This window comes from Streptomyces sp. NPDC006309 (assembly GCF_040613095.1).
In the GTDB taxonomy this organism is placed as follows: domain Bacteria; phylum Actinomycetota; class Actinomycetes; order Streptomycetales; family Streptomycetaceae; genus Streptomyces.
The window spans coordinates 114,039-170,789 of record NZ_JBEXRO010000004.1 but is presented as its reverse complement, the minus strand read 5'-3'; the positions used below and the strand labels follow the sequence as shown (position 1 = coordinate 170,789).

Genomic DNA, 56,751 nt, shown 5'->3' with positions numbered 1-56,751 from the left:
CGTGCCGGAACCGTCGTACGGCCCGCAGGGGTGACGGGCGTACCGGAACCTCCGTACGGCCCGCACGGGTGACGGGCGTCCCGGAACATCCGTACCGCCCGCACGGGTGACGGGCGTGCCGGAACCGTCGTACGGCGCGTACGGGTGACGGGCGTGCCGGAACCTCCGTACCGCCCGCACGGATGACGGGGCGTACGGGAACCGCCGTACCGCGTACGGGCGTACGGGAACGCCCGGTGGACCGAAGTCACGGTCCACCGGGCGTCTCGCGTGCCCTACGGGTCAGTCCTTGATCTCGCAGATCGCCGCGCCCGACGTGACGGACGCGCCCACCTCGGCGCTCAGGCCCTTGACGGTGCCCGCCTTGTGGGCGTTCAGGGGCTGCTCCATCTTCATGGCCTCCAGGACGACGACCAGGTCGCCCTCCTGGACCTCCTGGCCCTCCTCGACCGCGATCTTGACGATCGTGCCCTGCATCGGCGAGGCGAGGGTGTCACCCGAGGCGACGGGCCCGGACTTCTTCGCCGCCCGCCGCTTGGGCTTCGCACCGGCCGCCAGGCCCGTGCGGGCCAGGCTCATGCCGAGCGAGGACGGCAGGGACACCTCCAGGCGCTTGCCGCCGACCTCGACGACGACCGTCTCCCGGCCCAGCTCCTCCTCCGCCTCGGCGTCGGCGGGGGCGGTGAAGGGCTTGATGTCGTTGACGAACTCGGTCTCGATCCACCGGGTGTGAACCGTGAAGGGGTCCGTGGAACCGGTCAGTTCGGGGGCGAACGCGGGGTCGGTGACCACCTTGCGGTGGAAGGGGATCGCGGTGGCCATGCCCTCGACCTGGAACTCCTCCAGGGCACGGGCGGCCCGCTGGAGGGCCTCCGCGCGGGTGCGGCCGGTCACGATCAGCTTGGCCAGCAGGGAGTCCCAGGCCGGGCCGATGACGCTGCCGGACTCCACGCCCGCGTCCAGCCGGACACCGGGACCGGACGGCGGCGCGAACTCGGTGACCGTGCCGGGGGCGGGCAGGAAGTTGCGGCCGGGGTCCTCGCCGTTGATGCGGAACTCGAAGGAGTGTCCGCGCAGGGCGGGGTCGTCGTAGCCGAGTTCCTCGCCGTCGGCGATGCGGAACATCTCGCGTACCAGGTCGATGCCGGCGACCTCCTCGGTCACCGGGTGCTCGACCTGGAGGCGGGTGTTGACCTCCAGGAAGGAGATGGTGCCGTCCTGGCCGACGAGGAACTCGCAGGTGCCGGCGCCCTCGTAGCGGGCCTCGCGCAGGATCGCCTTCGACGCCCGGTACAGCTCCGCGACCTGCGCCTCGGACAGGAAGGGCGCGGGGGCCTCCTCGACCAGCTTCTGGTGGCGGCGCTGGAGGGAGCAGTCACGCGTGGACACGACGACGACGTTGCCGTGCTTGTCGGCCAGGCACTGGGTCTCCACGTGGCGGGGCCGGTCGAGGTAGCGCTCGACGAAGCATTCACCGCGGCCGAACGCGGCGACGGCCTCACGGACCGCCGAGTCGTACAGCTCCGGGACCTCCTCCAGCGTCCGGGCGACCTTCAGACCACGGCCACCACCGCCGAAGGCGGCCTTGATGGCGATGGGCAGGCCGTTCTCCCGGGCGAACTCGACGACCTCGTCGGCGCCGCTGACGGGGTCCGGGGTGCCCGCGACCAGGGGGGCACCGGCGCGCTGGGCGATGTGGCGGGCGGCGACCTTGTCGCCGAGGTCGCGGATGGCCTGCGGGGGCGGGCCGATCCAGATCAGGCCGGCGTCGAGCACGGCCTGGGCGAACTCGGCGTTCTCCGAGAGGAAGCCGTATCCGGGGTGGACGGCGTCCGCACCGGACTCCCGGGCGGCACCCAGGACCTTGCCGATGTCCAGATAGCTGGTGGCCGGGGTGTCACCGCCCAGGGCGAACGCCTCATCCGCGGCGCGGACATGCAGAGCGTCCCGGTCCGGGTCGGCGTAGACGGCCACGCTCGCGATCCCGGCGTCCCGGCAGGCCCGGGCCACGCGGACAGCGATTTCGCCACGGTTGGCGATGAGCACCTTGCGCACGATTGAGGCTCCCTCCTTGAAACAAGCCGAGTTTAGGGACTGCCGACACGGCACTTCGACCCGTCCCCACTGGTGAGCTTGCCCACACGGAGCGTGATGCGGGGCTCGCCCTACCCGCGAAAGCCCTTGTCGCACCGCCGTACGCAGGACTCCTGCGGAAAACCCTAGTCCCGCCGTGTGGTCAAGGTCTCTGTGAGAGCGTGCTGCGGCCCACTCCGATTCTTTGTCGAGTCCCTACGAATGGCCCAATGATTCTTTGCTGCCACCCGAACCCTTGTCCCCGGGTTTACCCGTTAGTAGCGTTCGAGCTGTCCCGAACGTACCTGAGGTAACAGGCTGCTGGTGTGAGAGTGGGTGGGGGCCGGTGGTGCGCAGACCGGTGGCGTGGCTCGTGACGGTCGTCCTGCTGGCGGAGGCGGTCCTCGTCGCGGCGCTCAACTGGGTGCTGGGAACGGTCGTCGGCCGGCAGCACATGTCCCTGGCCGGACTCGACCCGTCCGTGATGGCGACGTCCTCGAAGATCGGCGGCATCGTCTTCGGCGCCTACTTCGCGCTGTGCGCCCTGGTGACCCTGCTCGTGGCGGTCCGCGACCGCGCCCCGGCCGGCTTCGGCCGGGTCCTGCTGATCAGCGCGGCCGTGGTGCACGGCCTGCTCGGCGCGTTCGTCTGGGGACTGGTCGGCTGGACGGCGTTCCTCTTCATGGTCGTCGTCCTCGGGCTGATCGTCCTGCTCCTGATGACGTACGACCGCGCGGGCGGGCCGGAGAACGCCGCCCCGGGCCCGGCGCCCGACGCGGGCGACGGGCCGGCCACGCGGGCCGAGCCGGGCGCGGCCCCCGCCGGCGCGGGCGCGCCGGCGGACCGTGCGGACCAGCCGCGGGACGGGGAGGACGAGCCGCAGGACTCCGTCCCCGCCCAGGTCACCCGCCCGGCGCCCACAACTCCGTGATGCCCACCCCCAGCCGCGCGAGGAGCTTACGGACCAGGGGCAGGCTGATGCCGATCACATTGCCGTGGTCGCCCTCGATGCCCTCGATGAACGGCGCCGAACGGCCGTCCAGGGTGAACGCCCCGGCGACGTGGAGCGGCTCGCCGGAGGCGACGTACGCGGCGACCTCCTCGTCGCTCGGGTCACCGAAGCGGACGACGGTGGAGGCGGTCGCCGACACGTACCGCCCGGCCTCGGTGTCCCACACGCAGTGGCCGGTCTGGAGCACGCCGGCGCGCCCGCGCATCGCCTGCCAGCGGGCGGTGGCCTCCTCGGCGTCGGCGGGCTTGCCGAGCGCCCTGCCGTCCAGCTCCAGCACCGAGTCGCAGCCGATCACCAGGGCGCCCCGCACCTCCGGCTTCGCCGCGACGACCGAGGCCTTCGCCTCGGCCAGGGCGAGCGCCAGCTCCGCCGGGGTGGGGGCGGTGACGGCGTCCTCGTCGACGCCGCTCACGATCACCTCGGGGGCGAGGCCGGCCTGCCGGAGCAGGCCGAGCCGGGCGGGGGACTGGGAGGCGAGCACGAGTCGCCTGCGGTGCGTGGCAGTCATGCCGCCAGGTTAGTCAGCGCCGGCCGGCGGGCTCACCGCAGCCCGATCACGACCATGATCAGGATCATGGCCGAGGCCAGGAAGAGGCCGAGCCGCCGCAGCATGTCCTGCGCGTCGCGCAGCTCCTGTGGCGGCTCGTCCTCGGGGTCGGACCACAGCATCCGTCCAGCGTGCGACGCCGGTGGCGGCGGTGCCTGAGTACCCGTACTCAAGTTGCGCCGGGCCGCCCCCTCAGCTCGGCCAGTAGGTGCGGGTCCAGGATGCCGGGCCCGGCGCGGGCACCCGGGCGGCCGCGATCCGCGCCGGGTCGGCCCACGCGTCCTTCGGTCCCTCGGCGCCGGACGGCACCGCGGCCGCCGCCGCCGCGGCGCGGACACGGACCACCGCCAGGGCGGCGGCCAGCTCCTCCGGGGTCGGGTTGCCTCGTACGACCTTGATGTTCATGACCGCTCCCAGGGTCCGCGGGGCCTAGAGGGGGATGTTGCCGTGCTTCTTCGGAGGCAGGGATTCCCGCTTGGTGCGCAGTTGACGCAGCCCGCGGACGATGTGGGCGCGGGTGTCCGACGGCATGATCACCGCGTCGATGTAGCCGCGCTCGGCCGCGACGTAGGGGTTGAGGAGGGTGTCCTCGTACTCCTGGATCAGCCGGGCCCGCACCGCCTCGGCGTCCTCGCCCGTCTCCGCCGCCTCGGCGATGGTCCGCCGGTGCAGGATGTTGACCGCGCCCTGGGCGCCCATGACGGCGATCTGGGCGGTGGGCCAGGCGAGGTTGAGGTCGGCACCGAGGTGCTTGGAGCCCATGACGTCGTAGGCACCGCCGAAGGCCTTGCGGGTGATGACGGTGATCAGCGGGACGGTGGCCTCGGCGTAGGCGTAGATGAGCTTGGCGCCGCGCCGGATGATGCCGTCGTGCTCCTGGCCGACGCCCGGCAGGAAGCCGGGGACGTCCACGAAGGTCAGCACCGGGAGGTTGAAGGCGTCGCAGGTCCGCACGAACCGCGCCGCCTTCTCGCTGGCGGTGATGTCCAGACAGCCGGCGAACTGCATCGGCTGGTTGGCGACGATGCCGACGGGACGGCCCTCGACCCGGCCGAAACCGGTGAGGATGTTCGGCGCGAACAGCGCCTGCGTCTCGAAGAACTCGGCGTCGTCCAGGACGTGCTCGATCACCGTGTGCATGTCGTACGGCTGGTTCGCGCTGTCCGGTACGACGGTGTCCAGTTCGCGGTCCTCGTCGCCGACGGTGAGGTCCGCCTCCTCGGGGAAGAGCGGCGGCTCGGAGAGGTTGTTGGACGGCAGGTACGACAGCAGCTGCTTGACGTACTCGATGGCGTCCTTCTCGTCGCCGGCCATGTGGTGGGCGACGCCCGAGGCGGTGTTGTGGGTCCTGGCCCCGCCCAGCTCCTCGAAGCCGACGTCCTCGCCGGTGACGGTCTTGATGACGTCCGGACCGGTGATGAACATGTGCGAGGTCTGGTCGACCATGACCGTGAAGTCGGTGATGGCCGGCGAGTAGACGGCACCGCCGGCGCACGGGCCGACGACCAGGCTGATCTGCGGGATGACCCCGGAGGCGTGCGTGTTGCGGCGGAAGATCTCGCCGTACGCGCCGAGGGAGGCGACCCCCTCCTGGATCCGGGCGCCACCGGAGTCGTTGATGCCGATGACCGGGCAGCCGGTCTTCAGCGCGAAGTCCATGACCTTGACGATCTTCTGGCCGTAGACCTCGCCGAGCGCCCCGCCGAAGACGGTGAAGTCCTGCGAGAACACGGCGACCGGCCGGCCGTCCACCGTGCCGTACCCGGTGACGACGCCGTCCCCGTAAGGGCGGTTGTTCTCCAGTCCGAAGTTGGTCGACCGGTGCCGGGCGAACTCGTCCAGCTCGACGAACGAGCCCTCGTCGAGCAGCAGCTCGATCCGCTCACGGGCCGTCAGCTTGCCCTTGGCGTGCTGCTTCTCGACGGCGCGTGCGGAGCCGGCGTGCGTCGCCTCGTGGATGCGCCGCTGGAGATCCGCGAGCTTGCCCGCGGTCGTGTGGATATCGATCTTTTCGATCTCGTGACGCTCTTCCGGCTCGGACATCGGGATGCGGCTCCCTGCCTGCTCAAAAGGGGGGACGGTTACTCATCCGTAGGGTAGTGGCGTGCCTACCGATCAGCACTGCGTCGTTTACCACACCTAGGGTGGCTTGCATGACGCCGCACAATCCATCAGACGACAGCCGCTGGTCCGACCTGGACCGCCCGCCTCTGAACGCCACGGCACTGCGGCGGGGGCTGATCCGCGAGGGCAGCCTGTACCGCGCCGTCGAGGTCGTGCAGCGGACCGGTTCCACCAACTCCGACCTCGCCGCGTCGGCCGCCGCCGGCACCGCCGACGAGGGCACGGTCCTCGTGGCGGAGGAGCAGACGGCCGGCCGGGGCCGGCTGGACCGGCAGTGGACGGCGCCGCCGCGCTCCGGCCTCTTCTTCTCCGTCCTGCTCAAGCCGGCCGAGGTGCCCGTGGCCCGCTGGGGCTGGCTCCCGCTGCTGACCGGGGTCGCCGTCGCGGCCGGCCTGTCCCGGGCGGCGAGCGTCGACACGGCACTCAAATGGCCGAACGACCTGCTGCTGACCGTGGGCGGCGAGGAACGCAAGGCCGGCGGCATCCTCGCGGAGCGGGCCGGCACGGACGGCGTCGTCATCGGCGTCGGCATCAACGTCACCCTCCGGGCGGACGAACTCCCGGTCCCGCAGGCGGGCTCCCTGGTCCTCGCCGACGCCCTCACCACGGACCGCGATCCGCTGCTGCGTGCGGTGCTGCGGTCGCTGGAGGACTGGTACCGGCGCTGGCGCGCCGCCGGCGGCGATCCGGCGGCGAGCGGCCTACAGGAGGCGTACACGGCGGGCTGCGCGACCCTCGGCCGGACGGTGCGCGCGGAACTGCCGGGCGACCGGTCGCTGGTGGGGGAGGCCGTGGCGCTGGACGGCGACGGGCGGCTGGTCATCGCCACGGAGGCGGGCGTGCAGGAACCGGTGGGGGCGGGGGACATCGTCCACCTGCGGCCCGCGTGACGGCCCGCGTGACGGCGCGTTGACGGCGCGGGGGGCGGCCGGGCGACGGCCCTGACCGTCTGCGTCCGGCCGGACGGCGGATCCCCCGCGGGTACGGTCGATGCGGATCCCCCGCGGGTACGGTGCACGCGGATGCCCCGCGGGTGCGGTGCACGCGGATCTCCAGGGGCGCGGGAAACCGCGCGATCAGCCACGATGGACGGGTGGCCGGCAACGTGCCACGCCGCCCCCGGTCGGACGCCGGGGCCCCGGGACCGCGAGGCCCGCGGGGACCGCCCGCCGCAGCTCCGGGCGCCGTTCCACCCCCGAACGACAGGCGTACGGCCGGCTCAACCCGACGGAGTGAGCTGGCGCACACCTGCCGTAGAGTTGAGCGCGGTCGATACCTGACCGCGGCAGATCGGAAGGGCAGCAGGCGTGACCGTCGACGACACGGGCTCCGGCGCGGGCGGGGACGGCCGGTTGGACCCCCACGCCCCCGACACCGGCGAGGACCCGCTGGCCCTGCGGCTCGAACAGCTCATCCTGGGCGCCGAGCGCCGCTACACCCCGTTCCAGGCCGCGCGCAGCGCCGGCGTCTCCATGGAACTGGCCTCGCGTTTCTGGCGGGCCATGGGCTTCGCGGACATCGGCCAGGCCAAGGCCCTCACCGAGGCCGACGTCCTCGCCCTGCGCCGCCTCGCCGGCCTGGTGGAGGCGGGCCTGCTCAGCGAGGCCATGGCCGTGCAGGTGGCCCGGTCCACCGGACAGACCACCGCCCGGTTGGCCGAGTGGCAGATCGACTCCTTCCTGGAGGGCCTGACCGAGCCCCCCGAGCCGGGCATGACGCGCACCGAGGTGACGTACCCGATCGTCGAGCTGCTCCTGCCCGAACTGGAGGAGTTCCTCGTCTACGTCTGGCGCCGCCAGCTCGCCGCCTCGGCCGGCCGCGTCGTGCAGACCGCCGACGACGAGGAGATGGTCGACCGCCGGCTCGCCGTCGCCTTCGCCGACCTCGTGGGATTCACCCGGCTCACCCGCCGGATGGAGGAGGAGGAGCTGGGCGAGCTGGTCGAGGCCTTCGAGACGACCGCCGCGGACCTCGTGGCGGCGCGCGGCGGCCGGCTCATCAAGACCCTCGGCGACGAGGTGCTCTACGCGGCGGACGACGCGGGCACGGCCGCCGACATCGCGCTGCGGCTGGTGGAGACGCTGTCCAACGACGAGACCATGCCGAAACTCCGGGTGGGCATGGCGTTCGGCACGGTGACCACCCGGATGGGCGACGTGTTCGGTACGACGGTGAACCTGGCGTCCCGGCTGACCTCCATAGCCCCGCGCGACGCCGTCCTCGTCGACAGCGCCTTCGCCGAGGAGCTGATCCGCACCGGTGAGGCGCCCGCCTCGGAGGCGGAGGCGGCCGAGGCCGCGGCCGCCGCGGAGAAGGAGGGCGAGGACCCGCCGGTGTACCGCTTCGCGCTCCAGCCGATGTGGCAGCGCCCGGTGCGCGGCCTCGGCGTGGTCGAACCCTGGCTGCTCACGCGCCGCGACGACACCTCCTGACCACGGCCCGCCCGAGCCGCCCACCCCGCTAACCGCTCGTGTCCAGGCACAGGCGGATCACCGGCAGGCAGATCTCGTCCCGGCCGTGCTGCGGCGGGCGGTGACCGGGCGGCGGACCAGGTGCGGGTGGCGCCGGGGCGGATGCCGTCGGCGAGGGGCGCGGGGCACCGCTGTGCGAGCCGGGGACACCGGTCGGGCCGCCGGTGGGGGCTCTGGTCGGTCTGCTGCTGGGTCCGCTGTTCGGTCCGCTGTTCGGGACAGCGGTCGGTACGCCGGTGCCGCCGCCGGCCGGTGCGGTGGCCCTGGCCGGAGCGGCGGGAACCGGCGAGCCGGATCCGCCGGCCGCCGGCGTGCCACCGGGACCGCTGCCGCCCATCACGGAGACCGCCGAGGGCAGCGCGGCGGGGGTGGCGGCGCTGCCCTCGGCGGTGCCGGCGGCGGTCCTCGCCGAGCGGCCCGGATCCCCGCCGCCCGGGCCCGGCCGGGACTCGGCCTCCGCCGTCCCCGGGGCCCCGGCCCCCGAGTCCGGGGCGACCCGCACCAGGCTGAACACCCCCGCGGCCAGCGCCAGCCCGCCGACGGCGAGGAGCACCCCGCGGGGCCGCGGCCTGCGGTGCCGCCCGCGCCGTACTCCCGGCGGCTTCCCCGGCGTACGTTCTCGCTCCGCTGCGGCCCGCACGGGTATCGGTGTCATGGGTCCCCTCCCCGGCGCGCGCCCGGGGCGCGCCATGGCGGAGCGCACGCTATGCGCTCCCGCGGGCGATACGGACCGGGACAACCGGGATGTCACTCGAACGGGCGTAGCCCCGTGGACTTCACGGGAGGGGACGGGGCTGCGATGATCGAGCAGACGGTCAGTTAACCCGCGTTAACCGGAGGGGTGTCATGAGCGAGGAGCGGTTCGGGGAGTTCGTGCTGGTGCGGCGGCACGGGCACGTCGCGGAGCTGGTGCTGGACCGGCCCAAGGCCATGAACGCCGTCTCGACGGAGATGGCCCGCTCCCTCGCGGGCGCGTGCACCGCGCTCGCCGCCGACCGGGACGCGCGGGTGGTCGTCCTGACCTCGTCGCACGAACGGGCGTTCTGCGTCGGCGCGGACCTGAAGGAGCGGAACTCCTTCACCGACGCGGATCTCGTACGGCAGCGGCCGGTGGCGCGGGCGGCGTACACCGGCGTGCTGGAGCTGCCGATGCCGACGGTCGCCGCCGTGCACGGCTTCGCGCTGGGCGGCGGATTCGAGCTGGCGCTGTCCTGTGACCTGATCGTGGCCGACCGTACGGCCGTGGTGGGGCTGCCGGAAGTCTCCGTGGGCGTGATCCCGGGCGGCGGCGGCACGCAACTGCTGCCGCGGCGGGTCGGGGCGGCGCGCGCCGCCGAGCTGATCTTCTCCGCGCGCCGGGTGGAGGCGGCCGAGGCGGCCGGGCTGGGCCTGGTGGACCGGCTGGTCGACGAGGGCCGCGACCGCGAGGAGGCGCTGGCCCTGGGGGAGCGGATCGCCGGGAACTCACCGGTGGGCCTGCGCGCGGCGAAGCGGGCCCTGCGGCTGGGACACGGGCTGGACCTGCGGGCCGGCCTCGAGGTCGAGGACGCGGCCTGGCGCTCGGTGGCGTTCTCGGCCGACCGGGCGGAAGGGGTATCCGCCTTCAACGAAAAGCGCACCCCCCAATGGCCGGGCGAGTAACCCCACCGAACCAGCACCCGCAAAGGGGCGCGGGCAACGGCGCGCCCGACCCCAACGGACCCGCAGCCGACACCGGACCACCTACGTCCCCCGCGCCCGCGCAGCGCCCTGAAAGGGGCGCGGGGAACGGCGCGCCCGGCCTCAACGGATCCGCACCCGGCACCGGCTCCCGCCCCCACGGTGCCCGTCCCGCCCCGCGCCCGCGCAGCGCCCCGAAAGGGGCGCGGGGAACGGCGCGTCCGGCCTCAACGGATCCGCACCCGGCACCGGCTCCCGCCCCCACGGCGCCCGTCCCGCCCCGCGCCCGCGCAGCGCCCCGAAAGGGGCGCGGGGAACGGCGCGCCCGGCCACAGCCGACCCGCACCCGGCACCGGCCCCCGGCCCACCTCGCGACGCCCCCCGCGGCAGCGCGAATCACCCGATTCATCCCTAACCTGGATGGATGGGTGAGGACAAGCGGCTCGTCGCCGTCGTGACGCTGGCGCAGGGCATGGCGGCGGCGCACACCCCGCGGGACTGCTGGCAGGCCGCCGCCGTCGGCGCCTGCCGCGCGCTGGACGGCAGCTTCGCCGCGCTGTCGGTGTGGGAGCGGGGCCTGGGCCGTCTGCGGGTCCTGGTGAACGTGGGGGACCGCGCCCCGGACGAGGAGCAGTTCCCCGAGTCCGAGGCCTACCCGGTGCACCAGTTCCCGGAGATCACCGAGTTCCTGCACGAGCGCTGGGCGGGCGGCGGCGGCCCGAACGCGTGGGTGGAGACGGCCGAGGGGGCCGCCGCCGGCACCCCCGGTTACCTGCACCAGCGGGTCGCCGCCCTGCGCCGCCGCCGCCGCGGCTGCTGTGTCGTCGCCCCCGTCGTCCTGCACGGCAGGGCGTGGGGCGAGCTGTACGTGGCCCGCGCGATCGGTGAGCCGCTGTTCGGCCGGCCGGACGCCGACTTCGCCACCGTGCTGGCCGCGGTGGTCGCCGCCGGGATCGCGCAGACCGAGCGGCTGGAGGAGGCCCGCCGGCTGGCGTTCACCGACGCGCTGACCGGCCTCGCCAACCGCCGTGCCGTGGACGTACGCCTGGAGGAGGCCGTCGAACGGCACCGCAGGGAGGGCGTGGCGGTCAGTCTTGTCGTGTGTGACCTCAACGGGCTCAAGCGGGTCAACGACACCCTCGGTCACGCCGTCGGCGACCGCCTCCTCGAACGGTTCGGCTCGGTGCTGTCGCTGTGCGGGGCAATGGTGCCCGGCGCGCTGGCGGCGCGGCTGGGCGGGGACGAGTTCTGTCTGCTGGCGGTCGGGCAGCCGGCCGACGACGTCGCGAAGGCCGCGCACGAACTGTGCCGGAGGGCGGCCGAGTTGGAGCTGGGGGAGGGGGTGGCGTGCGGGGTGGCCTCGACCGAGGACCCGATCGGGGAGGTGCGGGACGCCCGCCGGCTGTTCCGGCTCGCCGACGCCGCCCAGTACCGGGCCAAGGCGCTGCGCGCGACCCGGCCGGTGGTGGCGGGCCGGGAGGGGCCGGACGATCCGGTCGTACGGTTGGCGGACGAGCCGCCGCCCGCGCGTGGTGAACGGCGCCGGTTCCGCGGGCGCCGGCCGTGAGGCGAAGCCCACACGTCACGGTAAGGGTCACACCGGCACTCCACTAGTGACATCGCCACATTCAATGCGTACGCTCCTGAATATGGATATGCACACTGTGGTGGTGGGGACGTCCGGTGTCACGGCGTCCGACGTTCTCGCCGTGGCGCGCGGCGGTGCCCGCATCGAACTGTCGGCACAGGCGGTGGCGGCCCTGGCGGCGGCCCGCGAGATCGTGGACGCGCTGGCGGCCAAGCCGGAGCCGGTCTACGGCGTCTCCACCGGCTTCGGCGCGCTGGCGACCCGGCACATCAGTCCGGAACTGCGTGCCCAGCTACAGCGCAACATCGTCCGCTCGCACGCCGCCGGCATGGGCCCGCGGGTGGAGCGCGAGGTCGTACGGGCCCTGATGTTCCTGCGGCTGAAGACCGTCTGCTCCGGGCACACCGGCGTCCGGCCCGAGGTCGCGCAGACCATGGCCGACGTGCTGAACGCCGGGATCACCCCGGTCGTGCACGAGTACGGCTCCCTCGGCTGCTCCGGCGACCTCGCCCCGCTCTCCCACTGCGCCCTGACCCTGATGGGCGAGGGCGACGCGGAGGGCCCCGACGGCACCGTCCGCCCCGCGGGCGAGCTGCTCGCCGAGCACGGCATCCGGCCCGTCGAGCTGCGCGAGAAGGAGGGCCTGGCCCTCCTCAACGGCACCGACGGCATGCTCGGCATGCTGATCATGGCCCTCGCCGACCTCGACACCCTCTACAAGTCCGCCGACATCACCGCCGCCCTCAGCCTGGAGGCGCTGCTCGGCACGGACAAGGTGCTCGCGCCCGAGCTGCACGCCATCCGGCCGCACCCGGGCCAGGGCGACAGCGCCGCCAACATGCTGGCCGTGCTGGAGGGTTCGCAGCTCACCGGGCACCACCAGGACGACGCGCCGCGCGTGCAGGACGCCTACTCGGTGCGCTGCGCCCCGCAGGTCGCCGGCGCGGGACGCGACACGATCGCGCACGCCCGCCTGGTCGCCGAGCGCGAACTCGCCTCCGCCGTCGACAATCCCGTGGTGCTGCCCGACGGCCGCGTGGAGTCCAACGGCAACTTCCACGGCGCCCCCGTGGCCTACGTGCTGGACTTCCTCGCCGTCGCCGCCGCCGACCTCGGCTCCATCGCCGAGCGGCGCACCGACCGGCTGCTGGACAAGAACCGCAGCCACGGCCTGCCGCCGTTCCTCGCCGACGACGCCGGCGTCGACTCCGGCCTGATGATCGCCCAGTACACGCAGGCCGCGCTGGTCAGCGAGATGAAGCGGCTCGCCGTACCGGCCTCCGCGGACTCCATCCCGTCCTCCGCCATGCAGGAGGACCACGTGTCCATGGGCTGGTCGGCCGCGCGCAAGCTGCGCACCGCCGTGGACAACCTCACCCGGATCATCGCCGTCGAGCTGTACGCGGCCACCCGGGCCGTCGAGCTGCGTGCGGGCCTGACTCCGGCACCCGCCTCGCAGGCGGTCATCGAGGCCGTGCGGGCCGCCGGTGTGCAGGGGCCCGGTCCGGACCGGTTCCTGGCGCCCGATCTGGCCGCCGCCGACGCGTTCGTGCGCAGCGGTGACCTGGTGACGGCCGCGGAGAAGGTCACCGGCCCGCTCCGGTGAACGCGAAGGGCCCCGGCCGTGGCCGGGGCCCCCTCGCGTCACGTCCCGCGGGCCGGACGAGGCGTCACCTCAGCTTGGCGGCCTGGGCCTTCACGACCGGGGCGGACACCGTGTAGGGCTTCCTGCCCATCATCGCGCCGATGTTGATCGTGCTGTAGGTGGCGAGGGTGGAGCCGTGCCGCACGACCTCGGCGTGCAGCGGCAGGGCGCCGTCCTTGCCCGCGTCGTTGGTCGCGGTGAAGGCCACCGAGGCGTCACCCGTGCCGGAGGACTTCTCCTCGGCGACCTTGGTGAACGTGCCCTTCTCGCCGGCCTGCCGGCCGGAGAAACCGCCCGCGCAGGCCTTGACCGCGTCGGAGACCGACGTCAGGGCCCGCTGCGCGCCGTCGCCGTCGTACGAGGCGAGGGTGACGACGGTGACGTCCAGGTCCATGGACTTGTTGATCGCGTCCTCGAACTTGCCGTCGCCCAGGTCGTCCCCGGACGTGGCGCCGCCCGTGGGGGCCTTCTTGTCCTGCGTGGCCATGCGGCTGGTGTCCGCCGCCGGGTCGCCGGGCGCGATGCCGGTGAACGCGCGCAGCAGCGGCTCGCACTTGGCGTCGTCCGCCGTGACCTTGTCCGCGGTGGGCAGACCGCCCGTGACGGCGCCGACCTTGAACCCGGGCACCTCGCCCTTGGCGATGATCAGTTTCTTCAGGTCGGCGGCGCTCAGCGCCTTCGCGGCCGGGTTCGCCGCGTCCTTGCCCTTGCCGTCCCCGGAGTCCTTCGACTCCTCGCCACAGCCCGTGACGAGGGCGAGCGACAGCACGCTCACAGCCGCGGTGGCGCACAGCCGCACGCCCGATGATCTCTTCATGTGCGCACTATGTGCGGGCTGTCAAAGATTCGTCAAGGACGATTAAAACTCCAGGCGTTCCCGGCGCACCGAGTACACGACGAAGCCGGCGCCCACGGAGAGGAAGAGGCTCCCGCCGACGACGTACGGGGTCGTGTCGGGGCCTCCCGTGTCGGCCAGTTCGGTGCCGGCCTCCGCCGCCCGCGCGGTGACCGCCGTGCCGGTGCTCCCGGTGCTCCCGGTGCTCCGGGTGGCCTCGGTGGTCGCCGCGGTCACCGCTCTCGCCTGCGGGGCCCGTGCCGGCGCGGACGTGCCCGCCGCCTTGCCCTCCGCAGCGGTCTGCGAGGCGTTCGCGGACGGGACGAACCACAGGGCGCACAGCAGGGTGCCCGCGGCGGTGGCGGTCAGCAGCGGACGGCGAACGGATGACACGGAATATCGATCCCCTTGTGGCGCTGGTGAATTGGCCGTGTGGGGCGATGTTAGTGAAAGGCGCGGGTCACAGGAAAGTCACGGGAGGTTTCGGCCGTACGCTCACGCCATGAGCACTGAAGAGACATCACGTTTTGTACGGCTTCGAGTGGAGCTGGTCCTGGAGGTGCAGGACGAGGACGAGGTGACCAAGGCCGCCCTGCGCCGCCTCGCCGCGGATCCCGAGCTGCCGGAGTCGGAGCGGGCCCAGGCCGAGAGCGCTGTGACCGAAGACACCGCGGAGGCCCTGGCGTATCTCGTGGACCCGTTCGACCTGGTCAGCGAGGTGCCCGGGGTGGAGCTCCAGCAGGCGTCGTGGTCCAGTGAGCGGGTCGACTACGACCCCGACTCGCCCGAGTGGGACCTGGACGAGGATGATGGGGCGGACGACGAGGAAGAGGGCGGCATCGGCTGAGCGTCCCGGGGCACTCATGACCCCGGACGGCAACCGCCGTCCGGGGTTTCGTCGTCCCAGGGGACGCACGGACCGAATCCCGCACCGGCCGCGGACTTCTTCCGCGGACGTGGTGTGCCCCACAGATCCACCGGATGTGGAACGGGACTGAGCGGCCGTAGCGTTGAAGGTTCTTACGGGGACACCCGGGGTTTTTTCGCGACTCGGCAACGATGGAGAAGCTTGTGATGACGGACAGTACGCGGCGCAGGGGCCTGATGGCCGCGTCCGCTCTGCTCGGCGGTGTGCTGGTGCTCACGGGGTGTTCCGGCGGCGACGACAAGGCATCCGGCAGCGGCAGCGGCGACTCCTCGCAGGCCCAGGCCGACGCGGCGGCGGCGAAGAAGTCCTCGCAGGCGCAGATCACGATCACGCCGAAGGACGGCTCCAACAACGCCTCGATCAACAACTCCGCGGCCGTCAGGGTGACCAAGGGCACGCTCACCGCCGTCACGATGACCACGCAGGACGGCAAGACCGTCGCCGGTCAGCTCTCCGCCGACAGGAAGAGCTGGAAGCCGGGCGTCCAGCTGGAGCGCTCCACCACCTACCGGCTCGCCGCGGAGGCCAAGGACTCCGAGGGCCGCATAGCCCACGAGAACGCCTCCTTCACCACCGTCTCCCCGGCCAACAGCTTCATCGGCTCCTACACCCCGGACAACGGCTCCACGGTCGGGGTCGGCATGCCGGTGTCGATCAACTTCGACAAGGCGATCACCAACAAGGCGGCCGTGCAGAAGGGCATCACGGTCAGCTCCAGCAGCGGCCAGGAGGTCGTCTGCCACTGGTTCAACGCCAACCGCATGGACTGCCGTCCCGAGGAGTACTGGAAGGGCGGCTCCACCGTCACCCTGAAGCTGGCGCTCGACGGCGTCCAGGGCGCGGACGGCGTCTACGGCGTCCAGCAGAAGACGGTCACCTTCCACATCGGCCGCAACCAGGTCACGTACGTGGACGCGAAGACCAAGCAGATGAAGATCACGCAGGACGGAAAGGTCGTCAAGACCATACCGATCTCCGCCGGTTCGCCCGACAACAAGACGTACGAGGGCCAGATGGTGATCTCCGAGAAGTTCAAGGAGACCCGGATGAACGGTGCGACGGTCGGCTTCACCGACGACGACGGCAAGGGCGAGTACGACATCAAGGACGTGCCGCACGCCATGCGCCTGACCACCTCCGGCACCTTCGTGCACGGCAACTACTGGGGCGCGCCCTCGGTGTTCGGCAACCTCAACACCAGCCACGGCTGCGTCGGCCTCCAGGACAAGAAGGGCGCCGGCGACCCGAGCACGCCGGCCGCCTGGTTCTACAACCACTCGCTGATCGGTGACGTCGTGGTCGTCCAGAACACCGGCGACAAGACGGTCGCCCCGGACAACGGCCTCAACGGCTGGAACATGGACTGGTCGCAGTGGAAGGCCGGTTCGGCCGTCTGACGCCCCGCCCACAGCTTTCCCGGTGCCGCCCCCAGGGGCGGCACCGGTGTTTCACGGGCCGGCCCCGGCTTCTCATGCTCCTTCGCCGCATAACACCCTTCCCGGGAAAGGGACTTCGCGGTTGTGTAACGGTGTCCCGGCCGCCGGGTAACAGTTTCCCCCAGGCGCTTGCCCGCCCCCTTCCTCTCCCTTGAGCCGTCTGATCACCCCCCGGCATACTTCGGGACCCGGGGGGCTGACGTGCAGACGTACGAGGCTTCCCCCGGCCGGGCGAACGGGGAATTCACCCGGTACACCATCTCCAGGGGGAGATCTTGCGCAGACAAGTGAAAAGAGCGGCTGCGGCCACCGTGGCAACGGCCGCAGCAGTCGCCCTCGCAGCGGGTATGACCAGCCCGGCGTCGGCGAAGCCCACCGGGGCCCGGGCGACCGGCACCGCCGCCCCGACGTCCAGCGCCAGGCACCACGTCACCCTCATCACCGGTGACCGCGTCGCCCTCGACGCCAAGGGCCGCATCGTCGGCCTGGAGCGGGCCCAGGGACGCGAGCACATACCCTTCCAGGTCCGCAAGACCGCCGGACACACGCTGGTCGTCCCCGCCGACGCGGCCCGGCTGGTCGCCTCCGGCACGCTGGACCAGCGCCTGTTCGACATCACCGAGCTGAACAAGGCCGCCACCCGCAAGGCCCAGAAGAACGGCCTGAAGGTCATCGTCGGCTACCGCGGCACCGCCGCCGGCGCCAAGGCCGGCGTCCGCGACGCGGGCACCCTGCGGCACAGCCTGAAGGCGCTCAACGCGGACGCCGTGCAGACCCCGGTCAAGGACATGACCGGCCTGTGGCACGCGGTCACCGACGGCAGCCGGTCCGCCTCCGGCATCGCGCACGTCTGGCTCGACGGCGTCCGCAGAGCCAGCCTCGACAAGTCCGTGCCGCAGATCGGCGCCCCCACCGCCTGGAAGGCCGGCTACACCGGCAAGGGCGTCAAGGTCGCCGTCCTCGACACCGGTGTGGACGCCACCCACCCCGACCTGAAGAACCAGGTGATCGAGGCCCACAACTTCACCGCCGCCGCCGACGCCACCGACCACTTCGGGCACGGCACGCACGTCGCTTCCATCGTCGCGGGCACCGGCGCCAAGTCGGGGGGCAAGTACAAGGGCGTCGCCCCCGACGCCAAGATCCTGAACGGCAAGGTGCTGGACGACACCGGCTCCGGTGACGACTCCGGCATCCTCGCCGGCATGGAGTGGGCCGCCTCCCAGGGCGCCTCCGTGATCAACCTGAGCCTCGGCGGTTACGACACCCCCGAGATCGACCCCCTCGAGGCCGAGGTCGACAAGCTCTCCGCCGAGAAGGGCATCCTGTTCGCGATCGCCGCGGGCAACGACGGGCCCCAGTCGATCGGTTCGCCGGGCAGCGCGGACGCCGCGCTCACCGTCGGCGCCGTCGACAAGAAGGACAAGCTCGCCGACTTCTCCTCCACCGGCCCGCGCACCGGCGACGGCGCCATCAAGCCGGACGTCACCGCGCCCGGCGTGGACATCACCGCCGCCGCGGCCAAGGGCAGCGTCATCGACCAGGAGGTCGGCGAGAAGCCCGAGGGCTACCTGACCATCTCCGGCACCTCGATGGCCACCCCGCACGTCGCGGGCGCCGCGGCCATCCTGAAGCAGGAGCACCCCGACTGGGGCTACGCCGAACTGAAGGGCGCCCTGACCGGCTCCGCCAAGGACGGCAAGTACACCCCGTTCCAGCAGGGCACGGGCCGCATCCAGGTCGACAAGGCCATCAAGCAGTCGATCGTCGCCGAGCCCGTGTCGGTGACCTTCGGTGTGCAGCAGTGGCCGCACACCGACGACAAGCCGGCGACCAAGGCGCTGACCTACCGCAACCTCGGTGCCAAGGACGTCACCCTCACCCTCACCAGCAGCGCCATCGGCCCCAAGGGCGCGGCGGCCCCGTCGGGCTTCTTCAAGCTCGCCGCCACGAAGATCACCGTTCCGGCGCACGGCAAGGCCTCTGTCGGCCTCACCGTCGACACCAGGCTGGGCGGCACCGTCGACGGCGCCTACTCCGCGTACGTGACGGCGACGGGCGACGGCCAGACGGTCCGCACGGCGGCGGCGGTGCAGCGGGAGGTGGAGTCGTACGACGTCACCCTGAAGTTCATCGGCCGCGACGGCAAGCCGGCCCCGTACTACGGTGCCGACCTCAACGGCGTCGCCGGTCTCGCCAAGGGCACCGCGCTGAGCCCGTACGACAAGTCCGGCACGGTGAAGGTGCGTGCGCCCAAGGGCACGTACATCCTCAACACGTCGGTCTACGGCGACCCGCAGGACGCCTCCAAGGGCATCGACTGGATCGCGCAGCCCAAGCTGACCGTCGGCAAGAAGCAGACGATCACGATCGACGCGCGCAAGGCCAGGCCGGTGGACGTCACCGTCCCCGCCACGGGCCTGAAGTCCCAGTTCGCCTCGCCGGAGTACGACGTCACGATCGGTGACGGCCAGTACGGCTACGGCTGGTTCCTGGACACGTACAAGAACTTCCGCACCGCCCACCTCGGCCCGCAGCTGCCCGCCGGCTCGCTGTTCCAGCAGTGGGACGCCCATTGGACCAAGGGCGCCCGCGAGGAGTACGACGTCACCTCCGGCGGCCCGGTCAAGCAGCTCGCCACCGGCTACACCAAGCACTACAAGGCGGGCGACCTCGCCACGGTGAAGGCACGCATGGGCGCGCCGGCCAAGGGCAAGACGGGTTCCATCGACGCGGTGGGCTGGCTGCCCGGCAGCTCCGGCGCCTCCTCGGTCAGCATCGCGCAGCCCCTGCCCGGCACCCGCACCCTGCACCTGTCCGCCAAGGGCGGCGTCAGGTGGGAGCTGGAGTTCGAGCAGGACGGCGGGACGGACCAGGACGGCTTCCCGGTCACCGACACCGGCTACGAGCTGGGCCAGTTCGCCTTCGGGGCCGGCCGGACCTACACCAGGACGGTCAACACCGCGGTGTTCGGCCCGCACCTCGGCAAGGACTCCGGCCTCTTCCGCAACGGCAACGAGATCGCCGGTTCGCTGTCGCTGGTCGCCGACTCCGGCAGGCACAACGGGTACTCGGACTTCACCTCGGTGAACACCACCTTGTACCGCAACGGCACCAAGGTCGGGTCCAACGACGACCCGCTGTTCGGTGAGAAGACCTTCAAGGTCCCGGCCGGTGACGCGGCCTACCGGCTGACCACCTCGGTCAAGCGCTCCCCGAAGGTGTCGGAGGCCTCGACGCGGATCGACGCGGCCTGGACCTTCCGCTCCAGGAAGCCGTCCGACGGCTTCACCCAGCTGCCCGCCTCCGCCCTGCACTTCGGGGCCACCACCGGCCCGGACAGCCGGGTCACGGCCGGCAAGAAGGTCACCTTCCCGGTCACCGTGGAGGGCTCGGCCGCCGGCGGCAACCTGAAGTCCCTCGCCGTCTACGTCTCCTACGACGGCAAGAACTTCAAGAAGACCGAGGTCCGGAGCGGCAGGATCACGGTCCGGAACCCGGCGAAGAACAAGGCCGTCTCGTTCCGCGCCAAGATCACCGACAAGAAGGGCAACACGTCGGAGATCACGATCTACAACGCGTACTACGGCAAGTGACCCCTCACTAGCCGGACGACCCGATGACGGACGGCCCGCGGGAAGCTCACGCCTCCCGCGGGCCGTCCGCCGTCCGGCGCCGCGCTACACCGACGGCACCGCCCGGGTGGCGTCCGTGCCCCAGCTGGACAGGAGGCGCAGGGAGTCGGCGGAGGGGGAGGCCGGTTCGGCGTGGTAGGTGATCAGGGACTGGTCCGAGCCGTCCGTCAGCCGGAAGCTCTCGAAGTTCAGCGCCAGCGCTCCCACCAGCGGATGGTGCAGGTGCTTGACGCCGTGGCTCTTCTCCTTGACGTCGTGCGTGGCCCACAGCCGGCGGAACTCCTCGCTCTTGACGGACAGCTCCCCCACCAGCGCCGACAGCCGCGGATCGTCCGGATAGCAGCCCGCGTCCATGCGCAGGGCACAGACGATGTCGATCGCCTTCTGCTCCCAGTCGACGAACAGGTCCCGGTACTCGGGGCACAGGAAGACCAGCCGGGCCCAGTTGCGTTCGCCCGGCGGCAGCTGAGCCCAGTCACCGAAGAGGGCCGCCGCCATCCGGTTCCAGGCGAGGATCTCCGCGCGCCGGCCCACGACGTACGCCGGTACGCCGTCCATCGTGTCCAGCAGCTGCCGCAGCGCCGGCCGCACCTGCTGCTGCCGGGCCGCCGGCTTCTTCTTGTGCGCCTTCGGCTTGGCCAGATGGGTCAGATGCGCGTGCTCCGCGTCCGTCAGCCGCAGTGCGCGGGCGATCGAGCCCAGCACCTCCGACGAGACGTTCTTCCCGTTGCCCTGCTCCAGCCGGGTGTAGTACGCCACCGACACCCCGGCCAGCTGCGCCAGCTCCTCGCGGCGCAGCCCGGGCACCCGGCGGTGCCGCCCGAAGTCGGGCAGGCCCACGTCCTCCGGTTTCAGCCGGGCGCGCCGGCTGCGCAGGAACTCGCTCAGCTCCGCCCGCCGGTCCAGCGTCCGGCCGGTGCCGGCTGCCGCGTCCGGCTGTTCGTCCCTGCTGTCCATGCGTCCAGTATTCCTGGTCGTACGCACAGGAGCCTGTCCCCGCCGGTGGTAGGCACAGCGGTCGTACGCAAAGGCGTGGTCTGGGTGAGCGGCCGCGCACGGGGCAGGCTGGATGCCGTGCCCGGCCACAAGGCGGCCGGGCACGCGAGACAGCTAGGAGACCCTTGGCATGACCACTGTTGCCGCGTACGCCGCGCCCGCCGCGAAGGCCCCGCTGGAGCGGACGACCATCGAGCGCCGCGCGGTCGGCGAGTACGACGTCCTGATCGACATCAAGTTCGCCGGCATCTGCCACTCCGACATCCACCAGGTCCGCGAGGGCTGGGGCGAGGCGATCTTCCCCATGGTCCCCGGCCACGAGATCGCGGGTGTCGTCGCCGAGGTCGGATCCGGTGTGACCAGGTTCCGGGCCGGTGACCGGGTGGGCGTCGGCTGCATGGTCGACTCCTGCCGCGAGTGCGAGAACTGCCTCAAGGGCCTGGAGCAGTACTGCCTCAAGGGCATGGTCGGCACCTACAACGCCGTCGGCAAGGACGGCGAGCCCACCTACGGCGGCTACTCCGAGAAGATCGTCGTCGACGAGAACTACGTCGTCCGCATCCCCGACGGCCTGTCCCTGGACGTGGCCGCGCCGCTGCTGTGCGCGGGCATCACCACCTACTCCCCGCTGCGCCACTGGAACGCCGGCCCCGGCAAGAAGGTCGCGGTCGTCGGCCTCGGCGGTCTCGGCCACATGGCCGTCAAGATCGCGCACGCCATGGGCGCCGAGGTCACGGTCCTCTCGCAGTCGCTGCGCAAGAAGGACGACGGCCTCAAGCTCGGTGCCGACCACTACCACGCCACCAGCGACCCGAAGACCTTCGAGGAGCTGGCCGGCAGCCTGGACCTGATCGTCTCGACGGTGTCGGCCCCGATGGACTTCGGCGCGCTCCTGTCGCTGCTGAAGGTGGACGGCGCCCTGGTGAACGTCGGCGCGCCCGAGGAGCCGGTCGCCCTCAACCTGTTCTCGGTGATCGGCGGCCGCAAGACCCTGGCGGGCTCCATGATCGGCGGCATCCAGGAGACCCAGGAGATGCTGGACTTCTGCGCCGAGCACGGCATCGGCGCCGAGATAGAGCTGATCAGCGCCGCCGAGGTCAACGAGGCGTACGAGCGGGTGCTGGCCAGCGACGTCCGCTACCGCTTCGTCATCGACACGGCGACGATCTGACCGGCGGGCGCCCGCACCGGTGCTCAGGGGGCCGACGGGGGCGTGGCGAGGGTCCCGGCCGGCCCCGCCCCGCCGGCCCCCTCCACTCCACCCGGAGATCCTCCCCGGCGCCGTACGCCCGCCCGGCCCGCACCTCGGCTCCGGGTCGAGCTCACCGCTGATCGGGACGGGCAAGGAATCGCCCGGGTCCCTCGCGCGTTGAGGGGGCGGGGTACCGGACACCGAGTGACAGATATGGGAGGAGCCGCAATGGCTGCGCAGACGCAGAGGGCCGTGCTGGCGGGTGGATGCTTCTGGGGCATGGAGGAGCTGATCCGCCGGCTGCCGGGCGTGACGGCGACCCGGGTCGGGTACACCGGGGGTGACGTGCCGAACGCGACGTACCGTGATCACGGCACGCACGCGGAGGCCATCGAGATCCTCTTCGACCCCGCTGCCACCGACTACCGCGCGCTCCTGGAGTTCTTCTTCCAGATCCACGACCCGACCACCAGGAACCGCCAGGGCAACGACATCGGCCTCAGTTACCGCTCGGCGATCTACTACGTGGACGACGAGCAGAAGCGGATCGCCGAGGACACGATCGCGGATGTGGAGGCCTCCGGCCTGTGGCCGGGCAAGGTCGTCACCGAGGTGGAGCCCGTCGGCCCCTTCTGGGAGGCCGAGCCCGAACATCAGGACTACCTGCAGCGTTACCCGGACGGCTACACCTGCCACTTCCCGCGCCCGGGATGGCGGCTGCCCGCCCGAGCCGAGGGCTGACCCCGAGGCGCCCCGTGCAACGCGGAGGCCGGCCGGCCGCGGAGTGTGCCCTGCCGCAGGTCGGACGGGTACTGCGGGGCCGGGGCCCGGGTCAGCCGGGGAGGGTGGCCGGGTTGCCGCCGTTGGCCTCGTAGCCGGCCACCGCCAGGGCGCGGTAGACGGCGAACTCCGCGGCCGGGTCGGCGCTCAGGGTCCAGGGCAGGGCGCCGACGTGACCGTCGACATGCACCAGCTGGTGCATGGCCTCCGCCCAGCGCTCGGCGCGCACCAGGAAGAAGACCAGCAGATGCCGGACGTGCGGCAGCGTCGGGTCGTCGGGGCGGGCCTCGTGCACCGCGTGCAGCGCGCCGTGGATCGCCCGGGTGACGACCTCGCTCCGGTAGAAGCCCGCGACCAGGTTCACCTCCGGGAGGTGCTCGAACACCGCGAACAGCGGCAGCGCGGCGAGCAGTGAGCCCCGCGGGGCGCGGGCGGCGGCGGCTTCGGCGAAGGCGTACGCCTGCTCGCGCGAGCCGTGCCACTTCTCGCACCAGTAGTGCAGCGCGGCCAGATGCGCGCCCATGTGGTGGGGGGCGCGGTCGAGGATCTTCAGCCACAGCTGCTCGAACTCGGCCCGCGAGTAGGCCAGTCCGCGCGCGATGGACAGCTCGGAGAGATACGGCACCGGATCGCCGGGGGCCAGCAGGGCCGCCTGGGCGCAGGCGTCCCGGGCCTCCTCCATGATGATCCGGAAGTCGTCCGTGCCCCGTGCCGACGTCCGCCAGGCCTGCTGCACCAGGAACTCCGCGTGGACGGCGGCGCCCCCCGCGTCCTTGGGCTGCTCGGCCCGCCACACCCTGAGCCACTGTCCGCCCGGCGTCGCGTGTATCCCGCCGGGGCGCTGCTGGAGCTCCAGCGCGGCGGCGCCCGCGAAGGCCTGCACCCGCTGCCAGCGCAGCTCGCCCCCGGTCTCGGTGCCGGCCAGCAGCTGGGCGGCGGCCCGGTGGTCCTGCGTGCGCTGCACCAGCTCCAGGACGTCCAGCAGGTCCTGGTCGGGGCCGGGCATGCGCACGTCCAGCTCCTCCTGGCGCACGAAGCCGTAGTCCTCCGGGTCGGCGGCGTCCGGGTGTCCCGGGGGAACCTGCTCGATCATCCCGCGCCCGCGCCGCATGACCGGGAGCAGGACGAAGCCCAGCATGAGCAGCGCCATCAGCAGCCAGAGAATCGCCATGCCCCCAAGCGAACCAGACGCCGCCGGCAATTGGCGAACCCCGCCGCGTGCCTGTGGAAAACCCTGGACCGGAGCATGACAGGGGCGCGCGGGCGTGGGCCGTCCGCACAGGGATATCCCTAGCGCCGGTGCCCCCCGGAGCCGGGCGGGACTCAGTATCCGGCCGGGCGCACTACGCTCGGTGGGCATGAGCGACAGGCACATCAGTCAGCACTTCGAGACCCTCGCGATCCACGCGGGCAACACCGCGGATCCCGCGACCGGCGCGGTCGTCCCGCCGATCTACCAGGTATCGACCTACAAGCAGGACGGCGTGGGCGGGCTGCGCGGCGGCTACGAGTACAGCCGCAGCGCCAACCCGACCCGGACGGCACTGGAGGAGAACCTCGCCGCGCTGGAGGGGGGCCGCCACGGTCTCGCCTTCGCGTCCGGCCTGGCGGCCGAGGACACGCTGCTGCGTACGCTGCTCGTCCCCGGCGACCACGTGGTGATCCCGAACGACGCCTACGGCGGCACCTTCCGGCTGTTCGCCAAGGTCGCCACCCGCTGGGGGGTCCAGTGGTCCGTCGCCGACACCAGCGACCCGGCCGCCGTGCGCGCCGCGATCACCCCGAAGACCAAGGCCGTCTGGGTGGAGACCCCCTCCAACCCGCTGCTCGGCATCACCGACATCGCCGCCGTCGCCCAGGTCGCCCACGACGCGGGCGCGCGGCTCGTCGTCGACAACACCTTCGCGACGCCCTACCTCCAGCAGCCGCTGTCGCTCGGCGCCGACGTCGTCGTGCACTCCCTGACCAAGTACATGGGCGGCCACTCCGACGTGGTCGGCGGTGCGCTGATCGTCTCGGACCCGGGGCTCGGCGAGGAACTGGCCTACCACCAGAACGCGATGGGCGCCGTCGCCGGCCCCTTCGACTCCTGGCTGGTGCTGCGCGGCACCAAGACCCTCGCGGTGCGGATGGACCGGCACAGCGAGAACGCCACCCGGATCGCCGACATGCTGACCCGGCACGCGCGCGTGACGAGCGTGCTCTACCCGGGCCTGCCCGAGCACCCCGGCCACGAGGTCGCCGCCAAGCAGATGAAGGCGTTCGGCGGCATGGTGTCCTTCCGGGTGGAGGGCGGCGAGGCGGCGGCCGTCGAGGTGTGCAACCGGGCCCAGGTGTTCACCCTCGGCGAGTCGCTCGGCGGCGTCGAGTCCCTCATCGAGCACCCCGGCCGGATGACCCACGCCTCCGCGGCCGGCTCCGCGCTGGAGGTCCCGGGCGACCTGGTGCGCCTGTCCGTCGGCATCGAGAACGTCGACGACCTGCTGGCGGACCTGAAGCAGGCCCTCGGCTAGCAGCCGCGGTCACCAGTCGGTGACCGGCGGAGTCGTCTGCGAGGGCGGCTCCGCCCACGGGCGTGCCTCGGCCGCCCACACGGCGAACGCGACGGCCGCGGCGCAGGCCAGCAGCCACAGCACCCGGCGGGCGAGCCGGCGCCGCCGCAGCCGGCGCTCGCCGCGCCGTACCGCCTCCGCGTACAGCTCCGGCGGTACCGGTGCCGGCGTCCGCTCCATGATCCGCCGTACGGCGGCCTCCCGCTCGGCCCGGTTCACCGCGTTCTCCCGCCGCGTCCGTCCCTCATGACCGTGCCACCTCCGGGCCCGCCGGGTGCGGACCGGCCGGCCGTGCGGGGTGCAGCAGGGCGGCCGCCGCGCGGTCGCAGACCGTGTGCACGTGGTCCGCGGGCAGCCCGAGCAGGGCCGCCGTCTGTTCCTCGGCGACACCCTCGTAGAGCCGCAGGACGAGGATCAGCCGTTCCCGTGGGGTCAGGGTGGCGAGCGGGCTGCCCGGATCGGGCCGGGCGCGGCCCGGGACGCCGTACCGGTGCCAGAGCGTGCGCGCGAAGCGCGTGGCGAGGTACTGGCGGGCGCAGTCGTACGGGTCCTCGCCGCGCAGCCGGTCCCAGCGGGCGTACGTGTGCGCGAGGGCGTGCGTCAGCAGGCGCCGCGCGCGCGGATTGGCGTCCGGCGCCTCCGCGGTGAGCAGCGTGGCGGCGTGCAGCAGGCGTCCGGCCGCGCCGGCGGCGAACGCCTGGAACTCCCCGGCCCGGCGGGCATCGCGGGCCACCTGCCGATCACGCACCGGGCCTCCCCCTGAAGGGGCCCTGTCCGGTACGGGACAGGCGAACCGCGTACGACGCAGGACCCGGTCTCATCTGAGACCGGCGGCGGCCCGGGGTCAAGGGGTCGGGTGCGGGTCGACCGGCCGGCGCGGGCGGGCGGGGAGCGCTCAGGCCGCCGGCGGCTGGTCCGGCGCCGCGCCGCCCGGTGCCGCCATCCGCGCGGAGAGCGCGCCGTTGAAGCGGGAGAGGAGCGTGCAGAACTGCTCGCGCTCCTCGGGCGCCCAGTCGTGTGTCAGCTCGGCCATGAGCTGACGTCTGGACGAGCGCACCTCCTCCAGCCGGGTGGCCCCGCGCGGCGACAGCTGGAGCACCACCGCGCGTCCGTCCTCCGGGTGGGAGGTGCGCTTGACGAGCCCGGTGTCGACCAGGGGCGCCACCTGCCGGGTGACCGTGGAGGAGTCGATGCCCATGCTCGCCGCGAGCGCCTTGACGCCCATCGGGCCTTCCCGGTCGAGCCGGTTGAGCAGCAGGTACGCGGCGCGGTCCATCGAGTTTCGCACCTGGCCGATGCCGCCGAGCCGGGTCTGTTCGGCACGGCGCGCGAACAGCGCCACCTCGTGCTGGAGGGTGTCGAGGAGACCGGTGTCACCGACGGTCGTCATGTCCATCGACATTTCAGGTGTTGTGGGCATGGCCGGAGGCTCGCTTCGTGATGGCTGCTGGGTTGGGGGACAGGGTACGCGGCCCGGCGCCGGGCCGTACCGGCGCTGCGCGAACCCGGTCTCGCAGCTTGGTCACACCCGTCGTGCGCGGACGTGAACTGCGATGCTGGAGTCATGAGCTACGGCACGGCCGGCACCTTGCGTTCCGTCACCCTGGACGACGTACGCGGTGCCCAGAGGATGCTCTCGGGCGTGGCACGCGTGACGGCGATGGAGGGCAGCCGGCACCTGTCCCAGCTGGTCGGCGCGTCGGTCCACCTCAAGTGCGAGAACCTCCAGCGCACCGGTTCGTTCAAGCTGCGGGGCGCCTATGTGCGGATCGCCGGGCTGCTGCCCGAGGAGCGGGCGGCCGGCGTGGTGGCGGCGAGCGCCGGCAACCACGCGCAGGGCGTGGCGCTGGCCTCCGCGCTGCTGGGTGTGCCCGCGACGGTGTTCATGCCGCAGGGCGCGCCGCTGCCGAAGATCAGCGCGACCCGGGAGTACGGTGCCGAGGTGCGCCTGCACGGCCAGGTGGTCGACGAGACGCTGGCCGCCGCCCAGGAGTACGCGGCCGGGACGGGGGCGGTGTTCATCCACCCCTTCGATCACCCGGACGTGATCGCCGGGCAGGGCACGGTCGGCCTGGAGATCCTGGAGCAGTGCCCCGAGGTGCGCACGATCGTCGTCGGGGTCGGCGGCGGGGGGCTCGCGGCCGGGATCGCGGTGGCGGTGAAGGCGCTGCGGCCGCAGGTGCGGATCGTGGGCGTGCAGGCGGAGGGCGCGGCGGCCTACCCGCCCTCGCTGGCCGCGGGCCGCCCGGTGTCGGTGCGGAACCCGGTGACGATGGCCGACGGCATCAGGGTGGGCCGGCCGGGCGCGGTGCCGTTCGGGATCGTCGGGGACCTGGTCGACGAGGTGCGCACGGTCAGCGAGGACCAGTTGTCGGCCGCGCTGCTGCTGTGCCTGGAGCGGGCCAAGCTGGTCGTGGAGCCGGCCGGGGCCAGCCCGGTCGCCGCCCTGCTGTCCGCGCCGCACGCCTTCGAGGGGCCGGTCGTCGCGGTGCTCTCCGGCGGGAACGTGGACCCGGTGCTGATGCAGCGGGTGCTGCGCCACGGCATGGCCGCCCAGGGCCGGTACCTGGCCGTGCGGCTGCGGCTGACGGACCGGCCGGGTGCCCTCGCCACGCTCCTCGGGGTGCTGTCGGCGGCCGACGCCAACGTCCTCGACGTGAGCCACGTCCGCACCGATCCCCGGCTCGGGCTCGCGGAGGCGGAGGTCGAACTGCACCTGGAGACGAAGGGGCCGGCGCACTGCGCCGAGGTCGGCCAGGCACTGCGGAACGCGGGATACCCGGTCATCGGCTGACCACCGGCCGCGCGGCCGCCGCCCGGCGGCGCGTCCGGCACGGGAGGGGTACGGCGAAGCCCCCGGCGCTCCCGCTGCGGGGCGCCGGGGGCCAAGGCGGCCGGGGGCGGGATCAGCCCGTGTACGGCTCGGCCTTCAGGATGCGCACCGATGCCTTCTTGCCGTTCGGCAGCTCGTACTCCGCGTCCTCGCCGACCGAGTGGCCGAGGACGCCGGAACCGAGCGGGGACTGCGGGGAGTACGTCTCGATGTCCGAGCTGGCGTACTCGCGCGAGGCGAGCAGGAACGTCAGCGTGTCGTCCTCGTCACCGTCGAAGGCGATCGTGACGACCATGCCCGGCGCGACGACGCCGTCCGCGGCCGGCGCCTCGCCGACCTTGGCGTTCTCCAGGAGCTGGGTCAGCTGGCGCACCCGCAGTTCCTGCTTGCCCTGCTCCTCCTTGGCGGCGTGGTACCCGCCGTTCTCGCGCAGGTCGCCCTCCTCGCGCGCGGCCGCGATCTTGGCGGCGATCTCCGTGCGCGCAGGACCAGTAAGGTACTCAAGCTCGTCCCTGAGCTTGTTGTACGCCTCCTGGGTCAGCCAGGTGACGTTCTCGCTGGTCTGGGTCACAGGGTGCTCCTCGTCGGTACTGGGAATACAAAGCATCGCCCTACCCGGAAGAATGTTCCCTCTTGGATGGGCGAAACCACGAGCCTAACAATTCACGGGCGAAAGGGGGAGGACATAAGCCATCAGAATCGCATCGACGCACGTCAGGGTCTACGCATCCGGGTGATCCGGGGGTGTCCGCCCGTCCTCAGCCGGTGTGACAGCCCAGCAGCTCGGCCGTCGTCCCGCGCGCCGTCGTACGCAGCGTGACCACCTTGTCGATCCTGGTGGCGGACCCGGAGAAGCGGAAGTCGGCCCGGCCGACCTCGGCGCCGTCGGCCGACTGGGACCGCACGGTGCAGTAGCCGGAGGCGCCGGCGTCCTTGTGCACCTCCAGATGCACCCGGACCGCCTCGTCGGACGCCTGGAAGGTGATCACCTGGCCGCTGATCTCGTTCTGCGCGACGTAGTGGTAGGCGAAGTAGCCGACCAGGGCGAGCAGGGCCGCGCCCAGCACCGTCGCGGCGACCCTGAGCTTGCGGTCGGCACGCTCGTCCGAGGAACGGCCGTAGCGGCCCTCGGGCAGCCGCGCGCTCGCCGTACTCATGATCGTCCTCTCCGCGGAATTAATCGCCCCCCGATTCCGTCACTATAGAAGCCGCCGATCGCGCCGAAGACACGGGGCGCCGACTGACCGAGGATTGAGTCTTGACTGATCAGCTGCGACTGATGGCCGTTCACGCGCACCCCGACGACGAGTCGAGCAAGGGCGCGGCCACCATGGCGAAGTACGTGTCCGAGGGGGTGGACGTGCTGGTCGTGACCTGCACCGGCGGAGAGCGCGGGTCCATCCTCAATCCCAAGCTCCAGGGTGACCGGTACATCGAGGAGAACATCCACGAGGTCCGCCGCAAGGAGATGGACGAGGCCCGCGAGATCCTGGGCGTCCGGCAGGAGTGGCTCGGCTTCGTCGACTCCGGCCTGCCCGAGGGCGACCCGCTGCCGCCGCTGCCCGACGGCTGCTTCGCCCTGGAGGACGTCGACAAGGCCGCCGGGGAACTGGTGCGCAGCATCCGCTCCTTCCGCCCGCAGGTGATCACCACCTACGACGAGAACGGCGGTTACCCGCACCCCGACCACATCATGACCCACAAGATCTCCATGGTGGCGTTCGAGGGCGCGGCGGACCCCGAGAAGTACCCCGAGGCCGAGTTCGGCCCCGCCTACCAGCCGCTGAAGCTCTACTACAACCAGGGCTTCAACCGCCCCCGCACCGAGGCGCTGCACCGGGCGATGCTCGACCGCGGCCTGGAGTCGCCGTACGGGGACTGGCTGAAGCGGTGGAACGAGACGATGCGCACCGAGCGCACGCTGACCACCCACGTCCCGTGCGGGGACTTCTTCGAGATCCGGGACAAGGCGCTGATCGCCCACGCCACGCAGATCGACCCGGACGGCGGCTGGTTCAAGGTGCCGCTGGACCTCCAGAAGGAGGTCTGGCCGACGGAGGAGTACGAGCTGGCGAAGTCCCTCGTCGACACTTCCCTCCCCGAGGACGACCTCTTCGCGGGCGTCCGGGACAATGCCTGACATGAGCGCAAGCGTGAGCCTGGCAGTGACGCACCTCGTCCCCCTCGCCAAGGAGGTGGACGAGAACAAGGTCACCCCCGGTGTCCTCGGCTTCATCGTCTTCGCGGTGATGGCCCTGGCCGTGTGGGGTCTGATGAAGTCGATGAGCAAGCACATGCGGAAGGTCGACTTCCAGGAGTCCCCGGACGCCGGCGCGGACAAGGCCGGACAGCAGGCCGACTCCCCGGCCCCGCAGGGCTGACCCGGGAGCCACCGCCCCGCCAATACCGCCACCCCCTCACCGCGGGGTGTGGCGGCCCGGCGTCATGCGCGCTCCCCCGGACCGCGGCCGGTGCCGCCCCGGCGTGGTGGGCGCCGTCCCCGTGGTCCGTACGGGGCGGGGCACGCCCGGTGCTTCCGCGTCTCTCCGCGCCGCCGGAGGCCGTGGCAGAGTGGAACGGTGAACCGACTGGCCCATGAGACGTCCCCGTATCTGCTCCAGCACGCCGACAACCCCGTCGACTGGTGGCCCTGGTCGGCCGAGGCCTTCGACGCCGCCCGCGAGGCCGGCAAACCCGTCCTGCTGAGCGTCGGGTACTCCAGCTGCCACTGGTGCCACGTCATGGCCCACGAGTCCTTCGAGGACCGGGCCACCGCCGACTACCTCAACGAGCACTTCGTCAGCGTCAAGGTCGACCGCGAGGAACGCCCCGACGTGGACGCCGTCTACATGGAGGCCGTCCAGGCGGCCACCGGGCACGGCGGCTGGCCCATGACCGTGTTCCTCACCCCGGACGCCGAGCCCTTCTACTTCGGCACCTACTTCCCGCCCGCCCCCCGGCACGGCATGCCCTCCTTCCGGCAGGTCCTGGAGGGCGTCCAGCAGGCCTGGACCACCCGCCACGACGAGGTCACCGACGTCGCCGGGAAGATCGTCCGCGACCTCGCCCAGCGGGAGATCAGCCACCAGGGCGACCGCGCGCCCGGCGAGCAGGAGCAGGCGCAGGCCCTCCTCGGCCTCACCCGCGAGTACGACCCGCAGCGCGGCGGATTCGGCGGCGCGCCCAAGTTCCCGCCGTCCATGGTGCTGGAGTTCCTGCTGCGCCACCACGCGCGGACCGGCGCCGAGGGCGCCCTCCAGATGGCGCGGGACACGTGCGAGCGGATGGCGCGCGGCGGCATCTACGACCAGCTCGGCGGCGGCTTCGCCCGCTACTCCGTCGACCGCGACTGGGTCGTGCCGCACTTCGAGAAGATGCTGTACGACAACGCCCTGCTCTGCCGGGTCTACGCCCACCTGTGGCGGGCCACCGGGTCGGACCTGGCCCGGCGGGTCGCGCTGGAGACCGCCGACTTCATGGTCCGCGAGCTGCGCACGAGCGAGGGAGGGTTCGCCTCCGCCCTCGACGCCGACAGCGACGACGGCACCGGCCGGCACGTGGAGGGCGCGTACTACGTCTGGCGGCCCGAGCAGCTGCGCCGGGTGCTCGGTGACGACGACGCCGACCTCGCCGTGAAGTACTTCGGCGTGACCGAGGAGGGCACGTTCGAGCACGGCCAGTCCGTGCTCCAGCTCCCGCTGACGGAGGCCGTCGCCGACGCCGGGCGGATCGCGTCCGTGCGGAGCCGGCTGCTCGCCGAGCGCGCGCTGCGGCCCGCCCCCGGCCGGGACGACAAGGTCGTCGCCGCCTGGAACGGGCTCGCCGTCGCCGCCCTCGCCGAGACCGGCGCCTACTTCGACCGGCCCGACCTCACCGAGGCCGCCCTCGGCGCCGCCGACCTGCTCGTCCGCGTCCACCTGGACGAACACGCCCGGCTCGCCCGCACCAGCAAGGACGGCCGCGTCGGCCCGAACGCGGGCGTGCTGGAGGACTACGCCGACGTCGCCGAGGGCTTCCTCGCGCTCGCCTCCGTCACCGGCGAGGGCGTCTGGCTGGACTTCGCCGGGCTCCTCCTCGACCAGGTGCTGACCCGGTTCACCGACCCGGAGACCGGCGCCCTGTTCGACACCGCCGCCGACGCCGAGCAGCTCATCCGCCGGCCCCAGGACCCCACCGACAACGCCACCCCCTCCGGCTGGACCGCCGCGGCCGGCGCGCTGCTGGGCTACGCCGCCCACACCGGGTCCGAGGCCCACCGGACCGGCGCCGAACGGGCGCTGGGGGTCGTGAAGACGCTCGGCCCGAGGGTGCCCCGGTTCATCGGGTGGGGGCTCGCCGTCGCCGAGGCGCTGCTCGACGGGCCGCGCGAGGTGGCCGTCGTCGGACCGGCCCAGGACGACGAGCGCACGACCGCCCTGCACCGTACGGCGCTGCTGGCGCCCGCTCCGGGTGCCGTGGTCGCCCGTGGCGTCCCGGACAGCGACGAGTTCCCGCTCCTCGCCGACCGCGTCCTCATCGACGGCGCGCCCACCGCCTACGTCTGCCGGGGTTTCGTGTGCGACCTCCCGGTGACGGACCCGGCGGCCCTGGAGGCCCGGCTGACCAGCCCCTGAACCGGCCGGGTGCCCCGGCCGGGCTGCGGCAAGGGGGACGTCGGAGGTAGCCGGGGATCGGGGGCCCCAGCAGCGGCGGGGCGCCCCACCGGACCGGCACCGCCCCGAGCCTGGCGCCCGTCCAACGGGACCGGGGCCACGCCGGTGCGGCCGCACCGGCCACGAGCGCGGTCCGGAAGCCGCCGTGCGGAAGGGGCCGGGGACGCAGCACCCTCGCCGACGTGAGGCACCGGCCGCCGCGCTCGCCGGGGAGAGCGACGAGCATGCGGAAGACGACCGTCGGGCAGCAGCAGGTCGCCGTTCGGGTGGCTCAGCCGTCCTGGGCGCGCATGCTCAGCGCCCGCTCCACGACCGCCTCCAGCTGTGCGTGGTGGGCGCCCTTCCAGTAGGCCCGGCCGCAGGCCGTGCACCGGGCGAAGACGTCGTACGACCGCTGGGTGCCGCCCTTGAGCTGGTCGGCGACCTCTTCCCGGGTGGCCTCCCTCAGCAGGCCGTTGCAGGCGGTGCAGCGGGTCCAGGGGGCCAGGTCGGGGGCGAAACGCTCCAGGACGTCGTGCAGCTGGTCGTCGGGCCGGGTGCTGCGGACGAAGGCGCCGGCCCACAGTTCCCGGCGGCGCAGCAGACCCCGGTCGCGGCTCAGCAGGACCCGCTTCTCGGCCGCCGAGCGGGCGGCGAGCGCCGGGTCGCCGATGTCCGTCGACTCGTACGCCGTGTCGACGCCGAGCAGCCGCAGCCGGCGGGCCAGGGTGCCGAGATGGACGTCGAGGAGGAAGCGCAGGGGCGCGCCGGGGACCCGCTGGGGGCGCGCCACCTCCCGGACCCGCACGGTCTCGCCCGCCGCCGGGACGTGGGACACGGCGACCTCGCGGCCGTCCACGACCAGCGCGCCGACCTCGGTCAGCGGCACCCCGAGGGACTCCACGACGTGGCCGAGGGTCGAGACGCCGTCCGTGGTCACGGCCGTGGCGCCGGCGCGCCGGGCGGGCGGCACGAACAGCTGGAGTGCGGGGGCGACTTCGACGTGGATCTCGGGTCCGTTCACCCCGTCAGGATCCCACGGGCCGCCGTCCGCGACTCAGGGGTTCTCCCCGGCCAGGCCGTGCGCCAGGACGTCCAGGGCGCGGTCGGCCAGGGCCGCGAGGTCGTCCCGGTGGTCCTTCTCCGCCCAGTACAGGGAGGTCTCCATCAGGCCGCCGGCCAGGGACTCGGCGTGGACCCGCACCTCCAGGCCGTCCGGGTCGAGGCCGGTGCGCTCGCCGATGGCCTGGCAGAGCATGCGGCCGGTGACCGACATCCGCTCCCTCATGCGGGCGCGCACCGCGGGGACCTGGACCATCAGCCGGGTCAGCAGCCGGGAGGTGCGCGCGTCCTCCTCGACGCCCCGCCGGACGGCCTGCCGCAGGACGTGGCGGACGGTGTCCGGCCACGGTTCCTCCGGTGGCCGCCGACGGATCTCCGCCAGGAGGTGCGCGCCGTACTCGTCGGTGACGACGATGTCCTCCTTGGCCGGGAAGTACCTGAGGACGGTCGACGGTGACACCTCGGCCCGGGCGGCGATCCGGTCGATCGTCGTGGCCTCCCAGCCCTGTTCCTCGATCAGCGCGTACGTGGCCGCGCGGATCGCCTCCCGGGTCTTGGTCTTCTTGCGTTCGCGCAGGCCGGGGCGGCGCCCGTCGGGGGCGGAGGCGGTGGGCGGGGGTGCGGCCGTCATGCGGTCATTGTCGGCCATCCGCCGTGGCGGCGGCCATGGCCGGGCGGGCGGGGTCAGGCGTGCCGGTAGGCCACCAGCGAGATGCCGACGTAGTGCACGACGAACGCGGCGAGGGTCAGGGAGTGGAAGACCTCGTGGAAGCCGAACCAGCGCGGTGACGGGTTCGGCCGCTTGATGCCGTACACGACTCCGCCGGCGCTGTAGAGCAGCCCGCCGACGACGACCAGGACCAGGACGGCGATGCCGCCGGTGCGCGCGAAGTCGGGCAGGAAGAAGACGGCCGCCCAGCCCATGGCGATGTAGCAGGGCGTGTAGAGCCAGCGCGGGGCGCCGACCCAGAAGACGCGGAAGGCGATGCCGGCGGCGGCGGCGCCCCAGATCCCCCACAGCAGCCACCGGCCCTTGGAGCCGGGCAGGAGCAGCAGGGTCAGCGGGGTGTAGGTGCCCGCGATGATCAGGAAGATGTTGGCGTGGTCGAGGCGGCGCAGGAGCCGGTCCGTCCGGGGGCTCCAGTCGCCCCGGTGGTACAGCGCGCTGACGCCGAAGAGCAGGCAGGCCGTGAGGACGTAGATCCCGCAGGCGAGGCGGCCTCTGGCGGAGTGGGCGCCGGCGGTGAGCACGAGTCCCGCGATGAGTACGGCCGGGAACATGCCCAGGTGCAGCCAGCCGCGGAGCCGGGGCTTGACCGGGTGCGGCAGGGAGATCTCGACGGGACCGCGGCCGGCGGCCGGCGTGTCCGTGGACGTGTCGGGGACGGACGCAGTCATGGACCGCATGGTACCCAGGCCGCCGGAAATCGCCCGTCAGTGCTCCTTTGAAGGCGCCGTGGCAAAAAGTCCTTCAGTTGAACCCAACGTGGACGCAAAGAACCGCGGAAACCGTGGGATTCCTCACGCTGCTCACCTGTGATGCCCTCTGGACAGATGGGCACTAAACTCGGATGATCAAATGAGTGCGGTCGGCACCGGATGAGCGGGCTACGAAGCATCCGGGTCGCGGCCCCCACGGGGCGAACAACCCAAAAATCCCTCATTTAGGAGCAATCGTGGCGCGCGACATCGCGGCTCCCACCGTCGTCCCCACCCACCACCAGGAACTGATCTCGTGGGTCAACGAGATCGCCGAACTGACGCAGCCGGACAGCGTGGTCTGGTGTGACGGCTCCGAGGCCGAGTACGAGCGGCTGTGCGAGGAACTGGTCGCTAAGGGCACGTTCCGGAGGCTGGACCCGGTCAAGCGCCCCCACTCCTACTACGCCGCCTCCGACCCGACCGACGTCGCGCGCGTCGAGGACCGCACCTTCATCTGCTCCGAGAAGGAGGAGGACGCGGGCCCGACCAACCACTGGAAGGCCCCCGCCGAGATGCGGGAGATCTTCACCGGCGAGCAGGGCCTGTTCCGCGGCTCCATGCGCGGCCGCACCATGTACGTCGTGCCCTTCTGCATGGGCCCCGTCGGCTCCCCGCTGTCCGCGATCGGCGTCGAGATCACCGACTCCGCCTACGTCGCCGTCTCCATGCGCACGATGACCCGCATGGGCCGGGCCGTCCTGGACGAGCTGGGCGAGGAAGGCTTCTTCGTGCGCGCCGTCCACACCCTCGGCGCCCCCCTGGCCGAGGGCCAGGAGGACGTGCCGTGGCCGTGCAACTCCACCAAGTACATCTCGCACTTCCCCGAGTCGCGCGAGATCTGGTCCTACGGCTCCGGCTACGGCGGCAACGCCCTGCTCGGCAAGAAGTGCTACGCCCTGCGCATCGCCTCCGTCATGGCCCGCGACGAGGGCTGGCTGGCCGAGCACATGCTGATCCTCAAGCTCACCCCGCCGCGGGGCGAGTCCAAGTACGTCGCCGCCGCCTTCCCGAGCGCCTGCGGCAAGACCAACCTCGCCATGCTGGAGCCCACGATCTCCGGCTGGACCGTGGAGACGATCGGCGATGACATCGCCTGGATGCGGTTCGGCGAGGACGGCCGCCTCTACGCCATCAACCCCGAGGCCGGTTTCTTCGGCGTCGCGCCCGGCACCGGTGAGCACACCAACGCCAACGCGATGAAGACCCTGTGGGGCAACGCCGTCTTCACCAACGTCGCGCTCACCGACGACGGCGACGTGTGGTGGGAGGGCATGACCGAGGAGCCCCCGGCCCACCTGACCGACTGGAAGGGCAACGACTGGACGCCGGCCTCCGGCACCCCGGCCGCCCACCCCAACGCCCGCTTCACCGTGCCGGCCTCGCAGTGCCCGATCATCGCGCCCGAGTGGGAGGACCCCAAGGGCGTGCCGATCTCGGCGATCCTCTTCGGCGGCCGGCGCGCCAGCGCGGTGCCGCTGGTGACGGAGTCCTTCGACTGGAACCACGGCGTGTTCCTCGGCGCCAACGTGGCCTCGGAGAAGACCGCGGCGGCCGAGGGCAAGGTCGGCGAGCTGCGCCGCGACCCGTTCGCGATGCTGCCGTTCTGCGGCTACAACATGGGCGACTACATGGCCCACTGGGTCGACGTGGCCAAGGGCAAGGACCAGTCCAGGCTGCCGAAGATCTACTACGTCAACTGGTTCCGCAAGAACGACGAGGGCGCGTTCGTCTGGCCCGGCTTCGGCGAGAACTCCCGGGTCCTGAAGTGGATCGTGGAGCGCCTGGACGGCACGGCCGAGGGCGTCGAGACGCCGATCGGCGTCCTGCCGGCCAGGGGCGCCCTGGACACCGACGGTCTGGACCTGTCCGAGTCCGACCTGGACTTCCTGCTCACCGTCGACAAGGACGTGTGGCGCGAGGAGGCCGCCCTGGTCCCCGGTCACCTCGAGACCTTCGGCGACCACACGCCGAAGGAGCTGTGGGACCAGTACCGCGCGCTGGTGGAGCGCCTGGGCTGACCGCCCCCGACGACTCCACGGCCGGTCGCGTGCCCTGACCAGCGATCGTCACGGCCGGCCGTGGGACCCACCTGACCGGAAGGGGCCCCGCACAACGCTGGACGCCGGTGTCCACCGTTGTGCGGGGCCCCTTCCGTCGTCCGTACGGCCTTCTCCGGCGGCCGGGGACCGCGGGGTGTGTGGCGCCCGGTCCGCGCGTCGCTGCGGGTGCACGCGGACCGGGGCCGATCGGGGGGAGCCGGGCAGGAGGTCAGCCGGCGGTGCTGAGTTCCTTCGGCCCCGAGAGCGCGGCGCCGTGCGCGTCCATCCGCTCCGCCGTGAGGATCGCCGCGGCCGTGTCCGCGCGCGAGGCGGCGACGAGGAGCGCGCGCCCGGCGAGCGTGTGGGCGTGCCGGTGCAGCGCGTGCGGGTCGCCCGCCGCGGCCGGCGCCGCCCGCAGGGGCGTACGTCCTCCCCGCAGCCGGGCCACCTGCGCCGCGAGGCGCTCCGCGGCCGTGTCCAGGTCCTCGGACGGGGCCAGTGCGCGCAGTTCGTCGGTGACGACGAGCAGCGCCGAGAGGTGACCGGCGAGCTGGATGTCCAGCTCCTCCTCGCGCGAGCGGTGCGGGAAGCCGGAGGCGGTGCCGGCCATCGTGGTGTGGACCGACTTGGAGCGGATCGGTTCGTACATGGGGATGGCCTCCTGTGCTCTGACAGGAAACCATCCTAGCTTGGATTTCGTCTAAAGTTGAGCCGGGTCACGGAACGCGGTCCTCCGCTGCCCCTCCGTCCACCACGGCGGCCCGGCTACGGCTGGCCGTACCCGTCCAGGAAGGTGCCGATCCTCGTCACGGCGTCCCGCAGGTCGGCGACCGTCGGCAGGGTCACGACCCGGAAGTGGTCCGGTTCGGGCCAGTTGAAGCCCGAGCCCTGCACGACCATGATCTTCTCCTGCCGCAGCAGGTCCAGGACCATTTGCCGGTCGTCCCTGACCTTGAAGACCTTCGGGTCCAGGCGCGGGAACAGATACAGCGCGCCCCTGGGCCGTACGCAGCTCACGCCCGGGATCTGCGTCAGCAGTTCGTAGGCGGTGTCCATCTGCTCCTTCAGCCGCCCGCCCGGCAGCACCAGGTCGTTGATCGTCTGGCGTCCGCCGAGCGCGGCCACCACGCCGTGCTGGCCGGGCATGTTGGCGCACAGCCGCATGTTGGCCAGGATCGTCAGACCCTCGATGTAGGAGTCGGCGTGCGCGCGCGGGCCGGAGATGGACATCCAGCCGACGCGGTAGCCCGCCACCCGGTAGGCCTTCGACATGCCGTTGAAGGTCAGGGTGAGCAGGTCGGGGGCGACCTTCGCGGTCGGGGTGTGCGTGGCGCCGTCGTAGAGGATCCGGTCGTAAATCTCGTCCGAGCAGACCAGCAGGTTGTGCCGGCGGGCGATGTCGGTCAGGCCCCTCAGCATCGCCTCGTCGTAGACCGCGCCCGTGGGGTTGTTCGGGTTGATGATGACGAGCGCCTTGGTGCGGTCGGTGACCTTGCGCTCGATGTCGGCGAGGTCGGGCATCCAGTCCGCCTGCTCGTCGCAGCGGTAGTGCACCGCCGTGCCGCCGGAGAGGGAGACGGCCGCCGTCCACAGGGGGTAGTCCGGGGCGGGCACGAGGACCTCGTCGCCGTCGTCCAGCAGGCCCTGCATCGCCATCACGATCAGCTCGGAGACGCCGTTGCCGATGAAGACGTGCTCGACGTCCGTCTCGATGCCGATGGTCTGGTTGTGCATGACGACCGCGCGGCGGGCGGCGAGCAGGCCCTTGGCGTCGCCGTAGCCGTGCGCCGTGGAGACGTTGCGGAGGATGTCCTCGAGGATCTCCGGGGGGCACTCGAAGCCGAACGCCGCCGGGTTGCCGGTGTTCAGCTTGAGGATGCGGTGGCCCGCCGCCTCCAGCCGCATGGCCTCCTCGAGAACCGGGCCCCGGATCTCGTAACAGACGTTGGCGAGCTTCGTCGACTGGATCACCTGCATGCCCGCGAGCTTACGGCTCGGTAACGCCTCGTGGGCCGTGTTTTCCACCACGTGAGACACAGAGGTTTGCCCGGATATCGCCGTTGGTTGTCTCAGGAGTCACTTGCGTCTCTAGAATCCGCTGACATGTCCACGGAACGGCAGCATGAGGCGGGGGCGCACGACCCGCGGGGAGCGGACGGCGCGCCGGGAGTCCGGCCGAACGTCTACCACCCGCGGCCGGCCCCGGCCCCGGCCTACGAGGAGTACGTCGACCCGGCCGCGGCGCACGGCTGGCAGGACGCGTACGACGCCACGCGCGAGCTGCCCCCGGTGCCCGCGGAACCCGCGCCGGGCGGGTCCGGCGCGGGCCGGGCCGGGCGCCGGCGGGCGCGGCGGCGCGTGAGTGACCGCCGCCGGGGGGCGGTGGTCGCCGGCGCCCTGGGGGTGGCCGGAACCGTCGCGGTGATCGCCGCTCTGTCCGGTGCGCAGACCCCGGCCGGATCCCGTCCCGTGGACGGCGGACGGGTCGCCGGCGGCACGCCCGCCACCGACGGCGGCGGCACGGACGCACCCACCCCGGTGACGACGGCCCCGGCCGGCACGGCACCGGTCACCGCCGCGGTTTCCGCCGTGGCCCCGACCTCCCGCACGGCCGCCGCCCGCCCCTCCGGCGGTACCGCACCGAGCACCCCCCCGGGCGGGCCGGACGGCAGCACACCCGCCACGACCACGGCCCCCGCGACGCCCTCGGCCGGCCCCACGTCCACCGCCCCGACCGCCGGCCCGACGGTGTCCGCCTCCGGCAGCCCGTACGTCCGGGGTCACGGCCACAGATGGCCGAAGCGGCCGCGCTGACCCGCGCGAGCACCTCAACGACCCCGTTTGCAGCAGTGGTTGGGAAGAATGGGTGCCGTAGAACCCGCCCCGGTGCGAGGGTTGACCGCGCGCACAGGGAAACCCCTATGACCTGACGCGGCTTCTTGTCCCCGAGCCCTCCGGCCCATGAGAATGCGCATGACAATCGAGTGGGCGGCCGGAGGACCTCCGGTCGCCCAAGTCGTAAGAGGGGACCCCCACATGAACAAGCCTCTCCTTGCCGCGCTCTCCTCCCTGGCGATAGCCGGACTGGGCGCGACACCGGCGGTCGCGGCCCCGTCCGCCGCGCCGCACACCACGGCCCCGCACGCCGCCGCGCAGGCCGCCGCCCCGCACTCCGCCAAGGCCGCCGCGGTGACCGTCAACTTCGCCGGCACCGTCTCGCTGAGCAACTGCTCCGGCTCCGTCATCCGCTTCCCCAACTCCGCCGACACCGACCCGGCGCTCGTGCTGACCAACGGCCACTGCCTGGAGACCGGCTTCCCGGCACCCGGCGAGGTCATCACCGGCCAGTCCTCCAGCCGTACCTTCGGGCTGCTGAACTCCGCCGGCACCAAGGTCGCCACCCTCCGCGCCAACCAGGTCGTCTACTCGACCATGACGGACACCGACGTCACGATCTACCGCACCACCACCACGTACGCGGCGATCAGGAGCTCGTACGGCATCAGCCCGCTCACCGTGCAGGACACGCACCCGGTCGCCGGCACCGCCATCAAGGTGGTCTCCGGCTACTGGAAGCGCATCTACAGCTGCAACATCGACGGGTTCGTGTACCGCCTCAAGGAGGGCGACTGGACCTGGAAGGACTCGGTCCGCTACACCTCGGCCTGCGACACCATCGGCGGCACCTCCGGCTCCCCGGTCATCGACACCACCACCGGCAAGGTCGTCGCCGTGAACAACACGGGCAACGAGGACGGCCAGCGCTGCACGGAGAACAACCCGTGCGAGGTCGACGCGAACGGCAACGTCACCGTCCGTCAGGGCATCAACTACGCCGAGGAGATCTACAACATCCCGGCCTGCTTCACCACCGGCAACAAGCTCAACCTGAGCGCGTCCGGCTGCACGCTGCCCAAGCCGTAACCACCGGCGGCGGGCGGTCACACCGGAGTACGGCGGACCGCCCGCCCCGCCAGCACGTCCGTCCGCCTGCCGTCCTCGATGACGAACCGGCCGTCGACCAGGACGTACGGGATGCCTTCCGGCAGTCGGCGCGGCTCGGCGAAGGTGGCGCCCGGCGCGACCGCCGCCGGGTCGAACAGCACCAGATCGGCCCGGTAGCCCTCGCGCACCAGCCCCCGGTCCGGCAGCCGCAGCCGGGCCGCCGGCCGCCCGGTGAGCCGGGCGACGCACTCCTCCAGCGTCAGTACGCCCAACTCCCGCACGTAGTGCCCGAGATAGCGCGGGAAGGTGCCGTAGGCGCGCGGGTGCGGCTTGCTGCCCCGCAGGATGCCGTCGGAGCCGCCGGTGTGCGCCCGGTGCCGCATGATCGCGCGGACGTTCTCCTCGTGGCCCACGTGCTGGAGGACCGTCGTCCCCAGCCGGTCCCGCAGCAGCAGCTCGCGCGCCGTGTCCCAGGGCGTCTCGCCGCGCAGGTCCGCCGCCTGCCGCACGGTACGGCCCACGAGAGCGCCCAGCGCCGGGTCGGTGACCCCGGAGATCTCGACCGTCTCCCACTCCACGGGCACACCGTGGCAGCCGTCGGAGCCGGTCACCTCCAGGTCGTGCCGGATGCGCCCGGCCGTCTCCGGGTCGCCGAGCCGGGCCAGGATCTCCTCCGGGCCGCCCTCGCTCGCCCAGCCCGGCAGCAGCGCCGCCAGGGTGGTGCAGCCGGGCGTGTAGGGGTAGGTGTCCAGCGTGATGTCGGCGCCCTCGTCCAGGGCCCGGTCGAGCAGGGCCAGCAGCTCGGGCGCCCGGCCCCGGTTCACGCCGAAGTTCATCGTGGCGTGGGCCAGGTGCAGCGGACAGCCGGCCTCCCGGGTCAGGGCGACCATCTCGGCGTAGGCCGCCAGGGCGCCGGCGCCGTAGGAGCGGTGGTGGGGACAGTAGTAGCCGCCGTACGACGCCACCACCCGGCACAGCTCGGTCAGTTCGCCGTCCCGGGCGTACATGCCGGGCGTGTAGGTCAGGCCGGAGGACAGCCCGACCGCGCCCTGCTCCAGCCCCTCCGCCACCAGCCGCCGCATCCGGTCCAGTTCCCCGGGGGTGGCCTCGCGGTCCTCCCAGCCGACGACGAGGGCCCGGACGGTGCCCTGCGGGACGAGGTAGGCCGCGTTCACGGCGATGCCGCGGTCCAGCCGGTCGAGGTACTCGCCCACCGACCGCCAGTCGAAGTCGACGTCGTCGCCGTACCCGTTCCAGCCGGTGATCGCCCGGCGCACCTCCGCCAGCGTGCGGTCGTCCACCGGCGCGTACGACAGCCCGTCCTGGCCGATCACCTCCAGCGTGACCCCCTGCGCGGCCTTCGCGCTGTGGTCGGGGTCGCGCAGCAGGGCCAGGTCGGAGTGGGCGTGCATGTCGATGAAGCCGGGGGAGAGGACCAGGCCCTCGGCGTCCAGCTCCCGCACGGCACCGGGCCGCTGGCAGCCCGCGGCGGCGGCCTCCTTCACGATCGAGACGATCCGGCCGCCGTCGACCACGACGTCGGCGCGGTAGGAGTCCGCGCCGCTGCCGTCGACGACGTCGGCGTCCCGGATGACCAGATCCTCCACGCGGGCCTCCTAGAAGAACGTGCGGACGTAGTCGACGACCGTGCCGTCGGCCTCGGCCACCGGGATCAGCTGCCACTTGTCGAAGACCGTGCACGGGTGGGACAGCCCGAAGCCGATCCAGTCGCCGGTCTCCACGTCCGCGCCGGGTGCGGTGCGCAGCCACAGGTGCTGGTCGGACAGGGCGCTCACCTCGATGCCGGCCGCCGGACGCTCCGTACCGTCCCGGCGTACCACGTGGGCCACCGGGAGGTCGAGGTCGTAGGCGGCGTCGCGCTTGCCCGCGTTGACGAACGCCTCCGTGGGCGACGGCCGCGACACCACCTGCGCCCACAGCCGGAACGCGGGCTCCAGCGCGCCCTCCTCGGGCACCCGGTTGAACGGCGTCAGCCTGTCGTAGTGCACGTCGTCGTGCGAGACGTAGGCGCCGGAACGCAGCAGCCGCAGCACCGGCAGGGAGAGCCGGGGAACGCCGGCGAAGACGTCGGCGACCGCGTCGAACCACTCGCTGCCGCCGGCGCTCACCACAATGGTGTCCGCCCCGGCGAACCGCCCGGCCCCGTCGAACTCCACCGCGAGTCCCACCAGCCGCTCCAGCCACTGCCGCACCCGCTCCGGGGAGGCGTCCGGCACCTGCGCCTCGTACCCCGCCACGCCGACGAGCCGCAGCGTGCCGGTGCCCGCCACCGCGTCGGCGACCGCGGCGGCCTCCGCCCCGGTCCGCACGCCGGTCCGCGCGCCCTCGCCCGCGCCCAGCTCCACCACCACGTCCACCGGACGGGCCGCGCCCCGCAGCGCCGCGTCCATCAGCTCGACCCCGCGCACGGAGTCGACGTAACAGACGAACCGGAACTCCGGGTCGGCGGCCAGCTCGGCGGCGATCCAGCGCAGCGCGGAGGCGTCCACCAGCTCATTGGCGAGGAAGACCCGCCGGACGCCGAACGCGCGGGCGACCCGCACCTGGTGGGGCACGGCCAGCGTGATCCCCCAGGCGCCGTGGGCCAGCTGACGATGGAAGAGCTGCGGGGCCATGGACGTCTTGCCGTGCGGGGCGAAGGCCAGGCCGTGCCGGGCGGTGTACGTCTCCATCAGCGCGAGGTTGTGCGCGAGGCGTTCGGCGGACAGCGCGAGCACGGGGGTGGTGAAGCCGTCGCCCGCCCGGAACAGGTTGCGGCGCTGGGCCGTCAGCTCACCGACGGTCAGGCCGTCGGCGTCCGGCGGGAGGCCCTTGAAGCGGTGGTCGACACGTTCCCCGGCCAGGCCGGCGAGCCGTTCCCCGGCCAGGCGGGCGAGCGCTTCGGTGCTCATGAGGCCCCTCTCTCGGTCCGTGCATCATTGCGACATGTGCAACGGCCATTGCGTGCGGTGCTGACTGGTGTCTAGCATCTCGCCGAACACCGGGTCAACGGAGAACCGTCACCCGGCAATCGACAGGAGCCATCATCGACGACGCTGCTTACGCCTCGGCCGGTGCGCACCCGTGGGACGTCGTGGACGTGGTGACGCTCGGCGAGTCCATGGTCACCTTCCTGCCCAGCCGGCCCGGCCGCCTCGCCGACGTGCCCTCCTTCGACCGGGCCATCGGCGGCGCCGAGTCCAACGTGGCCTGCGCGCTGGCGGCGTTCGGGCACACGGCACGCTGGGTCGGCCGGGTCGGCGCCGACGGCTTCGGCGACCACCTGGTGGAGCGGATCGCCGGCTACGGGGTCGACGTCTCCGCCGTACGCCGGGACCCCGGCCGCCCCACCGGGGTGTACTTCCGCACCGCCGGCGACCGCGGAACGGGCGCCCACGAAGTGGCGTACTACCGGGAGGGCTCGGCCGCCTCCGCGATGAGCACCGGGAACGTGGACCTGGCGGCCGTACGCGCGGGACGCGTGCTGCACCTGTCGGGCATCACGGCCGCACTGTCCGGCGACTGCCTGGCGCTGATGCGCGCGCTGACGGCCCCCCGCGCCGGCCGCCCCCTGCTCTCCTTCGACGTCAACCACCGCCCCGGCCTGCCGGGCACCGACCCGCCGGCCCTCCTGGAGCTGGCCCGCAGGGCGGACCTCGTCTTCGTGGGGGAGGACGAGGCGGAGCAGGTGTGGGGCGTCACCGGGGGTCCGGCGGCCATCCGCGCGGCACTGCCCGAGCCGGCGGTGCTGGTCGTCAAGCAGGGGGCGGGAGGAGCGACGGCGTTCGACGGCGAGCCCCTCTTCGAACCCGCCCCGCACACCAGCGTCGTCGCGCCCACCGGCGCCGGGGACGCCTTCGCCGCCGGCTTCCTCTCCGCCACCCTGCGCGGACTCCCCGTACGCGACCGCCTCCGCCACGGCCACCTGATGGCCGCCGCCACCCTCACCGCCCCCGGCGACCTCGCCGCACCCCCCGCCCGCGACCACGCCGACCGCCTCGCCGCCCTGGACGACGACGCATGGGGGAGACTTCGACTCGGCCCCGGCTGGACCCAGGCCGAGCGGGCCCCACAGGAGGCGAACACCCCATGAGTCAGACCGTCGACCGCGCCCTGAGCATCCTGCCGCTGCTCGCCGAGGGCCCCGCAGACCTCGGGCAGGTCGCCGACCGCCTGGGCGTCCACAAGTCCACGGCGCTGCGCCTCCTGCGCACCCTGCACGAACACGGCCTGGTCTACCGCCAGTCCGACCAGCGCTACCGCCTCGGCGCCCGCCTCTTCGCCCTCGCCCAGGAGGCGATGGAGAACCTCGACGTCCGCGAGATCGCCCACCCCCACCTCGTGCGCCTGAACGAGAGCTGCGGACACACCGTCCACCTCGCCGTGTACGAGGAGAACGAGGTCCTCTACATCGACAAGGTCGAGAGCCGCTATCCGGTCCGCATGTACTCGCGGATCGGCAAACCCGTCGCCATCACGGTCGCCGCCGTGGCCAAGCTGCTCCTCGCCGACCTCCCCGAACCCGAGCGCCGCGCCCTCGCGGACAAGCTCGACTACCCGCTGTACACCTCCCGTTCCACCCCCAACGCCGCCGCGTTCCTGCGGGAGCTGGAGCAGGTACGCGAACAGGGCTGGGCCACCGACCTCGGCGGCCACGAGGAGTCCATCAACTGCGTGGCCGCACCGGTCCGCGGCGCCGACGGACGTGTCGTCGCGGCCATGTCGGTCTCCGCGCCCAACGTCGTCGTCACCGCCGACGAACTCCTCACCCTGCTCCCGCAGGTGCGCCGCACCGCCGACGCGATCAGCGGCGAGTACTCCGGAAGAACGCCAGTGAAGGGCACCCCCGCATGACCGAGAAGACCGCGCTCACCCCGAAGACCCACACCGCCCCGCCCGCCGCGTTCTCGCACGGCGTCCGCAAGGGCAACATCCTCCAGGTCGCCGGCCAGGTCGGCTTCCTGCCCGCCGAGGAGGGCCGGCCCCCGACGCCGGCCGGCCCCACCCTGCGCGAGCAGACCCTCCAGACCCTCGCCAACGTACGGGCGATCCTCCAGGAGGGCGGCGCGGACTGGGACGACGTCATGATGATCCGCGTCTACCTCACCGACGTCGGCCACTTCGCCGAGATGAACGACATCTACAACGCCTACTTCGCGGAGCAGGGCCTCACCCAGCCGCCCGCCGCCCGCACCACGGTCTACGTCGGCCTGCCCGCCGGCCTGCTCATCGAGATCGACGCGCTCGCCGTCCTCGGCTGAGCCCCTGACGCTCCCGCGCCTCCCGCGCCTTCCTCTCCTTCCGCACGTCCCGCACGGCACGGCACCCTCCGGGGCGCCGTGCCGCGATCCCCCCTGCCCGAAAGCAGCATGCATTTACGAAGAGGACCCCCGTATGTCCGCTCAGCTCGCCGCACCGGCCCCCGCCGCCCCACCCCACACCGGGGGCCTGCTCCTCCTCGTCGACGGCACCCCCGGCCTGCTCACGGTCGCCGCCCTCGGCATCGCCCTGCTCCTCCTGCTGATCATCAAGGCCAGGATCCAGCCGTTCGTCGCCCTCCTCGCCGTCTCCATAACCGTCGGCCTGCTGGCCGGCCTCTCGGTCACCGAACTCTTCGGCACCGTCCAGCGCTCCGACGCCGTCTCGACCATCGAGTCCGGCATGGGCGGCATCCTCGGCCACGTCGCGATCATCATCGGACTCGGCACGATGCTCGGCGCGATCCTCGAGGTCAGCGGCGGCGCGGAGGTGCTCGCCGGCCGCCTGCTGAACCTGTTCGGCGAACGCCGCGCCCCCCTGGCCATGGGCCTGACCGGCCTGCTCTTCGGCATCCCCGTCTTCTTCGACGTCGGCATCTTCGTCCTGGCCCCGATCGTCTACGCCGCCGCCAGACGCTCCGGCCGGTCGATCCTGCTCTACTGCCTGCCGCTCCTCGCCGGCCTGTCCATGACGCACGCCTTCCTGCCACCGCACCCCGGTCCGGTCGCCGCCGCCGGACTGCTGCACGTCCAGCTCGGCTGGATCATCCTCATGGGCGCCGTCTGCGGCCTCCCCGCCGTCCTGGCCGCCTGGGCGTACGCCACCTGGGTCGGACAGCGGATCTTCGTCGCCGTACCGCAGGACATGGCCGACGCCGCGGAGGAGGCGAAGCGGACCGTCCTCGCCGAACAGCGCGCGCAGGGCGTGACGCAGCAGGAGCGGCCGGTACCGCTCGGCACGGTCCTCGCCATCATCGGCACGCCCCTGCTGCTCATCCTCGCCGCGACCTTCTCCTCCGTCGCCCTGGCCCCGTCCCCCGGCCGCTCGGTGCTGGAGTTCGCCGGCAACCCCTTCGTCGCCCTGACCGTCGCCCTGCTCCTGGCCTGCTACCTCCTCGGCATCCGGCGCGGCTGGTCCCGCACCTCCCTGGAGAGGGTGTCGACGGCGTCCCTGAAGCCCGTCGGCAACATCCTGCTCGTGGTCGGCGCGGGCGGGGTCTTCGGCGCCGTACTGAAGGCCGGCGGGGTCGCCCAGGCCCTGTCGGACACCTTCCACGGCGTGGGACTGCCGGTGATCGCCCTCGCCTACCTGATCTCGCTCGTGCTGCGGGTCGCCCAGGGCTCGGCGACCGTGGCCATCGTGACGACGGCGGGCATCGTGGCACCCCTGCTGGCGGCGGACCACCACTCCCAGGCCTTCACCGCCCTCGTCATCATGGCGATCTCCGCAGGTTCCATCTTCGCCTCGCACGTCAACGACGGCGGCTTCTGGATGGTGGCGAAGTACTTCGGCATCAGCGAACGCGACACCCTGCGGACATGGACGGTTCTGGAGTCGGTGCTGTCACTGGCGGGGTTCGCGGTGGCCGGTGTGGTCAGCGTGTTCGTGGCCTGACTGGTTCCGGCACAGGGAAGTCGTCCATACTGCCGCCGTGGAGCAGCGCATAGGAGCGAGCAGCAAGCCGTCGGAGGGCGAGCCGTTGAACGCCGAGCCGTTGAAGGCCAAGCTGGTGAAGGCCGAGCCCGTGACGGGCGCCGGTTTCGACCCGGCCTACATCCCGGGCATCACGGGCCCGTCACCTACGGGTCCGCCGGCGAAGGACTCGGCGGCCGGCAAGCCGGCGGCCGAGGACCCGGTGTCGGACGATCCCGTGACGGACGACCCGGTGGCGGACGACGCGGTGGCGGACGATCCGGTGGCCGCCGGGACGACGGCCGCCGGGACGACGGCCGACGCGGCGGACGGCGAACAGCCGGCCGAAGGACCGGTGTTCGAGGCGTCCGACCGCCGGGCCCGGATCGTCGCCGACCACCGGGGGATCCGCCTCCGCCTGGACGAGGAGGACTGCGAGTTCGGCTGGGACGAGATCGCCGCGGTGGAGACGGAGTCGCCCCGCTTCGGCAAGCGCTTCACGGTCACCGTGCACACCCCTGACCGCCGCTGGTACCCGATCGAGATCGAGGCGGCGGCCAGGGCGCGCTTCACGGAGTGGGAGTCGGCACTGGACGCGGTGCTCGACGCCTACTTCGAGGAGGCCTAGCCGCTAGCCGCAGTACTGGGCGGCCTTGCCGATCGCCCGGTACATGCAGTCCGCGTTCTCCAGCAGCTGCAACACGGCGTCCTTGTTCCGGGAGGTCTCCCGCTCGATCACCTCGTCGGGCGGGTAGAACCCGCCTCCGCCGGACGCCGGATACATCTCGAAGGTGTAGTCGAAGATCTTCTGTGTGCCCCACAGATAGTCGTCGATCGACCCGTCGGTGATGTACAGGTCACTGGACTGCTCCGGCGTGTACCCGTTGCTCGCCGCCATCTTCTGCCCCACGGCCTTGTACGCGGCGGCGTCGTCCGCGGTCATCCCGGACGCCGTGTCCGCGTACGTGTACCCGAACGGCCAGAGCACCAGCTCGCTGTAGGTGTGGAAGTCGATCCCGGCCTTGATCTGCTGCCGCCCGCCGACGACCCGGCTGCGCACGAAGTCGGCGACGACCCGCACCTCGGGCGCGGACTCGGCGGCGGACCCGCGGTAGGTCTCCGAGGACGTCGACCCGGAGGAACCGCCGCAGCAGCCCCACTTGTAGTCCCAGTTCCGGTTGAGGTCCGTACCGACGTACGACGAACCGGAGTTCGGCTGCCGGTTCTTCCGCCACGACCGGTAGGACCCGCTGGCGATGTCGTACTCGCCCCCGTCCGGGTTCAGGTCCGGGACGATCCATATCTCCCGGCTGTTGACGAGGTTCGTGATCCGGGAGTCGGTCCCGTATCCCGCGCCCAGCTCCCGCAGCAGGTACAGCGCCATCTCCACGGTCAGGTGTTCGCGCGCGTGCTGGTGGGCGGTGAACAGCACCTCGGGCTCGTCCTCGTCGGTGCCGACGTTGTCACTGACCTTGATGGCGACGATGTCCCGCCCCTGGTACGACTTCCCGATCACCCGCCGGCTCATGATGCCCGGGTAGGCGGCGAGCCGCTGGTCGATCTCGGCGTTCATCTCGGCGTAGTTGTGGTACTTCGAGTCGGCGCTCGGGAAGTCGTACAGCCGGGCTCCGGCCCGCTGCGGCGCGGCGCCCAGGGGCTGGACGTCGTACCCCAGCCGGCGCAGCCGCCGGATCTGCTCCGCCCGCCCGGAGACGACGACGGTCTCCTCGTCGGCCTCGTCGACGGTGACCCCGGTCGCCTGAATGGCCGTACGGGTCACGGGAGTCGTGCTCTGATGGATCTCGTACTGCCGGACGTCGTCACCGGAGGGAGCGGCCCGGCGGACACTGTCGGCACTGGCCTGACCGACGGCGGCCGAGACGGGGGCGGCGAGGGCGAGGGCGAGCAGGGCGCCGAGGGCGGCGGTACGTCTGCCGCCGGGCGCGCCGGAGCCGCGGATACGAAGTCGCATGAACTCTCCTTGGGTCTCCAGGGATTCCGGGATCGCCGGAAGTGGGGGACGGAGCTGGGGAGCTGGGGGGTGCGTCAGTGCGACGTGCTGATGCGGACCCGCCGTGAGGCGTTGCTGTGAGTCCGCTGTGCGGGCTGGCGCTCATGGTGAGGGGTTGGCATGCCTGGGTCAAGTACGCGTAAGGGGTGGAGGGCCGGGGGGCACCGACATCGGCCACCTCCCATGCGAAGGGGGGAGCCGGAGTGTTCCGTCATCGACGAGCACACCGTGGACGCGGACGAATGGACCGGCGCCTTTCGCGCGTGCGCCCCGCCCCGTGAGGCGCTGCCGCGCGCGGTGGGCATGCGGACAGCGCGCCGTTCCCCGGGGGGAAGGGCGCGCTGCCGGTGGGCGAGGTCAGTCCTCACCGCCGCACGGACGGGCGGGGATCAGCGACGCTCACCGTGCCGTCCGCCGTCGCGGTGGTCGTCACCGCGGTGATCACGGTCGTCGCCGCCGTCGCCGCGGTGCTCGCGGTGGTCACGGTCGTCGCCGTCGCCGCGGTGTTCGCGGTGGTCGCGGTCGTCGTCGCCCCAGGACACGGAGTCGACGAAGCGGCCGCGGTCGTTGCGGAGGGTCGCGGTGTCGTGGTCGTCGCCCCACACGGACTGGCGGCGGTCCTGGTAGAGGTCGTTCCGGTTGTCCCGGCCGAACCCGGTGTGCACGCGGACGGTCGCGTCTCCCGCCAGCCGGTAGTACCGGAAGGTGTAGGTGTGGCCGTCCTCGTCGGACAGCGTCCACCCGTCGAGGTTCACGGCTCGGCGGCTCTCGTTGGCGAGCTCCACCCACTCCCGGTTCAGGGGGCGCTCGAAGCGGTCGTGGCGGACCGACGAGGAGTGCTGCACGCCGCTGATGACCACCTCGGCGCGGTGCGAGCGGTGGTGGTCACGGTCGACGGCCGAGGCCGGCAGTGCCACGGCACCCACGACGGCGGCCGCCGCCACGGTGGCGGCGGCGACACGGCGGGCGGTGACGGATACGGAAACGGACACGAAGTCCCCCTTCGCAAGGGCTGTACACACCCCGCTGCCGACAGCCCGGGACGGACCGGTGCGGCGAAGTGCGGTGTACGGGTGGCGGCCGGTCGGCCGCACATCCACACCATGCAGCGGCGCACGGGCCGATCACCGAGACGCCGGGCACCGTTACGATTCGCGCACATATCTGTGACTCATGGATGCAATGTCCACGTATGAGACGCATTGCCACTGAGCGCCCAACTCACGAACACGACACGACACCCCTCACCCGAAAGTGGGTAACAGGGGGGTGGGCGATGTGGCGTCGCGCGCAGCCACAGGGACCGTCCCTCAGGGGGCGCTCTCGACGCTGAAGCCGGCGCGGGCAGCACGCCCTCGGATGTACACGGCCCGCATCCGCCCGTCGGCGACACGCGGGCCTTGACCGAAGAAGGTCCGCCCTGCGCAAGAGCGTCCGGTCAACTCTGGACTCACTGGCAGAACGCGATGGGATGAGTGGCGCGGAAGGTGCCCTCATGCCTGGATGCTTCAATGATTCTCCGTTCGCCTGTAATGGTGCTGTATCGCCCTAACGAAATTCCTCCTCGAGGATCCAGTACTCGGCTCCTTCCCTGCTCACCGCACATACCTGCTGGCCGCTCAGATCCCGTGCGACGAAGAGAAGGTCACCCTCCGGATCCTGCAATGAAAAGAGGTTGGTTGCACTGGTCAGTCTTACGTGGAACCATCCATGTTCCAGGCTGCCGGCGGCGAGGAAAGAATCGTCCTCGTTCAGAACTCCTGTTCCGCGCGCGTTCCTAGTCCAGGCCTCATTGACTCGCACGGCGAGGTCGGGTGTGTCGCGGGGAATGGTCTCGACAGGCTGCGCCTCTACGTTCACTACTCGGTGAAAAGCTTCGATAACGGTCGGACCGGTCCCGGAAAATGTTCCGATCACCGCAAGGCCTGCATTCTCGAAACGGCGCTTGATTTCATCGCTCAATGTGATACTCGCCTACTCGTCGTAAAAGAAATGATGGTCTCCGCCGGGCTTGTTCAATGCGCGGTAACGCTCCCTTGTTGCATATCCTTCCGCAGAATTATCCCATCCGAAATTGACTGCACCTCTAGCGTGATCTGCGGGGCTGAAGCCTTTCGGTGTGCCGGCGTGGAAATGCGGCCCGGCCGGGTCGTGTGTATGTTCGACGATGACGCGTGAACCGTTCTCCGTTTCGAACTGCCGAAAACGCCCCCAGTGGGTCAAATCGGGGGCGTAAGCAAATCCGGGGCTATGTTTGAGTGTTTTATCCCCCATGACGATCCACTCCGCGTCAGGCACCGTGCCGTACGGCACGCCTGCTGTTTCGAATGCTGCGCGTTCGGCGTCTTCTCGCCGACCGAAGGGATTTCCCTTTTCCCCTTTAGGGGGACAGTCTGGCGCCAACCCAAGAGAGTCGGTCCACGTGAGTGGGTTGTCGACGTATATGGCCGGGTTTGGTGTTGGTGTCAATCCAAGAGGATCCGGCGTCAGGTATCGTGCCGTTTCCGGGTCGTAATGGCGGAAGTAGTTGTAGTGCAGGCCCGTTTCCGGGTCGTAGTACTGGCCTGGGAAGCGTAGGGGTGTGTACGTCGTGCTGTTTGTCGACCACGCCGTTGTGCCCCACAGGGTGCTACGGGTGTGCCAGGCGATGGCGCCCTGTTCGTCGATCAGTTCGGTGGGGGTGCCGACCAGGTCGGTGACGATCGCGAAGAAGCGGGAGTCGATCTCCTGTTGTGGCGCGTCGGCCGCTGTGATGCGTTCCGTCTGGGACAGCGGGCGCAGGCCCTGGTGGTCCCAGGTGAGGGTGACCGGGTGGGGGAGGCCGGCGGAGGTTGTCGTCTGTTCGCAGAGGGTGGTGCCGTCCCACGTGAAGGTCACCCGTTCCAGCACCGTTTCGCCGTCGTCCGCCATGCGGAGTTTCGCCGTGCGGCGGCCGAGGGGGTCGTAGGTGTAGCGCCAGCGGGTGCCGTCGGGGGTCACCACCGAGGTCAGGCGGTCCTCCGCGTCCCACTCGTAGCGCCAGGTGTCCGGCTTGCGGGACAGGCGGGTCTTGCGGCGCAGGGTGATGCGGCCCAGCGCGTCGTGTTCGTAGCGGACGTTGCCGGCCCGGGTGATGCGGGTGCCCGCGTACGAGCGGGAGCCGGCCGCCTCCGCGCCCGGATGGTCCGGTGGCCAGGACGCCCGGGTCTGGTTGCCCGCCTCGTCGTAGGCGTACCGCTCCGTCCACCCCGCCGCGTGGACCGCCGTCACCCGGCCCGCCGCGTCCAGGTCGAAGTGGCGGGAGCCGGAGAGCCGGTCCTCGATGCCGGTCAGGTTGCCGTCGGCACGGTAGGTGTACGCCCGGTGCTGGACCGTGCGGCCGTGTGCGCCGGTCACCGACTGGGTGCTCAGGCGGCCCAGCGCGTCGAAGGTGTGCTCCAGCGTGATCGCCCCGCCGACCTGGCGGGTCAGTTCGCGGCCCGCGTCGTCGTACGTGACGTCGATGGCACGGCCCGACGCCACCATGTCCGTGCGGCGGCCCGCCGCGTCGTAGGACCAGGTGGAGACGGCGCCGGCCGGGGTCGTGCGGCCCGTGCGGCGGCCCAGGGTGTCGTAGGTGTACGTGAGTGTCCGGCCGTCGACCGTCTCGGAGCGCAGGCGGCCGTGGCGGTCGCGCAGCAGCGTCAAGGTCGTGCCGTCCGGGCCCGTCGCCCCCGCGAGCTGGTCGGTCAGGTCGTAGGCGTACGTGGTGACCTGGCCGGCCGCGTTCTTGCGGAGGACCTGGCCGAGTTCGTCGCGTCGGAACGTCACCTCCTCGCCGAGCGCGTTGCGGCGGGAGGCGAGGCGTCCCGCCGGGTCGTAGGTGTACGTCAGCACACGGTCGTCGAAGTCGGTCTCCGCGCGCAGGCGGCCGGCGGCGTCGTACTCGTACGTCCAGGTCAGGCCCTGCGGGTTCGTGACCCGGGTCAGACGCAGTTCCGTGTCGTGGTCGAACTCGTAGCGGACGCCGTCGGGGCCGGTGCGGGCGGTCAGCAGGTCGAAGTGGGTGTACTCGAAACGCGAGACGCCGCCGAGCGGGTCCGTGTGGGCCGTGCAGTTGCCCTCGCCGTCGTACGTCCACGTCTCCGTCGTGCCGTCGGGGGCCGTACGGCGGGTCAGGTGGCCCTCGACCGACCAGGCGAGACGGGGCACGGCGCCGGTGGGGTCCGTGATCGCGGTCGGCAGGCCCAGGGCGTTCCGTTCGTGGCGCACGGTCGCGCCCAGCGGGTCCGTCACCCCCACCGGGAGGCCCGCGCGGTCACAGACGACCGTCGTCGTGTTCCCCGCGGGATCCGTCACCGAGGCCAGGTGGCCGGCCTCCGTGTACGTGAAGCGGGTCGTCCGGCCCGCCGCGTCCGTCACCGAGGTGCGGTTGCCCCGGTCGTCGTACGTCCGGTGGATCACCGTGCCGGCCGGACTCACGACCTTCACCGGCAGGCCCAGCTCGTTGTACTCCGCCCTTGCCTCGCGGCCGTCCGGGCGGACGACGCGCGTGAGGTTGCCGGTCCCGTCGTACTCGAACGTCGTCGTGCGGCCCAGCGCGTCCGTCGTGGAGCGCAGATGGTGGTGGCGGTCGCGTACGTGGCGGACCGTCGCGCCCAGCGGGTCGGTCTCCGCCACCACCTGCCAGGTCTCGTTGATCAGGTAGCGGTGCGTGTGGCCCCGGGCCGTCGTCGCCGTCGTGGTGCGCAGGCCCGTCACGGGGTCCGGGTCCCCGTACGTCAGGCGCACGGCCATGTGGCCCGCCGCGCCGCTCTGGGCGGTGCAGCGGTCCTGCTCGTCGTACTCGTACGCGTAGCCGCGGTCGTTCGTGTCCGTCCAGGACGTGACACGGCCCCGCTCGTCGTACGTGAAGCGCAGCGGGAGGCCCGAGGAGTTGACGACCTCGGTGAGGTTGCCGTCCGTGTAGCCGAAGCGCTTCAGTTCCTCGCCGGTGGCGGTCAGGTGGTACGCCGTGACGCGGCCCGCGTCCGTGGTGATGCGGACGCCCTGTCCTGCGCTCGTGAAGACGCCCAGCGGCGTGCCCCCGGCGTCGTACTCGAAGGTGATCCAGTTGCCGTTGCGGTCGTCCACCTGTTCCAGGACCGCGAGGCCGGGGCCGCGGTCGGCGAAGTGCCAGGTGCGGTGGGTGCGGGGGTCCGTGATCGTGTAGCCGTCCGCCACCCGGTCCAGGGGGAGGCGGGGGCCGTGGCTCGCCAGGGTGGGCAGGCCCGGCGCCGGGTGGGGGTACGACAGGAGCCGGCCGTCCTCCGTGACGAGGACGACCCCCTCCGCGTCGATCTCCAGGCGCTGGTCCAGCGTGGAGGACCAGGACGGGCCGAACCACCGGCCCAGGCGGTAGCCGGACTCGACCCGGCGGGTCAGGAGGAGCGGCAGCACGCTGGGGAGGGTGACGTCCGTCTGCGGCAGGTACATCGTGCCGGTGGCCACGTTGACCGGGTCGCCGCAGCCCTTGGCGCTGTGCTCGTCGTGCGAGTGCCGCGGAGGATCGTGGTCGACCGTGTCCCGGGCCGACCTCCCCGCCGTGCCCTCCGCCCGCGCCCGTGCCTCCCGGGCCGCCGCCGCTTCTGCCGCCTGGCGCGCGAGGCCCGCCTCCGCCGCGTCCTTCGCCAGCCCCGCCTCCACGCCGAGGCCGTCGGTGCCGAAGAACTGGGGGATCATGCGGCCGCCGAACTCCGACGGGTCCTTGCGGAACTCGTCGTACATGGTCTTCGCGGTCCGCTCGGGGTGCGTGCCGCTGGAGACCAGGCCGGAGAGCGTCATGCTGACGTTCTGGAGGTAGGCGGCCGGGTGGGTGATGTTGTAGGGGTCGGCCGGGTTCAGGCCGCGGACGAAGTCGACCAGGCCGGCCGTGCCCTTGAGGGCGCCGGCCGTGACGTGGGCGAGTTCGGTGGCGGTGGACTGGAAACCGTCGGAGAGGTCGTGCTCGACGCGTTGCAGGGGCGGTGGTTCGGCGGGGGCGTGGGCCAGGGCCGCCTTGACCTTGCCCTGGGCTTCACAGGCGGCGGTGTTGCGCTGCTTGCGGGCCTCGGCCAGCTTGTGGTGCGCGGCCTGGACGACGGCCTTGCCCGGGTCGCGGAACGGGCCGGGTCCGGGGCCGGGATCCTCGCCCGCCTCGGCCTTGGCCTTGTACGACCGGGTCTGCCGCTGGTAGGTCTCGAACGCCGCCTTGGACGCCTTCACGCCCTTGTTGTAGAGCTCCACGGCCTCCCGGGCCTGGCCCTGCGCCCACTTCACCGTGTCGGCGTACGACTCCAGCGCCCCGGCCGCCGTCCCGCACGCCTCGGCGGCCTGCGCCCACTTGGCGGGGTGGACGCCGAACTTCTTGCGGAAGGCGTCACCGCCCTCGCCCTGCCAGCCGGAGGA

50 protein-coding genes (1 of these 50 cut by a window edge) are annotated in these 56,751 nt (G+C 72.2%); 24 read left to right on the top strand and 26 right to left on the bottom strand.

All coding sequences use genetic code 11. The features are described 5' to 3' along the window. Window positions 1-282: 282 nt before the first annotated feature. Complete coding sequence (locus ABZ117_RS07810) at window positions 283-2,055, bottom strand: biotin carboxylase N-terminal domain-containing protein (RefSeq protein WP_356818447.1); 1,773 nt, start codon at window positions 2,053-2,055, stop codon at window positions 283-285. Window positions 2,056-2,419: 364 nt separating this feature from the next. Between ABZ117_RS07810 and ABZ117_RS07805 the strand changes: the two genes are divergently transcribed. Next, entirely contained in the window at window positions 2,420-3,004 is a 585-nt protein-coding gene (locus tag ABZ117_RS07805; RefSeq protein ID WP_356818445.1) for a hypothetical protein, read from the top strand. Here ABZ117_RS07805 and ABZ117_RS07800 read toward each other — a convergent pair. The 4 genes from ABZ117_RS07800 to ABZ117_RS07785 all read right to left on the bottom strand — a co-directional run bounded on the left by ABZ117_RS07800 (window position 2,976) and on the right by ABZ117_RS07785 (window position 5,675). Next, a complete protein-coding gene (locus tag ABZ117_RS07800) occupies window positions 2,976-3,593 on the bottom strand; it encodes a nucleoside triphosphate pyrophosphatase (protein ID WP_356818444.1) in 618 nt (205 codons plus the stop codon). The two genes, ABZ117_RS07805 and ABZ117_RS07800, sit on opposite strands and share 29 nt — an antisense overlap. Before the next feature lie 32 nt (window positions 3,594-3,625). After that, window positions 3,626-3,754 carry a hypothetical protein gene (locus ABZ117_RS07795; RefSeq protein WP_356818443.1) on the bottom strand — a complete coding sequence of 43 codons (129 nt, stop codon included), beginning with the start codon at window positions 3,752-3,754 and terminating at the stop codon, window positions 3,626-3,628. A gap of 70 nt (window positions 3,755-3,824) precedes the next feature. Next, window positions 3,825-4,037, bottom strand: coding sequence for an acyl-CoA carboxylase epsilon subunit (locus ABZ117_RS07790; RefSeq protein WP_356818441.1), 213 nt, complete (start codon window positions 4,035-4,037; stop codon window positions 3,825-3,827). A 24-nt stretch (window positions 4,038-4,061) separates the two neighbouring features. Beyond that, window positions 4,062-5,675 (bottom strand): acyl-CoA carboxylase subunit beta, encoded by a 1,614-nt coding sequence (locus ABZ117_RS07785; protein ID WP_356818439.1) that lies wholly within the window; start codon window positions 5,673-5,675, stop codon window positions 4,062-4,064. A gap of 110 nt (window positions 5,676-5,785) precedes the next feature. Between ABZ117_RS07785 and ABZ117_RS07780 the strand changes: the two genes are divergently transcribed. Both ABZ117_RS07780 and ABZ117_RS07775 read left to right on the top strand, forming a co-directional pair. Then, window positions 5,786-6,646, top strand: a complete 861-nt coding sequence (locus tag ABZ117_RS07780; RefSeq protein ID WP_356818438.1) for a biotin--[acetyl-CoA-carboxylase] ligase — start codon at window positions 5,786-5,788, stop codon at window positions 6,644-6,646. A 417-nt stretch (window positions 6,647-7,063) separates the two neighbouring features. Next, window positions 7,064-8,188, top strand: coding sequence for an adenylate/guanylate cyclase domain-containing protein (locus tag ABZ117_RS07775; RefSeq protein ID WP_356818436.1), 1,125 nt, complete (start codon window positions 7,064-7,066; stop codon window positions 8,186-8,188). Between the two features lie 28 nt (window positions 8,189-8,216). Here ABZ117_RS07775 and ABZ117_RS07770 read toward each other — a convergent pair whose 3' ends face one another. Continuing rightward, window positions 8,217-8,882 (bottom strand): hypothetical protein, encoded by a 666-nt coding sequence (locus tag ABZ117_RS07770; RefSeq protein WP_356818434.1) that lies wholly within the window; start codon window positions 8,880-8,882, stop codon window positions 8,217-8,219. Between the two features lie 191 nt (window positions 8,883-9,073). Here ABZ117_RS07770 and ABZ117_RS07765 point away from each other — a divergent pair, with 191 nt between their 5' ends. The 3 genes from ABZ117_RS07765 to hutH all read left to right on the top strand — a co-directional run bounded on the left by ABZ117_RS07765 (window position 9,074) and on the right by hutH (window position 13,080). Continuing rightward, entirely contained in the window at window positions 9,074-9,868 is a 795-nt protein-coding gene (locus ABZ117_RS07765; protein WP_356818432.1) for an enoyl-CoA hydratase-related protein, read from the top strand. A gap of 442 nt (window positions 9,869-10,310) precedes the next feature. After that, entirely contained in the window at window positions 10,311-11,453 is a 1,143-nt protein-coding gene (locus tag ABZ117_RS07760; protein WP_356818431.1) for a GGDEF domain-containing protein, read from the top strand. A gap of 88 nt (window positions 11,454-11,541) precedes the next feature. Then, window positions 11,542-13,080, top strand: a complete 1,539-nt coding sequence (hutH, locus tag ABZ117_RS07755; protein WP_356818819.1) for a histidine ammonia-lyase — start codon at window positions 11,542-11,544, stop codon at window positions 13,078-13,080. 64 nt (window positions 13,081-13,144) lie between these two features. On the opposite strand, the gene ABZ117_RS07750 is transcribed toward hutH, so the two are convergent. Next, complete coding sequence (locus ABZ117_RS07750) at window positions 13,145-13,936, bottom strand: hypothetical protein (protein WP_356818430.1); 792 nt, start codon at window positions 13,934-13,936, stop codon at window positions 13,145-13,147. Between the two features lie 42 nt (window positions 13,937-13,978). After that, on the bottom strand, window positions 13,979-14,347 hold the full coding sequence (locus tag ABZ117_RS07745; protein ID WP_356818428.1) for an LAETG motif-containing sortase-dependent surface protein: 369 nt from the start codon (window positions 14,345-14,347) through the stop codon (window positions 13,979-13,981). Between the two features lie 109 nt (window positions 14,348-14,456). Here ABZ117_RS07745 and ABZ117_RS07740 point away from each other — a divergent pair, with 109 nt between their 5' ends. From ABZ117_RS07740 to ABZ117_RS07730, 3 genes are all read left to right on the top strand, one after another. Continuing rightward, a complete protein-coding gene (locus ABZ117_RS07740; RefSeq protein WP_356818426.1) occupies window positions 14,457-14,801 on the top strand; it encodes a hypothetical protein in 345 nt (114 codons plus the stop codon). 227 nt (window positions 14,802-15,028) lie between these two features. Further along, window positions 15,029-16,279, top strand: coding sequence for an Ig-like domain-containing protein (locus tag ABZ117_RS07735; protein WP_356818425.1), 1,251 nt, complete (start codon window positions 15,029-15,031; stop codon window positions 16,277-16,279). Between the two features lie 386 nt (window positions 16,280-16,665). Next, the gene (locus ABZ117_RS07730) at window positions 16,666-19,914 is read left to right on the top strand and encodes a S8 family peptidase (protein ID WP_356818423.1); all 3,249 of its coding nucleotides are present in this window, start codon (window positions 16,666-16,668) and stop codon (window positions 19,912-19,914) included. Between the two features lie 84 nt (window positions 19,915-19,998). Here the strand turns inward: ABZ117_RS07730 and ABZ117_RS07725 are convergent, their stop codons facing one another. Next, window positions 19,999-20,910 (bottom strand): helix-turn-helix transcriptional regulator, encoded by a 912-nt coding sequence (locus ABZ117_RS07725; RefSeq protein ID WP_356818422.1) that lies wholly within the window; start codon window positions 20,908-20,910, stop codon window positions 19,999-20,001. Window positions 20,911-21,079: 169 nt separating this feature from the next. Between ABZ117_RS07725 and ABZ117_RS07720 the strand changes: the two genes are divergently transcribed. Then, complete coding sequence (locus tag ABZ117_RS07720; protein WP_356818420.1) at window positions 21,080-22,120, top strand: NAD(P)-dependent alcohol dehydrogenase; 1,041 nt, start codon at window positions 21,080-21,082, stop codon at window positions 22,118-22,120. A 249-nt stretch (window positions 22,121-22,369) separates the two neighbouring features. Further along, complete coding sequence (msrA, locus tag ABZ117_RS07715; protein WP_356818418.1) at window positions 22,370-22,882, top strand: peptide-methionine (S)-S-oxide reductase MsrA; 513 nt, start codon at window positions 22,370-22,372, stop codon at window positions 22,880-22,882. A 91-nt stretch (window positions 22,883-22,973) separates the two neighbouring features. On the opposite strand, the gene ABZ117_RS07710 is transcribed toward msrA, so the two are convergent. Continuing rightward, window positions 22,974-24,092 (bottom strand): hypothetical protein, encoded by a 1,119-nt coding sequence (locus ABZ117_RS07710; protein ID WP_356818416.1) that lies wholly within the window; start codon window positions 24,090-24,092, stop codon window positions 22,974-22,976. Window positions 24,093-24,279: 187 nt separating this feature from the next. On the opposite strand from ABZ117_RS07710, the gene ABZ117_RS07705 reads away from it, so the two are divergent. After that, complete coding sequence (locus ABZ117_RS07705; protein WP_356818414.1) at window positions 24,280-25,434, top strand: cystathionine gamma-synthase; 1,155 nt, start codon at window positions 24,280-24,282, stop codon at window positions 25,432-25,434. A gap of 9 nt (window positions 25,435-25,443) precedes the next feature. Here the strand turns inward: ABZ117_RS07705 and ABZ117_RS07700 are convergent, their stop codons facing one another. The 3 genes from ABZ117_RS07700 to ABZ117_RS07690 form a co-directional block, all read right to left on the bottom strand. Continuing rightward, on the bottom strand, window positions 25,444-25,692 hold the full coding sequence (locus tag ABZ117_RS07700) for a hypothetical protein (RefSeq protein ID WP_356818412.1): 249 nt from the start codon (window positions 25,690-25,692) through the stop codon (window positions 25,444-25,446). Window positions 25,693-25,717: 25 nt separating this feature from the next. Beyond that, entirely contained in the window at window positions 25,718-26,221 is a 504-nt protein-coding gene (locus tag ABZ117_RS07695; RefSeq protein WP_356818411.1) for a sigma factor-like helix-turn-helix DNA-binding protein, read from the bottom strand. 147 nt (window positions 26,222-26,368) lie between these two features. Beyond that, entirely contained in the window at window positions 26,369-26,875 is a 507-nt protein-coding gene (locus ABZ117_RS07690; RefSeq protein ID WP_356818818.1) for a MarR family transcriptional regulator, read from the bottom strand. 162 nt (window positions 26,876-27,037) lie between these two features. Here ABZ117_RS07690 and ilvA point away from each other — a divergent pair, with 162 nt between their 5' ends. Next, a complete protein-coding gene (gene ilvA, locus ABZ117_RS07685) occupies window positions 27,038-28,267 on the top strand; it encodes a threonine ammonia-lyase (RefSeq protein ID WP_356818409.1) in 1,230 nt (409 codons plus the stop codon). Window positions 28,268-28,379: 112 nt separating this feature from the next. Here ilvA and greA read toward each other — a convergent pair whose 3' ends face one another. Then, the gene (greA, locus tag ABZ117_RS07680) at window positions 28,380-28,877 is read right to left on the bottom strand and encodes a transcription elongation factor GreA (protein WP_356818407.1); all 498 of its coding nucleotides are present in this window, start codon (window positions 28,875-28,877) and stop codon (window positions 28,380-28,382) included. Window positions 28,878-29,064: 187 nt separating this feature from the next. Beyond that, window positions 29,065-29,463, bottom strand: coding sequence for a DUF4307 domain-containing protein (locus ABZ117_RS07675; RefSeq protein WP_356818405.1), 399 nt, complete (start codon window positions 29,461-29,463; stop codon window positions 29,065-29,067). 101 nt (window positions 29,464-29,564) lie between these two features. Between ABZ117_RS07675 and mca the strand changes: the two genes are divergently transcribed. The 3 genes from mca to ABZ117_RS07660 all read left to right on the top strand — a co-directional run bounded on the left by mca (window position 29,565) and on the right by ABZ117_RS07660 (window position 32,919). Further along, complete coding sequence (gene mca / locus ABZ117_RS07670) at window positions 29,565-30,446, top strand: mycothiol conjugate amidase Mca (RefSeq protein ID WP_356818403.1); 882 nt, start codon at window positions 29,565-29,567, stop codon at window positions 30,444-30,446. Further along, a complete protein-coding gene (locus tag ABZ117_RS07665; RefSeq protein ID WP_356818401.1) occupies window positions 30,439-30,687 on the top strand; it encodes a hypothetical protein in 249 nt (82 codons plus the stop codon). Before mca ends, ABZ117_RS07665 begins: the two co-directional genes overlap by 8 nt. A 198-nt stretch (window positions 30,688-30,885) precedes the next feature. Beyond that, window positions 30,886-32,919, top strand: coding sequence for a thioredoxin domain-containing protein (locus tag ABZ117_RS07660; RefSeq protein WP_356818400.1), 2,034 nt, complete (start codon window positions 30,886-30,888; stop codon window positions 32,917-32,919). 310 nt (window positions 32,920-33,229) lie between these two features. Here ABZ117_RS07660 and ABZ117_RS07655 read toward each other — a convergent pair whose 3' ends face one another. Genes ABZ117_RS07655 through ABZ117_RS07645 form a run of 3 tightly spaced genes read right to left on the bottom strand, consistent with a single transcriptional unit; the run spans window position 33,230 to window position 35,397 of the window. Next, window positions 33,230-33,961, bottom strand: a complete 732-nt coding sequence (locus ABZ117_RS07655) for a Mut7-C RNAse domain-containing protein (RefSeq protein WP_356818398.1) — start codon at window positions 33,959-33,961, stop codon at window positions 33,230-33,232. Window positions 33,962-33,994: 33 nt separating this feature from the next. Then, a complete protein-coding gene (locus tag ABZ117_RS07650; RefSeq protein WP_356818396.1) occupies window positions 33,995-34,630 on the bottom strand; it encodes a TetR family transcriptional regulator in 636 nt (211 codons plus the stop codon). Window positions 34,631-34,683: 53 nt separating this feature from the next. Beyond that, complete coding sequence (locus tag ABZ117_RS07645) at window positions 34,684-35,397, bottom strand: hemolysin III family protein (protein ID WP_356818394.1); 714 nt, start codon at window positions 35,395-35,397, stop codon at window positions 34,684-34,686. Between the two features lie 278 nt (window positions 35,398-35,675). Between ABZ117_RS07645 and ABZ117_RS07640 the strand changes: the two genes are divergently transcribed. After that, window positions 35,676-37,499, top strand: coding sequence for a phosphoenolpyruvate carboxykinase (GTP) (locus ABZ117_RS07640; RefSeq protein ID WP_356818392.1), 1,824 nt, complete (start codon window positions 35,676-35,678; stop codon window positions 37,497-37,499). A gap of 250 nt (window positions 37,500-37,749) precedes the next feature. Here ABZ117_RS07640 and ABZ117_RS07635 read toward each other — a convergent pair whose 3' ends face one another. Both ABZ117_RS07635 and ABZ117_RS07630 read right to left on the bottom strand, forming a co-directional pair. Then, entirely contained in the window at window positions 37,750-38,169 is a 420-nt protein-coding gene (locus ABZ117_RS07635) for a hypothetical protein (RefSeq protein ID WP_356818391.1), read from the bottom strand. Window positions 38,170-38,285: 116 nt separating this feature from the next. Beyond that, window positions 38,286-39,497, bottom strand: coding sequence for a pyridoxal phosphate-dependent aminotransferase (locus ABZ117_RS07630; protein ID WP_356818389.1), 1,212 nt, complete (start codon window positions 39,495-39,497; stop codon window positions 38,286-38,288). Window positions 39,498-39,623: 126 nt separating this feature from the next. On the opposite strand from ABZ117_RS07630, the gene ABZ117_RS07625 reads away from it, so the two are divergent. Next, window positions 39,624-40,334 carry a hypothetical protein gene (locus ABZ117_RS07625; protein ID WP_356818387.1) on the top strand — a complete coding sequence of 237 codons (711 nt, stop codon included), beginning with the start codon at window positions 39,624-39,626 and terminating at the stop codon, window positions 40,332-40,334. A gap of 222 nt (window positions 40,335-40,556) precedes the next feature. Continuing rightward, window positions 40,557-41,444, top strand: coding sequence for a serine protease (locus tag ABZ117_RS07620; RefSeq protein ID WP_356818385.1), 888 nt, complete (start codon window positions 40,557-40,559; stop codon window positions 41,442-41,444). A 17-nt stretch (window positions 41,445-41,461) separates the two neighbouring features. On the opposite strand, the gene ABZ117_RS07615 is transcribed toward ABZ117_RS07620, so the two are convergent. Together ABZ117_RS07615 and ABZ117_RS07610 are read right to left on the bottom strand one after the other, a co-directional pair. Then, window positions 41,462-43,072: a D-aminoacylase gene (locus ABZ117_RS07615; protein WP_356818383.1), complete on the bottom strand. Its 1,611-nt coding sequence runs from the start codon at window positions 43,070-43,072 to the stop codon at window positions 41,462-41,464. A gap of 9 nt (window positions 43,073-43,081) precedes the next feature. Further along, complete coding sequence (locus ABZ117_RS07610) at window positions 43,082-44,377, bottom strand: alanine racemase (RefSeq protein WP_356818381.1); 1,296 nt, start codon at window positions 44,375-44,377, stop codon at window positions 43,082-43,084. Window positions 44,378-44,559: 182 nt separating this feature from the next. On the opposite strand from ABZ117_RS07610, the gene ABZ117_RS07605 reads away from it, so the two are divergent. The 5 genes from ABZ117_RS07605 to ABZ117_RS07585 all read left to right on the top strand — a co-directional run bounded on the left by ABZ117_RS07605 (window position 44,560) and on the right by ABZ117_RS07585 (window position 48,984). Then, window positions 44,560-45,558, top strand: coding sequence for a sugar kinase (locus ABZ117_RS07605; RefSeq protein ID WP_356818380.1), 999 nt, complete (start codon window positions 44,560-44,562; stop codon window positions 45,556-45,558). Further along, entirely contained in the window at window positions 45,555-46,319 is a 765-nt protein-coding gene (locus ABZ117_RS07600) for an IclR family transcriptional regulator (RefSeq protein ID WP_356818379.1), read from the top strand. The genes ABZ117_RS07605 and ABZ117_RS07600 overlap by 4 nt, the downstream gene beginning before the upstream one ends. Continuing rightward, the gene (locus tag ABZ117_RS07595; RefSeq protein WP_356818377.1) at window positions 46,316-46,726 is read left to right on the top strand and encodes a RidA family protein; all 411 of its coding nucleotides are present in this window, start codon (window positions 46,316-46,318) and stop codon (window positions 46,724-46,726) included. Before ABZ117_RS07600 ends, ABZ117_RS07595 begins: the two co-directional genes overlap by 4 nt. Before the next feature lie 133 nt (window positions 46,727-46,859). Continuing rightward, window positions 46,860-48,338: a gluconate:H+ symporter gene (locus tag ABZ117_RS07590; protein WP_356818375.1), complete on the top strand. Its 1,479-nt coding sequence runs from the start codon at window positions 46,860-46,862 to the stop codon at window positions 48,336-48,338. A gap of 37 nt (window positions 48,339-48,375) precedes the next feature. Continuing rightward, the gene (locus tag ABZ117_RS07585) at window positions 48,376-48,984 is read left to right on the top strand and encodes a hypothetical protein (RefSeq protein WP_356818373.1); all 609 of its coding nucleotides are present in this window, start codon (window positions 48,376-48,378) and stop codon (window positions 48,982-48,984) included. Between the two features lie 3 nt (window positions 48,985-48,987). Here ABZ117_RS07585 and ABZ117_RS07580 read toward each other — a convergent pair whose 3' ends face one another. The 4 genes from ABZ117_RS07580 to ABZ117_RS07565 form a co-directional block, all read right to left on the bottom strand. After that, window positions 48,988-50,328 carry a M14 family metallopeptidase gene (locus ABZ117_RS07580; RefSeq protein WP_356818371.1) on the bottom strand — a complete coding sequence of 447 codons (1,341 nt, stop codon included), beginning with the start codon at window positions 50,326-50,328 and terminating at the stop codon, window positions 48,988-48,990. Window positions 50,329-50,756: 428 nt separating this feature from the next. Beyond that, window positions 50,757-51,359, bottom strand: a complete 603-nt coding sequence (locus ABZ117_RS07575) for a lamin tail domain-containing protein (protein ID WP_356818369.1) — start codon at window positions 51,357-51,359, stop codon at window positions 50,757-50,759. Between the two features lie 556 nt (window positions 51,360-51,915). After that, on the bottom strand, window positions 51,916-52,329 hold the full coding sequence (locus tag ABZ117_RS07570; protein ID WP_356818367.1) for a hypothetical protein: 414 nt from the start codon (window positions 52,327-52,329) through the stop codon (window positions 51,916-51,918). Between the two features lie 12 nt (window positions 52,330-52,341). Continuing rightward, window positions 52,342-56,751 carry the 3' portion of a putative T7SS-secreted protein gene (locus ABZ117_RS07565; protein WP_356818365.1) on the bottom strand. Its footprint extends 342 nt past the window's final position, so the window shows 4,410 of its 4,752 coding nt (coding positions 343-4,752); its start codon lies off the right edge, out of view; its stop codon occupies window positions 52,342-52,344.

Excerpts from the sequence above, each read along its gene's own strand:
- ABZ117_RS07580 (WP_356818371.1), bottom strand. The coding sequence starts at position 50,328 with ATGCGACTTCGTATCCGCGGCTCCGGCGCGCCCGGCGGCAGACGTACC.
- ABZ117_RS07765 (WP_356818432.1), top strand. The coding sequence starts at position 9,074 with ATGAGCGAGGAGCGGTTCGGGGAGTTCGTGCTGGTGCGGCGGCACGGG.
- ABZ117_RS07760 (WP_356818431.1), top strand. The coding sequence starts at position 10,311 with ATGGGTGAGGACAAGCGGCTCGTCGCCGTCGTGACGCTGGCGCAGGGC.
- ABZ117_RS07795 (WP_356818443.1), bottom strand. The coding sequence starts at position 3,754 with ATGCTGTGGTCCGACCCCGAGGACGAGCCGCCACAGGAGCTGCGCGAC.
- ABZ117_RS07800 (WP_356818444.1), bottom strand. The coding sequence starts at position 3,593 with ATGACTGCCACGCACCGCAGGCGACTCGTGCTCGCCTCCCAGTCCCCC.
- msrA (WP_356818418.1), top strand. The coding sequence starts at position 22,370 with ATGGCTGCGCAGACGCAGAGGGCCGTGCTGGCGGGTGGATGCTTCTGG.
- ABZ117_RS07710 (WP_356818416.1), bottom strand. The coding sequence starts at position 24,092 with ATGGCGATTCTCTGGCTGCTGATGGCGCTGCTCATGCTGGGCTTCGTC.
- ABZ117_RS07675 (WP_356818405.1), bottom strand. The coding sequence starts at position 29,463 with ATGAGTACGGCGAGCGCGCGGCTGCCCGAGGGCCGCTACGGCCGTTCC.
- ABZ117_RS07730 (WP_356818423.1), top strand. The coding sequence starts at position 16,666 with ATGACCAGCCCGGCGTCGGCGAAGCCCACCGGGGCCCGGGCGACCGGC.
- hutH (WP_356818819.1), top strand. The coding sequence starts at position 11,542 with ATGCACACTGTGGTGGTGGGGACGTCCGGTGTCACGGCGTCCGACGTT.
- ABZ117_RS07650 (WP_356818396.1), bottom strand. The coding sequence starts at position 34,630 with ATGACGGCCGCACCCCCGCCCACCGCCTCCGCCCCCGACGGGCGCCGC.
- ABZ117_RS07785 (WP_356818439.1), bottom strand. The coding sequence starts at position 5,675 with ATGTCCGAGCCGGAAGAGCGTCACGAGATCGAAAAGATCGATATCCAC.
- ABZ117_RS07790 (WP_356818441.1), bottom strand. The coding sequence starts at position 4,037 with ATGAACATCAAGGTCGTACGAGGCAACCCGACCCCGGAGGAGCTGGCC.
- ABZ117_RS07750 (WP_356818430.1), bottom strand. The coding sequence starts at position 13,936 with ATGAAGAGATCATCGGGCGTGCGGCTGTGCGCCACCGCGGCTGTGAGC.
- ABZ117_RS07625 (WP_356818387.1), top strand. The coding sequence starts at position 39,624 with ATGTCCACGGAACGGCAGCATGAGGCGGGGGCGCACGACCCGCGGGGA.
- ABZ117_RS07665 (WP_356818401.1), top strand. The coding sequence starts at position 30,439 with ATGCCTGACATGAGCGCAAGCGTGAGCCTGGCAGTGACGCACCTCGTC.
- ABZ117_RS07620 (WP_356818385.1), top strand. The coding sequence starts at position 40,557 with ATGAACAAGCCTCTCCTTGCCGCGCTCTCCTCCCTGGCGATAGCCGGA.
- ABZ117_RS07705 (WP_356818414.1), top strand. The coding sequence starts at position 24,280 with ATGAGCGACAGGCACATCAGTCAGCACTTCGAGACCCTCGCGATCCAC.
- ABZ117_RS07725 (WP_356818422.1), bottom strand. The coding sequence starts at position 20,910 with ATGGACAGCAGGGACGAACAGCCGGACGCGGCAGCCGGCACCGGCCGG.
- ABZ117_RS07630 (WP_356818389.1), bottom strand. The coding sequence starts at position 39,497 with ATGCAGGTGATCCAGTCGACGAAGCTCGCCAACGTCTGTTACGAGATC.
- ABZ117_RS07590 (WP_356818375.1), top strand. The coding sequence starts at position 46,860 with ATGTCCGCTCAGCTCGCCGCACCGGCCCCCGCCGCCCCACCCCACACC.
- ABZ117_RS07735 (WP_356818425.1), top strand. The coding sequence starts at position 15,029 with ATGACGGACAGTACGCGGCGCAGGGGCCTGATGGCCGCGTCCGCTCTG.
- ABZ117_RS07770 (WP_356818434.1), bottom strand. The coding sequence starts at position 8,882 with ATGACACCGATACCCGTGCGGGCCGCAGCGGAGCGAGAACGTACGCCG.
- ABZ117_RS07690 (WP_356818818.1), bottom strand. The coding sequence starts at position 26,875 with ATGTCGATGGACATGACGACCGTCGGTGACACCGGTCTCCTCGACACC.
- ABZ117_RS07595 (WP_356818377.1), top strand. The coding sequence starts at position 46,316 with ATGACCGAGAAGACCGCGCTCACCCCGAAGACCCACACCGCCCCGCCC.
- ABZ117_RS07600 (WP_356818379.1), top strand. The coding sequence starts at position 45,555 with ATGAGTCAGACCGTCGACCGCGCCCTGAGCATCCTGCCGCTGCTCGCC.
- ABZ117_RS07780 (WP_356818438.1), top strand. The coding sequence starts at position 5,786 with ATGACGCCGCACAATCCATCAGACGACAGCCGCTGGTCCGACCTGGAC.
- ABZ117_RS07740 (WP_356818426.1), top strand. The coding sequence starts at position 14,457 with ATGAGCACTGAAGAGACATCACGTTTTGTACGGCTTCGAGTGGAGCTG.
- ABZ117_RS07720 (WP_356818420.1), top strand. The coding sequence starts at position 21,080 with ATGACCACTGTTGCCGCGTACGCCGCGCCCGCCGCGAAGGCCCCGCTG.
- ilvA (WP_356818409.1), top strand. The coding sequence starts at position 27,038 with ATGAGCTACGGCACGGCCGGCACCTTGCGTTCCGTCACCCTGGACGAC.
- ABZ117_RS07610 (WP_356818381.1), bottom strand. The coding sequence starts at position 44,377 with ATGAGCACCGAAGCGCTCGCCCGCCTGGCCGGGGAACGGCTCGCCGGC.
- ABZ117_RS07645 (WP_356818394.1), bottom strand. The coding sequence starts at position 35,397 with ATGACTGCGTCCGTCCCCGACACGTCCACGGACACGCCGGCCGCCGGC.
- ABZ117_RS07635 (WP_356818391.1), bottom strand. The coding sequence starts at position 38,169 with ATGTACGAACCGATCCGCTCCAAGTCGGTCCACACCACGATGGCCGGC.